The organism is Ruegeria sp. YTSC325 (assembly GCF_059609525.1).
Map to the genome: position 1 here is coordinate 1 of NZ_JBXWLY010000020.1, position 55574 is coordinate 55574.

The window sequence follows — 55574 nt, forward strand, 5'->3', positions numbered from 1 at the left end:
AGCCAGAATAGACTGTTCATGATATACCCCTGAAACTCAGGGGCTTGAATCACGCAGCCAAGTCGACGGCAACCAAACTAATAGGTCCAGAACCTAGCAGAGATGGATGAAGCGTTGCGCCTGCTGAATGTGACACTTGGAGACATCCTGAAAGGTTTGGATAAAACAACGGGGGCGCTTAAGGCAAAAAAATGTAGACTACAATCAGATGTCGCAGCAACTTGATCACTGTAAAAGATATCCATGGAAACACCTTGTGGGCGCGGTAAAGCTACGACTGCCCAGTGAAAAAAAGCTCGCAAGAACTATTTTTTGACCCAATTTTAACTTCATTGAGAGTTATTACGGCCTGTTATTGGAATATCTACAACCGTCCCAACAACTCGACCGTTGGCCACGCATCCGCGGGCAATCCTAGCCGCACCTGTTCTGCCTGCACGGCCGCCCGTGTTCCGGCCCCCAGAATCCCGTCGATCTTGCCCACGTCATGGCCGCGGGCCTGAAGTTTGCTCTGTAGTTGCTTCATTTGCGCGCCAGAAAGGCCCTGCGCCGGGTTACCTGCATCATAAATCTGCGCGCCCTCCAACCGCGTGCCGAAATATGCGGCGGTCAGGACGTAGGTAAAGCTCTGGTTCCACTCGAAATAGACGTCGAAATTCGGATAGGCCAGAAAGGCAGGCCCTTTATGCCCTTGCGGTAGGATCAGCGAGGCGGGCAGGTTGGACAGCGACCCGCTGCGGGCCCGAACGCCCATCGCCTGCCACTCGGACACAGGGCGCGGCTTGCCGGGGCCGGACAGGGACCAGTCCATTCGCTCGGTTACCGTAACTTCTTGCAGCCATGGCTGACCGGGCTGCCAGCCAAAGCTCGAAAGCATTTTTGCGCCCGACATCAGCGCATCCGGGGCCGAGGTTTTCAGTGAGACCTTACCGTCCCCATCCCCGTCCACACCGTTTTCAAGAATGTCGCGGGGCAGCATCTGGACCATGCCGATTTCTCCGGCCCAAGCCCCGGTGGTGCGGGCGGGATCGAAATTGCCCTGCTCGTACAATTCGATGGCGGCGAAGATTTGAGGGCGAAACAGTTCGGGACGGCGGCAATCATGGGCCAGCGTGACCAGCGCGTTGCGGGTGTTGAAATCGCCCTGAAACGCGCCGTAATCGGTTTCGAACGCCCAGAAGGCCAGCAGTACGCCGCGCGAGATGCCGTATTCGCGCTCGATCCGGTCAAAAACCGCGTCATATTTGCGCGACATGGCCCGCCCGCGATCAATCCGGTTTTGCGAAATCAGGCGGCGAGAGAATTCAATGAACGGTTTCTGAAACACGCCCTGCGCGCGGTCGGCTTTAAGCACTGCATTGTCCTGTTGCACACCTTTGAAGAAGGCGTTGACGGTGGCGCGGTCATAGCCTTGCTGCGCGGCCTCGGATTTCAGATCCTTGACGAAACTATTGAACCCTCCGCCACATTGGGCAAAGGCGGGCGAGGTCAGCAGGGCGGTGGCCAAAAGGCCAGAAAGCAAGCGCATGAAACGGGTCCGTTACAGAATAAAGCTGAACCCAACCCACACCGACACGAGGCCAAGCGCAAGCCCCCAAACCCGCCATAGCATGTCACATGCGCGGAAAACCTCTGACGCGCCGATATCGCGGGGGGCGTCACCATTGACCCAGGCAAGATCGCGCAATTGCCCGTCATAACTGCGAGGCCCGGCAAGTGCCACGTTCAGGGCGCGGGCCATTGCGGCTTCGGGCCAGCCTGCATTTGGCGAGATATGGCGGTGCGCATCGGCGACCATCTCAGACCAGCGCGCCCATTGGCCTGATAGGGCTACGATCATCATGCAGGTCAGGCGGGCAGGGATCAGGTTCAGCAGGTCGTCCAGACGGGCGGCGGCCCAGCCGAAGTCTCGGTATTTGTCGGTCCGGTAGCCGATCATGCTGTCGGCCGTGTTAACGGCTTTGTAGACCAGCAGTCCGGGCAAACCGCCAATAAGAAACCAGAAGGCGGGCGCAATGACCCCGTCGCTCAGGTTCTCGGCCGCGCTTTCGATGGCGGATCGGGCCACCTGCGCCTGTGTCATGTCGCGTGTATCGCGTGAAACGATCATGGCGACCTGCGCACGCCCCTCAGGTAGGGATGCCCGCAAGCCTTCCCCGACCGCGCGCACATGGTTAACCAGCGATTTTTGCGCCAACAGGATGGCGCAGGCGATGATCTGGACTACTGGTCCCAGCAGTCTGAGTCCCCAACCGATTACCAATGCACCTACTACCAGTAGGATGACCACACCAACGCCCTTCAGCCGCCGATGCGCCCCGTGGTTCAAACGCTTGTCTAGCGCGCCGATCACGTTGCCGATCATGACCGCCGGGTGTTTGACGCGCGACCATAGCCAGTCTGGCTCACCTAAGGCAGCGTCCAGACATAGGGCGCAGACCAGCAGGAAGGCGGTGCTCACAGTGCGGCCTCAAGCCTGTCCCAGCCATCTGCAGGGGGCAGGCCCAACCGCAGGTAGGTTTGGGAATAGGGGAAGATGCGGCTCCAGATATGGGCGCGGGCCAAACGGGTTTGCCATTGGGCAGCGTCATCGACTTGATAGAGGCGGAACAGTGTGGTGCCACCAGCAAGCTGCGCGCCCTTTGCGATCATAAGCGCATCCAGTCGAGCGGTGTCCGTCGTCAGGCGCTGACGGGTGGAATTGGCCCAATCGGGATCGGTCAGGGCGCGCTGACCGACGCGAAGCGCCGGCCCAGACACTGCCCAAGGGCCGGTCAGGTCGTTCAGGCGGGCGATCAGCAGTGGATCACCGATTGCAAACCCTAGACGCAGCCCGGCCAGCCCCCAGAACTTGCCGAAGCTTTTCAAAACGATCACGCCCGGTCGCGCGGCCAGGTGGATCAGTGACACCTCTGGAGTGACGTCACAAAAGCTCTCGTCAATTATGGTCAGCGGGGCATTCACGTCTGACTTGTCCCAATAGCGACCATCTGGATTGTTGGGGTGGACGATGACGCGGGACTGGGCCGGTCCACCAGATTGGACTTTCCAGCCCTGCGCGGAAAAGGCTGCGGCATGTTCATTGTAAGTGGGCATGGTGATCTGAACGCGGCCTGTCGGCGCAAGTGCGGGGATACGGGCGATCAGGGCCGATGCGCCGGGCGAGGGCAAAACGGCCGCGTCTGCCGGGACTGACCAGAAGTGTCGGGCGGCTTGCGACAGCTGTTCGAATGCGCCGTGATCTGGAAGTGCGGTCCAATCTTCATGGGACAGCGCGGCTATGGGGTACGGATGAGGATTGATTCCGGTCGAAAGGTCGATCCAGTTCCCGCGCGCGCCGCCATAGGCCGCAATCGCTGCATCCAACCCGCCGCCGTGGTCTCGCGCAGCCCGTGGGTTCAAGTTTTTGTCAGAGCTTGTCATCTAGGTCCCGCCGGAATCGCGTATTTCTGGCTGTTTCAAGCGGATTTTCGCCGTTTTTACAAGCGAATCCGCGCGGTCACGAAAAGCCGAAAACAGCGTTAACACTTTGTTAAGGAAATAACGTGATCACAAACCACAGGGATCGGCACTACTCACCACAACATGGGCCGAGGTTTTACGTATGAATGTTTTGATTGTTGAGAGTAACCCCGATCTGGGTCGGGTCTGGCAAAGGCATCTTGAACGACAAGGTGCCGAAGTGACGTTGGTCACTGGGCAAGAGGCTGCAATTCTTGCGCTCTATGGGGCTGAGTTCGATATCATTGTGCTCGATTTGGTGTTAGAGGCGGGCAGCGCGCTGGCCGTCGCAGATTTCGCCAGTTATCGCCGCCCCGAGGCACGGGTGATTTTTGTCACCAATACCACCTTCTTTTCGGACGGGTCGATCTTTGCCCACAGCCCTAACGCTTGCGCTTATGTGCAAAGCGCAACGCCGCCAGAGGATCTGGCGGCGATGGTCGGGCACTACGCAGCGGGTCGCTGACCGCGCCCATGAGGTTCCATGAAGTCCAGCACCGGGTTGGTCGGGATGATGCGATGCGGATTGATGCTTTCGTGGCTATAGTGATAGTGGCGCACGATGTGCTCCATGTTGACCGTGTGTGCGACGCCCGGCCATTGGTATAGCTCGCGCGTGTAGGCCCACAGGTTCGGATAGTCGATCAGTCGCCGCCGGTTGCATTTGAAATGCAGATGATAGACCGGGTCGAACCGGATCAGAGTAGTAAACAGGCGCCAATCGGCCTCGGTGACGCGATCACCCATCAGATAGCGGCTCTGAGACAAGCGCTGTTCGAGCCAATCCAGAGTATCAAATAGCGGTCCCACCGCACTGTCATAAGCGGTTTGGCTGGTGGCGAAGCCGGACTTGTAGACCCCGTTATTGACGTCGGAATAGATGCGAGCGTTGACCTCCTCGATGTCGTCGCGCATCGCCTCGGGCCAATAGTCATCGGTGTTTCCGGTGATGCCATCAAACGCCGAATTGAACATGCGGATGATTTCCGAGCTTTCATTGGAAACGATCGTCTCTTGCCGTTTGTCCCAAAGGATTGGCACAGTTACACGGCCGGAATAGGACGGATCCGCCTTGGTATAGACCTGATGGGCATAATCCAGCCCGTAAAGATCGTCGCCGGTCGCGCCGTTGTCATCCGTCTCGAAGGTCCAGCCTTTATCCAGCATATCCGGATGAACGACCGAAACCGAGATTAGGTCGTTTAGCCCCTTGAGTTTGCGGAAGATGAGGGTGCGATGCGCCCAGGGGCACGCGTGGCTCACATAGAGGTGATAGCGCCCCGGTTCCGCATTGAACCCACCCTTGCCCGAAGGGCCGGGCGTGCCGTCGGCGGTCAGCCAGTTGCGGAACTGCGCGGCGCTTCGTTTGAACGCGCCACCTGTGGATTTGGTGTCATACCACGTGTCATGCCACTTGCCGTCGACCAACAGGCCCATCTGTATTCCTCCGCTTAGAGATTTATCGAAAGATAGGCGTCTGAGCGCGGTGTTCCTATGCGAGCAGGCGCGCATTTTGCCTGCGTTTGCGCACAGACCATGGCGCGTGCGCCCGCAACACGGTGATGAAGACTGGATTTAAAGTAACCGGTTTCACTAGATTTTTACGATTGAGAGCGCACAATAGTACTCACTGCCGGGGGAGTTTTTTGATGAGTACCTATGTTTCCAAGGAAATAAGCGCTGAACTGGACGCGGCTCGAATCGCGGGCCTGAAGAGAACGAGCCGTCTTCGTGTGGAATTTGGCGACAATACCTTCAAAATTTTAAGATTGTGGAAGGATGGCTTCACGGTTGAGGCTGAAACCACTCCGCAACTGCGCGGTCTGGTCGATATCTATGACGGCGCGCGCCATCTGTACCAATGCCTGATCATCGCGGATGAAGCGCAGGCGGGTGAAATGCGCTATGATTTCAAACGCAGCACTGCCGCAGCCGACAAGGCGCCGCTGGATTTCTACCGCGCGCCGGATGCGCCGATCGCGCTGTTGGGGCACGAGGACTAGGGGCGGATTTCCACGGTCGTCCCATTTGGCGTCAAACTCCAGCGCCGTGCCATTTCGACATTTGACAGGGCGATACAATCGGCTGTCCAATCACCGGGCAGGGAAAGGCCTACAATCCCGTTCGGCTGGCCATGAATGAATATGTCGCCCCCCGGATCAACGCCCTGAGCCCGCGCGCGGGCGATGTCTTTGGGTTTGGGGTAATTGATCCCAAGGGAAAGGTGATAGGCGCTCTGAGGATTGCGCTTGTCAATCTTGAACGCCCTGATGGGCGTTTTTCTATCGCCCTTTTGCTGTTTGTCACCCTGCGGCGCAAAGCCCAGTGCGACATCCGATTGCATCACGACCATCCCGTTCGCAGACGCGGTCAGTCGCCGGGCGGATTTTAGATCAGGATGTGGTCGATCTGTGCGGTTTCGGGAACCATTCCGGCGCGGGCGGACGTGGCCCGTATCGGTGCTACCCAACCCATGCTGCGCTGATCAGGCACAGCACAAGAGTTATCTTTAAGGCCCGCCTCACTGCAAATCGGCAAACGCTTGTTTCAGGCGGGCACAGGCGTCCTCCACTCGGCTGCGTTGGGTGGCCAGGTTGAACCGCTCAAAGGTTTCTCCGCCCGCGCCGAAGCCTGGGCCCGATGTGGTGGCGATTTTGGCATCCTGACGCAGGCGACGAATGAATTCGGGATGGTCCATTCCGGTGCCCGAGAAATCAACCCAGGCCAGATAGGTCGCCTGCAGTGGCATGGACCAAAGACCGGGGATTTCCGCAATCGTTGCATCAAACAGACGGCGGTTGCTGTCCAGATGTACGATCTGCTCGTCGACCCATGCGGCGCCCTCTGGGGTGTAGGCGGCCGTGATCATCGCCACGCCAAGCGCATTGGGGTCGTAGTCCAGCGTCTGGATGCGGTTGCGCATGGCCGCGCGCAATTTGGGATCTGGGATGATCATGTTGCCAGTGCGCTGACCGGCGATGTTGAACGTTTTGGAAGGCGCCGTCAGCGTTACGGTCCAGGGCCGCGCATCCGGGGCGGCCACGTCCATCGGGACAAACGTTTGGCCGGGATAGACCAGGTCATGATGAATTTCATCCGACACCAAAACCAGCCCATTCCGTTCGGCAAAAGCTGCAACGGCGCGCAGCTCATCTGGTGTCCAGACCCGCCCCGACGGGTTCTGAGGCGAACACCACAACAGCATCTTTTCTGATCCGTCCAGCCGCGATTGCGCATCATCCAGATCCACCCCGTAGCTGTCGCCATCTCGCACCAACGGGCACTCTACCACCATGCGGCCCGATTTGTTCACCTTGTGCGCAAACTCATGGTAAACGGGCGAAAAAATGACCACTCCGTCGCCCGGTTCGGTCCAGACGTCCAGACATAGGGCGATCGCGTTCCCCAACCCCTGTGAAGTCAGAACCCAATCGGTGTCGATGTCCCATCCATGACGGTTTTTCATCCACCACTGGACCGAACTCAGATAGTCCGGGTGCATCCAAGAATAGCCAAAAACCCCATGGTCCGCCGCTTGCCGCACGACATCGACAACACATGGCGCCGTAGGATAATCGGAATCGGCCGTCCACATGGCCAGCCCGTCATCCGGTGAAACGCCGTACAGGCGCTCCATCTTATCCCATTTAGAACTGTTGGTGCCCCGGCGGTCGATCAAGTCGTTGAACGTCATGTTGTCTCCATCTGTCGGACGGAAAGCTAGTCACAATCGTGGCGGGTGCAAGGGGGGCGTTGCGGCGGGGGGCGCGATGGCCTAAATCAACGACATGAAACGCTCAATTCTTATTCACCCCGATCCGCGCTTGAAAAAAGTTTGCGCCCCCGTTGATGAACTGACGGATGAACTGCGCAAACTGGCTGATGACATGCTGGAGACAATGTACGACGCTCCTGGTATCGGGCTGGCTGCACCGCAGATTGGCATCCTGGATCGGTTGATCGTGTTGGATTGCGTCAAGGAAGAGGGCGAGGCACCGCGCCCCCTGATCATGTTCAACCCCGAGATCGTGGCCTCTTCGGACGAAACAAATGTTTATGAAGAGGGCTGCCTGTCGATTCCCGAACAATATGCCGAAGTCACCCGTCCCAAAGTGGTGGAGGTGGCTTGGATGGATCGTGACGGTAACGCACAACAAGAAACGTTTGATGACCTTTGGGCGACCTGCGTGCAGCATGAGATCGACCACCTGAACGGTAAGCTGTTCATCGACTATCTCAAGCCGCTGAAACGCCAGATGATCACGCGTAAGATGCAGAAGTTGAAACGCGAAAAGGCCCGCGCATGACCGTACGCACCTGCCTGCCTTGGCCCGACAAACGCCTGCGGACCAAGGCCGAGGACGTGACCGAGATTACCGATGAAATCCGGGCCATCTGGGACGACATGATCGACACGATGGAGGCGATGCCCGGTGTTGGTCTTGCGGGCCCTCAGATCGGAGTGATGTTGCGGCTGGCCGTGGTGGATGGCTCGACCGAGCGTGGGCGTGCGGTGCGGTTGGCGAACCCGGAAATCCTGCACAGCTCGATTGAACTGCGCGAGCATGATGAAGCCAGCCCGAACCTTCCCGGCGTGTCTGCCAAGGTGAAACGCCCCCGTGCGGTGACGGTGAAATTCCTGAACGAACAGGGCATGATCGATCGTCGTGATTTTGTGGGGATTGAGGCCACCAGCGTGCAGCACCAGATCGACCACTTGAACGGTCGGATGTATTTCGACCGTCTCAGCAAGGTCAAACGCGATATTCTGCTGCGCAAAGCCAGAAAGCAGGGGTAGAAATGCGCATCATTTTCATGGGAACGCCCGATTTCTCGGTGCCGGTACTGGACGCGCTGGTCGAAGCCGGGCATGAGATCGCCGCTGTTTACTGCCAACCACCACGCCCAGCAGGGCGAGGTAAGAAAGACCGGCCAACCCCTGTTCATGCACGGGCCGAGGCGCTTGGCTTTGATGTTCGTCACCCGGTGTCATTAAAGTCGATCGAAGAACAAGAAGCCTTCGCAGCGCTGAAAGCGGATGTGGCCGTTGTCGTTGCCTATGGTCTGCTGTTGCCGCAACCTGTTCTGGATGCGCCCAAACAGGGGTGTCTGAATATTCACGCCAGCCTTTTACCGCGCTGGCGCGGGGCCGCGCCGCTGCAGCGCGCAATCATGGCGGGGGACGCTCAGACCGGCGTCTGCATCATGCAAATGGAGGCCGGACTGGACACTGGGCCGGTCCTTTTGCGACGTGCCACCGATATCGGGACACAGGAAACCACGGCGCACCTGCATGACAGACTGTCAGAAATGGGTGCAGCGATAATTGTGGAAACGTTGGACACCTTATCGGACCTGACACCGGAACCTCAGTCCGAGGACGGAGTGACCTACGCGGCAAAGATCGACAAGTCCGAGGCGCGTGTCGACTGGACCCGCCCAGCCGTCGAAGTCGACCGGCAAATCCGTGGCCTGTCCCCCTTTCCCGGCGCCTGGACCGAGATGGGAGGCGAGCGTATCAAGCTGTTGGCTTCTCGGTTGGCAGTGGGGCAGGGGCAGCCGGGTGAGTTGTTGGATGATACCCTCCGCGTTGCCTGTGGCGATGGCGCGATTGACCTATTGCGCTTGCAGCGGGCTGGGAAAGCGGCGCAGGATGCAGCAACTTTCCTAAGGGGTTGGCCAGTCGCAGCTGGGACCAATTTAACGTCGGGGTAAAGTAGATGTTCATGGTCTTGATGGGTACGGTGGTTATCGCTGGCATCGTAGGATATCTGTCTGAGAAGACGGGATTTACCCACAATGGGTATCTGCCCTCAATCATCATTTGTGTGGGCGGAGCGTTCCTGTTTTACTTTGTCCGGATCATGTTCGGCATCAGCTTTGGGCCGCCTGGTTTTGATGCCGTGCTGTCCTCGATTGGTGCGCTTATCATCGTTCCGACTCATTGGAGGAAATAACGTGCCCGTCATCGCCCTGATCATCATCGGAGCTACAGCCGGGTTTCTGGCGACCCGCCTGATGCGGATCGAGGCGGATATCCCCACAACCATGCTGATCGGCATTGTCGGCGCATTGGTGGGCGGGTTTATCCTGCGTGCCCTGATTGCCATGGCGGGCTGGCTGTCGGGTTTTGTTGGCGCGGTTCTGGGCGCTTTGTTGGTGATCTGGATCTGGCAGAGATATCTGCGTCGCTGACCCCTTGACCTTTCGGGTCGAACCCGGCCAGATCGCCAGGAAATTCTATCCGAAAGGCGCCCCATGTCGCATGATTTGAACCCCGGTGACGTTGCCCTGATGGGCGTTCCGCTGGACCTGCATTCTTCGTTCCTGCAGGGGCCTGCCTTTGCGCCGGGCCGCATTCGTGAGGCACTGCATTCCGGAGCTGCCAACCTGACTGCCGAAGACGGCACCGATCTGGGCGCGACCGACCGGTTTAAGGATACCGGCGATCTGGACGTGTTCGAGATGATTGGACAGGAACCCATCGACCGGATCGAGGCCGGGGCCGCCGAGCGTATCGCAACCGGCGCGCGGCTGTTGTCGCTGGGGGGCGACCACTCGGTCGCGTATCCGCTGATCAAAGCGCACTCAGAGCGGTATGAGGGATTGAACATCCTGCATGTCGACTCGCACCCTGACCTTTACGACAGTCAGCAGGTCGGCCCGCTGGGTCACGGTTGCCCCTTCGCGCGGGTCATGGAGACGTGCCAGATCAACCGTCTGGTGCAGGTCGGTATCCGCACCATGAACAAGCATCAGCAGGAACAGGCCGACAAGTTCGGCGTCGAAGTGATCGACATGCAAAGCTGGAGCCCGGATCTTGAGATCAGCTTTGACGGCCCTGTTTACCTTTCGCTGGATCTGGACGCGCTGGACCCGGCCTTTGCGCCGGGTGTTTCGCATCACGAGCCCGGTGGGCTGAGCACGCGCGAGGTGATAAACCTGATCCACCGTTTCAAGGGCCAGTTGGTTGGCGCGGATATTGTCGAGCTGAACCCTCACCGCGATCCCTATGGCATCACCGCGATGGTGGCGGCGAAATTCGTCAAGGAAATCGGCGGGCGTCTGCTGTCGCGCTGACCCTAACGCGCGTCACATTGGGCGGCTGATCCCAGACGGGGTGCGCCACCCGTGGTCATGTCGAACCGGTCAGCCTCGGACGCGTTCATCCAATGCATCCCCTCGGACGGGGCCGCGTCCAACGTGTACCAGTAGAACGCCTCATCCACGCCGATATCTTCGAAATAGTCCAGATATCGGTCATGTTCCGGGTCGTCCTTGGGGATTTCGGTGGCGACGATGTTCCAGCCGCCCCAACTGTGGACGCCGACGCACGCTCCGGGCTCCAGCACGCGGCGCTTCCCTGCCAGAAACAGGTCGGTTCCGCCCGAAGCGATCAGCCCGTCTGAGGGCACAATCGTATCGAACCCCTGCTCGTGAACCACGCGGGAAAAAACCACATTCGCGTCGTCATCCATCGAGCCTTCAATATAGCTTAGCACCAGTGTTTTTGCGTCGGGGTTTCGCTGGATTACCTCAAGAAACGCATCCAGCGTCGTATGGTCGATAGTACCTGTGGCCACGATTTGATCTCCCTGCGCGGCAAACTGCATGGGGTCATATTGTTGACCGCAGCCAGCGAGGGCAGCGAGTCCGGCGATGACGATACAAAATGCAGGTTTCATGCGTAGAGGCCCTATTCAAACACGCGGTGGGCGGCTTTTGTAGACAGGCAGTTTCCAACCAAACAGCAATGACCCCGCCCTCAAGGCCCAGCAGACCAGCGCACAAGACGCCAGAATGGCCAGATCGTCCAGCCCAAGGCGGCTGGCGGCAACGGCGGTCAGCGCCCCGGCAAAGGCGCACGAGACGTAAAGTTCGCCCTGTTTCAGCACCAGAGGCACTTCGTTGCAGACCACATCGCGCATCAACCCGCCCAGACATCCGGTGCTGATCCCCATCAGCACGACGACCACGCCCGATTGCCCCAGCGACAAAGCGGTGGCCGATCCGGCTGCGACGGCGATTGACAGTGCAAAACTGTCCAGCCAGATCAGCCAGTTATAGCGGCTTTCCACCAGATGTGCGGTGAAGAACACCAATACGGCGGCGGCCACTGCGATCAGGATGTAATCCGGTTGTCCGACCCAGAAAACCGGGTCGCGGTTTAGCAGCAAATCACGGACAGTGCCGCCGCCCACGGCGGTCAGGCTGGCGATAAAGGCAAAGCCCACCAGATCTAGCTGCGCCCGACTGGCCACCAGCGCCCCGGTCAGTGCGAACACAAGAACCGAGGCATAGTCGAGCAGCGCCAGCCAGCTCATGCCTGTGTCTTTTTTGGCTTGAACGGTGCCATGCCGGCGCGGGCCAGTTCATCGGCCTTTTCGTTTTCAGGATGGCCCGCGTGGCCTTTGACCCATTCCCAGGTCACGTCATGACGAGTTTGTGCCTCGTCCAGCCTCTGCCACAGATCTATATTCTTGACAGGCTTCTTGTTCGAAGTTTTCCAGCCGTTCCGCTTCCACCCGAAAATCCACCCTGTGACGCCGTTTTTCACATAGGCGCTGTCTGTCACAACGGTGATCTTCGAGGCCCGGTCCAACGTTTCGAGCGCGCTGATCGCGGCCAGCAGCTCCATCCGGTTGTTTGTGGTCTCGGCCTCGCCGCCGTTGAGTTCCCGCTCTTTCAGGACATTGTCGCCATCCATCGCGCGCAAAAGCACGCCCCAGCCGCCGGGGCCCGGATTACCGGAACATGCGCCGTCGGTATAGGCAAACAGCTCAGGCATGGGCCAACACCAGAATGAAACCATCATACGAACCCGCAAGGCCCGCACCCACGCCCGTGGTGATCCAGTCGATGGTGAATCCGGTCTGGGACAGCGCTTCTTCGATTTCAGTCTGCGAGAAATAGGTGTAACGGCGGTCCAGATCGTCGCGATGTTCACCAGTCCCGAGTTTTAACCCCAGAAAAAAGACTCCTGCGGGTTTCAGCGCCTTGTGGATGGCTGACAGGTGTCGGGGGAAATCGGCGCGAGGGGCATGTAACAGCGAGAAACTTGCGTAGACTCCATCATACTCGGCCTCTTCGGTCACGTCGTCGAACGTCCCCAGATGAGCGTCCACACCGTTTTCACGCGCGTGTTCGACAAAAGCGGGTGTGGCGTCGATGGCGCGGACGCGCAGACCTTGCCGTTGCAGAAAGGCGCTGTCCGATCCCGGGCCGGCCCCGAGATCCAGTACGTGTCCGCCTTCCACGACCGCTTCTGCAAAGGCCATGCGGGCTTCGATCTGTTCAGGGGGTAGGGGAACACTGAGGTAATCAGCGACGCGAGAGGAATAGGCGTCAATCGTTCTTTTGTCGGTCACAAGTATACTCCAACGGCAAGGCAGACCAGAACGACGGCTGTCAGCAACATGCGCAGACGCATCCACCAAACCGGCGTCAGTCGCCAGTATGAGAACACAGCGTCCAGCAAAAGTAACCCGGCAAAGCCCCACATCAGGTTGGTACCTGCCGCGACGGGTCCACCGCCCGTTTTGAAAAAGGCCCAAAGCGCTGGGAGAACGGACAACAGATAGCAGGTCGCAGCCTTACTGCCCGATGTCTTCGTCGCAAACCCCCACAAAACGCCAGACATAAAGCTGAGGATGATCGAGCCGTAGAACAGTTGAACGTAAGGCCCCACGAAACGGGAACCCAGCGCCTGTGTGCCCCAGGCATGCAGATCATCGTTCAAGTAAGTCAGCGCCCCCCAGACGAAGGGGATCAATCCGGCTAGCCCCAGAACCAAAGGGGCGCGTGGAATACCGTTCATGCCGGTTCGCGCAAAACGCGCGGGACTTTGAATTCGACGTTTTCAACCGCTGTTTCGACCAATTCGACTTTTACATCAAAATGATCTCGGAATGCGTCGATCACTTCATTCACCAAGACCTCGGGAGCAGACGCACCAGCAGTGATCGCGACCGAGGAAATCCCTTCCAAAGCGCGCCAGTCGATATCTGTCGAACGTTGTACCAGTTGCGCATAGTTACACCCGGCGCGTGCGGCAACTTCGACCAGACGACGTGAATTGGACGAATTGGGCGCCCCCACAACCAACAGCGCATCGGATTTGGGGGCCACAGCTTTGACAGCTTCCTGCCTGTTCGTGGTCGCGTAGCAAATGTCTTCTTTGTGTGGGCTTACAATGGCTGGAAACCGCGCCTGTAGCGCTGCGATGATGTCCTTGGTATCATCAACGGACAGGGTCGTTTGCGTTACAAAGGCCAGCTTGTCGGGATCGCGCACGGCGACGGTGGCGACGTCCTCGACGGTTTCGACCAGTAGGACCTCGCCCTCGGGCAGTTGCCCCATGGTGCCGACAGTTTCGGGGTGTCCTTTGTGACCGATCATGATCATCTGCAACCCGGCTTCGGCATGGCGCTGCGCTTCGACATGGACTTTGGACACCAGCGGACAGGTCGCGTCGACATAGATCATCTCGCGCTGGGCAGCCGCTGCAGGTACCGATTTAGGAACGCCGTGGGCCGAAAAAATTACCGGCCGGTCATCGGGGCATTCATCCAGTTCTTCGACGAACACCGCACCTTTTTCACGCAGCCCGTCCACTACGAATTTGTTGTGCACGATCTCATGACGCACATAGACCGGAGCGCCCCATTTCTGTAGCGCCATTTCCACAATCTTAATCGCCCGGTCTACACCGGCGCAGAACCCACGCGGTGCTGCCAGATACAGCGTCAGGGATGGCTTTGTCATGTCACGTTCTCCTTAAGGCCACAGGTAGGTCTTTTCCTCGCCATGGTCCAGACAGGACAGTGTCATTCATCTGACATGAATCAGTGCTATCAAACAGATGTTTCATCACCTGTTTCTAGTTTAAGACGCGCGGTCAGGGCATCAACCCTGACCGCGTTCTTTATCTTTTGGTGTTTGGTGCGTGTTACTGACCGCTTGCAGCTACGCTGCGCGGTTCCATCGGAATGTCACGCGGCGGGCGGCCGATCACATCGCGCAGGTCTTCAAGCTCGATGAAGTTGTCGGCCTGACGGCGCAACTCGTCCGAGATCATCGGCGGCTGGCTACGGATGGTCGACACGACCGAAACGCGCACGCCCTGACGTTGCAGACTTGCTATCAGCGGGCGGAAGTCCCCATCGCCCGAAAACAGCACAATGTGATCAACGCGCGGTGCCAGTTCCATGGCATCGACGGTCAGTTCGATATCCATGTTTCCTTTGACTTTCCGACGCCCCATGCTGTCGGTGTATTCTTTTGCCGGTTTCGTCACCATGGTGAAGCCGTTGTAATGCAGCCAGTCTACCAGGGGGCGGATGGGCGAATACTCGTCATTTTCCAAAAGCGCTGTGTAGTAAAAAGCACGAAGCATCTTCCCGCGGCGCATGAATTCCTGACGCAGCAGTTTGTAGTCGATGTCAAATCCAAGTGCTTTCGCGGCCGCATAAAGATTCGAGCCGTCGATGAACAGCGCTAGCCGTTCGTCTTTATAAAACATAAATAGGTCCTTCCGGTATCTACCAGAACGCCGGGTGTTACGTGAGTGAGCTAGGAAATTGGCGGCGCGCTGATACGCCTATAATTAGGGCATTTAATGTGTATCGCAAGTATGCAATTCGCCGAATATAGGGAATAGTATGTGCAAATTTACGTCAGAATCGGTCATTGCATTGGGCGCAAATCTCAATTTGAGAGGCTGCGGACCCAAGGTGACACTAGAACAGGCAATTGACGCAATTTCACGTCAGGGCTTGGTGATTCGCGCCGTCAGCCGATTCTACGAGACCCCCTGTTTTCCAGTGGGTGCTGGACCGGATTACGTGAACGCGGCTGTTTTGGTCGAAACGGACAAGTCAGCTGCAGACTTGTTGCAAATGCTGCATGAGGTCGAACACGAATTCGGGCGCGAACGAATACAGCGCTGGGGGATGCGGACGTTGGATCTGGATCTGGTATGTTTCGGCGACCAAGTGCTTCCGGATACGTCAACCTATAACCAATGGCGGACGCTGCCGTCGCAGGAACAGATGCAGCAGGCGCCGGACCGGTTGATCCTGCCGCATCCGCGTCTTCAGGATCGCGCCTTCGTGCTGGTGCCAATGGCTGATGTCGCCCCGGATTGGTACCATCCCGTGCTGGGTCTGACGGTCCGGGAAATGGTGGCAGCCCTGCCTGTCGATGATATTGCCGCCGTTACCCCTTTGTGATCGGTGCATTTGCGGCATTTCCTGCTTGTCAAGGCAGGGATTCGCCCTTAGATAAACCTCTTCCTGACATGGACTCAGAAACGGAGAGCGCCCAATGGCCCGCGTGACGGTAGAAGATTGCGTAGACAAGGTACAAAACCGGTTCGAGCTGGTGATGCTTGCCGCCCATCGTGCGCGTGAGATTTCCGCAGGTGCTGCGATCACTGTGGACCGCGACAATGACAAAAACCCGGTTGTGTCGCTGCGCGAAATCGCCGACGAAACCCAAAGCGCTGATGAACTGCGCGAACGCCTGATCGAGGCCAACCAGACCCAGATCGAGGTTGATGAGCCCGAAGAGGACCAGATGGCGCTGCTGATGGGTGCGGAATCCGACAAGCCTGCAGATGATGACATGTCCGAAGAGAAGCTGCTGCGCGCTCTGATGGAGGCTCAAGGCCAGGGGTAATCCCCAAAAACGAAGGTGCGGACCGGATGATTTCTGCTGAAGACCTGATTGCGCTGGTCCGCAACTACAACCCCAAGACAAATGCTGACCGCATTGCCCGTGCCTATGAGTTCGGAAGTCAGATGCATGAGGGTCAGTTCCGCCACTCTGGCGAACCCTATTTCACCCATCCTGTTGCCGTTGCCGCCATCCTGACCGAACAGCGTCTGGATGATGCCACGATCATTACCGCACTACTGCATGACACGATCGAGGATACCAAGGCCAATTACGGCAAGGTGTCCGAGCTGTTCGGGGACGAAGTGGCCAAGCTGGTCGATGGCGTCACCAAGCTGACCAACTTGCAGCTGTCCAGCAGGGAAACCAAACAGGCCGAGAACTTCCGCAAGCTGTTCATGGCCATGTCCAAAGATTTGCGGGTCATTCTTGTCAAGCTGGCAGACCGTTTGCACAACATGCGCACGATCAAGGCGATGCGCCCCGAAAAACAGGTTCAAAAAGCGCGCGAGACGATGGATATCTACGCGCCACTTGCGGGCCGTATGGGGATGCAATGGATGCGCGAAGAGCTGGAGGATCTGGCCTTCCGCGTGCTGAACCCCGAAGGTCGGCAGTCGATCATCCGGCGGTTTATCACTCTGCAAAGGGAAACCGGCGATGTGATCCATCGGATCACCGGCGATATGCGCCTTGAATTGGACAAGGCTGGGATCGAAGCCGAGGTGTTCGGCCGAGCCAAAAAACCCTATTCGATCTGGCGCAAGATGCAGGAAAAGGATCAGGGCTTTTCGCGTCTGTCCGATATCTATGGCTTCCGCATTATCACTCAGACAGAAGAAGACTGCTATAGGACCCTTGGCGCGATCCACCAGCGCTGGCGCGCGGTGCCGGGACGGTTCAAGGATTATATCAGCCAGCCAAAATCGAACGGATACCGCTCGATCCACACAACGGTATCGGGGCGGGATGGCAAAAGGGTCGAGGTTCAGATCCGTACTCGCCAAATGCACGATGTGGCCGAGACGGGTGTGGCGGCGCACTGGTCGTACCGCGACGGGGTGCGGTCCGAAAACCCCTTTGCCGTGGACCCGGCAAAGTGGATTGCCAACTTGACCGAGCAGTTCGACAGCGAGGATGATCACGAGGATTTCCTCGAAGCCGTCAAGCTTGAGATGTATTCCGACCAGGTGTTCTGCTTCACGCCCAAGGGCGATGTGGTGAAACTGCCGCGTGGGGCGACACCAATCGATTTCGCCTATGCGATCCACACGCGGATTGGCCATGCTTGTGTCGGGGCCAAGGTGGACGGTATCCGGGTGCCGCTGTGGACCCGGATCAAGAACGGCCAATCGGTCGATGTTATCACGGCCGACGGACAGACCCCGCAGGTCACATGGCTTGAGATTGCGGTCACTGGCAAAGCCCGCACTGCCATCCGGCGCGCTTTGCGTGAAGTCGACCGCGAGCGTTTCATCAAATTGGGCAAGGAACTGGCGCGCTCGGGGTTCGAACATGTGGGCCGAAAGGCGACGGACAAGGCGTTGGACACGGCCGCCAAGCATTTGCGTCTGAAGGACCGACACGAATTGTTGGCTCGTTTGGGCAGTGCCGAACTGACGGCCCATGACGTGGTGAGCGCCGTTTATCCAGAGCTTACGCAGGATGAAGGGGACGCGATCCCCCTGCGCCGCGCTGTGATTGGTCTTGAGCCGGGTCAGAAATTCGACCGGGCACCATGTTGTCAGCCCCTGCCGGGAGAGCGGATTGTCGGCATCACCTATCGTGGCAAAGGGGTGGTGGTGCATGCCATCGATTGTGACCGCCTGACCGAGTTTGAAGGCGAACCCGAGCGTTGGGTGGACTTGCATTGGCACACTGGCACCCATCCGGCGGTCTATGGCGCGACGCTGGATCTGACCATTGGAAACGATGCGGGTGTACTGGGGCGTATTTGCACATTGATCGGTGAGAAAAAGGCCAATATCTCGAACCTTGAATTCGTCGACCGGAAACCGGATTTTTACCGTCTTCTGATCAATGTCGAACTGCGCGACCTTGAACAGCTTCATTCTTTGATGCTGATGCTTGAGGCCGAAAGCGATGTTGCTGCTGTCGAACGCTACAGAGACAGGACCAAGACCGCCGTGGCGGCTGGCTGAGAAGGGGTGATCAGGAGTGGTTTTCAAGCGCCGAGATCGACGCTCGCCTGTCCAGATCGCATCTGAATTCGTCTACCCCCGTGGCGGATGGACCCGCGCGTTCCACTATGTAAAACACCGCGTCCGTCGGTTGCCGGACTCCCCTGAACGCATCGCACGCGGTATCGGGGCAGGGGTGTTCGCAGCGTTTACTCCGTTCTACGGGTTGCATTTCGTCGTGGCTGCGTTGGCGGCGCGTTTGATCAACGGCAATATTTTGGCTGCGCTGAGCGGAACGTTTTTCGGAAACCCGCTAACTTACGTTCCGATTGGTGTCATCTGCCTTCAGGCCGGTCATTTCATTTTGGGAACCGAGTTTCAGGAGGGCGACACCCATGGCCTTATGGGTAAGTTTGCCGACGCGCTGGGCGACCTCAAGGATAACTTCATTGCCATTTTCACTGATCGCATGGCTGATTGGTCCGGGTTGCGTATATTCTATGACGAAGTGTTCTTTCCCTACCTAATAGGGGGCATTTTGCCCGGTTTGCTGGCCGGGGCGATCTGCCACTATCTGAGCCTGCCTTTGATCCGAACCTACCAGCAGCGGCGGCGCGCCAAAATCAAAGCGAAATTTGACGAAATCCGCCGTTTGGCAGAATCCAAGCCTGCCGTTTCAGTTTCAAAACCACTAGGCTCGGGCCAGAATTCGGCAAAGGAATCAAGCGATGTCTGACAATCCCCTGCGTCTGGGCGTGAATATCGACCACGTGGCCACCGTGCGCAATGCGCGTGGCGGGGCGTACCCTGACCCTCTGCGCGCCGCCAAACTGGCCGAAGAGGCCGGGGCTGATGGCATTACAGCCCATCTGCGCGAAGATCGCCGCCATATATCGGACGCAGATATCGACGGGTTGATGGAGGTTCTGTCGGTCCCGCTGAACTTTGAAATGGCCGCGACGCCCGAGATGCAGCAGATCGCCCTGCGGCACAAACCGCATGCGGTGTGCATCGTTCCCGAAAAGCGCGAGGAACGGACGACCGAAGGCGGTTTGGAAGTCGCGCGCGAGGAAAACAAGCTGGCCCATTTCATCGCCCCCCTGCGCGACGTGGGCTGCCGCGTGTCCATTTTCATCGCCGCCGACCAGCGCCAGATCGAAGCCGCGCATCGCATCGGTGCCGAGGTGATCGAACTGCATACCGGTGCTTATTGCGACGCCGTCTCCGAGGGTCACACAGACGTAGCCAACCAAGAGCTGGACAGCCTGCGTGAGATGTCCGCATTTGCCCATTCGCTTGGGCTGGAAGTCCACGCGGGCCATGGTCTGACCTATGACACTGTGCAACCCGTCGCGGCTTTCCCTGAGGTGCGCGAGTTGAACATCGGTCATTTCTTGATCGGCGAGGCTATCTTTCGCGGCCTGACCCCGGCGATTGCCGAGATGCGACGGCTGATGGATGAGGCGCGGGCAGTCGTCTGATCGCAAAGGTAACGCTATGGATTCGAACAATTTGTGGCGCTACAGCGTCTTGCTTGTCCAAGTCCGGCTATTAATGCCGATCGCTATTGTCGTTCTGTGGCATGTGACCGGGCTCAATTTAGCGAATGTGGGGATACCCTTCCTGTCAGCGATTGCCGCAGCGATGATAGCGGGCTGCGGCATAGCGCGGTCGATGGGCCGAATGCCGCACTTGCGCGAGGTGCTGGGCTTTGCGGTTGCGGGGACCGTGATATTCATGGTCGTGAACGCTGCGGCCTATCTGATTTTGGCGATCAGCAATATCGGACCGGTCGATATGTCGCTTCTGATGTATTGGCACAGAGGTGGCTATATGGGCAGCCTTATGCTGAATCTGGCGATTTTTGCTTTCTTCGCCAACAGCGTTCTATTTTATCTGTCGACCAAAATGGAACTCAGGGCGATTACCAGACGGCGTAGCAAAGAAAGCGCGATATGATCCTAGGCATCGGCACAGACCTCGCGAATATCGAGCGTATTCAGGGTACGCTCGACCGGTTCGGTGACCGGTTCCGCAACCGCGTTTTCACCGACACCGAACAGCGCAAGGCCGAACGTCGCCATGATACGGCTGGCACCTATGCCAAGCGCTGGGCCGCCAAAGAGGCGTGCTCTAAGGCTTTGGGCACCGGCCTGCGCATGGGCATCGCGTGGAAGGACATGGCCGTCACTAACCTGAACACCGGCCAGCCGGTCATGCATGTCACCGGCTGGGCCGCCGAGCGGCTGCGCGAGATGACCCCCGAAGGCCATGAGGCGATCATCCACGTCACCCTGACCGACGACCACCCTTGGGCGCAGGCTTTCGTGGTGATTGAGGCGCGCGCCATCACGAACGCAGCGGCCAGCCTTGACTAACCTCTCTGCGCCCCGCATGTAGCACCCCAACAAACCAAGGACCGGAGAGCAGTATGGCCGAGGACGTCAAAACCGGAAATCCCGTGTGGGAGACGATTAAAACCATCGTCTACGCATTGCTGATCGCAGGCGTTTTCCGGACACTGTTTTTTCAACCCTTCTGGATTCCGTCGGGCTCGATGAAACAGACCCTGCTGATCGGAGATTTCCTGTTCGTGAACAAGATGGCCTATGGTTATTCCTACGCCTCGTGCCCTAGTCTGATCATTCCCAGTGTTGGCCTGAATATCGATGCCGAGGATGTTTGCGGCTGGATGTCGGGGGACGATAACTCGCGCCTTTGGGCCGGCGATCCTGAACGCGGGGATGTCATCGTCTTCCGTCACCCTGTTACAGGGCGTGATTTCATCAAACGCCTGATTGGTTTGCCCGGTGATCGTATCCAGATCCGCGAAGGCCAGATCATCCTGAACGGTACGCCTGTTCCACAGCAACCGGATGGTGTTTTCACCGAAACCGCTTTGCCACAGGGGCCGCAAGGTCTTCGTCCGCGATGTGAAAACGGCCCGGTCGGGATTGGGGCGATTTGCGAAAAGTCCCGGACGATCGAAAAGTTGCCAAACGGCGTCTCTTACGACGTACTCAATATCGGCAACCAGGGATCCGACAACACCGGGATCTACACTGTTCCCGAAGGTCACTATTTCTTCATGGGCGACAACCGTGACAATTCCAGCGACAGCCGTTTGCCGCAATCTGCGGGTGGCGTGGGCTATGTGCCTTACGAAAACCTGATTGGTCGCGCAGATCGGATCATGTTCTCTTCCGCTGGCCGGTCGATGCTGTTCTTCTGGACCTGGCGGAGTGACCGGTTCTTCAAGGCGGTCAAGTGAAGCTTTCGGCCGAGATAAAGTCTTTTCAGCATCGGTTGGGCTACACGTTTTCTAACCCTGAGCTGCTTGTTCGCGCGCTGACTCATGGCTCAGTCTCGTCCTCAACTCGACCGGATAATCAGCGGTTAGAGTTTTTGGGCGACCGTGTATTGGGGTTGGTTATGGCTACGGCCCTGCTAGAGGCCGACAAAAAGGCAACTGAGGGTCAACTCGCTCCGCGATTCAATGCGTTGGTCCGAAAAGAAGCCTGCGCCGATGTCGCGCGACAGATCGACCTCGGTGCGGTTCTGAAACTGGGCCGATCTGAGATGCTGTCGGGTGGCCGTCGAAAACAGGCACTGTTGGGAGACGCGATGGAGGCGGTCATCGCCGCAATCTACCGCGATGCCGGGTTCGAAGCGGCACGAGACGTGATCATTGCTTTGTGGGGCGATCGCATCCATTCGGTCGAAGCGGATGCGCGCGATGCCAAAACGTCTCTTCAGGAATGGGCGCAGGCACGCGGCCAGAAACCTCCGTCTTACGTCGAGGTCAAACGCAGTGGACCCGATCACGCCCCGGTATTCACGATCGCCGCGCGTTTGCAGGACGGTACAGAGGCGCAAGCCACAGCCGGATCAAAGCGCCAGGCCGAACAGGCCGCAGCCAGATCGCTACTCGATCAGTTAACGAAATAGCAATCCCTTTGGCGAGGAGGCTGGCTCCCTCTGGATCGGATTGGCGCAAACAAATCGAAATTGAAACGACCTGATACCACCCGACCAAACAGCCAATTATCCAGTGATGAAACGCCTCATTCCTAAAGGCCGCGACGCCTCCTTTGGCAAGCATCGTAAGCTCTAGCCAGATCAGGTCTGCCAACGTCGAAAACCAATCCAGATGAGCCCACTTTCTTATCCACAGCTGCTCTGGCGGTGCTTTCTCTCCAAGAGAAGTGCAAACCCGCTATGAGACAAAACCCTCTGGCCCGCGAAGTCTTTCTGCTATAGGGGTGCGCACTTGCAAACAGGATCGCAGTACACATGACCACACGCGCCGGATTTATCGCCCTGATCGGAGAGCCCAACGCGGGCAAATCCACCCTTCTGAACCGCATGGTGGGGGCCAAAGTCTCGATCGTGACGCATAAGGTGCAGACCACGCGTGCGCGCATTCGCGGCGTTGCGATGGAGGGCGAGGCCCAGTTGGTCTTTGTTGACACGCCGGGCCTTTTCAAGCCACGCCGCAGGCTGGACCGCGCCATGGTCGCTGCCGCCTGGGGGGGCGCAGCTGATGCAGATGTCGTGGTCTTAATGGTCGAAGCGCATCGCGGTATCACCGAAGGGGTTGAACGCATTCTGGAAGGTTTGGACGAGATCGGGCAAGGCCGCACCGTCGCCCTGGCCATCAACAAGATCGACAAAGTACCATCCGAGAAACTGCTGGCCCTGACCAGCGACCTGAACGCACGCTATCCGTTTGCTGAAACCTTCATGATCTCAGCCGAAAAAGGCCACGGAGTTGAAGACCTGCGCAAATGGCTGGCGGGCGAGCTGCCCGAAGGGCCTTGGCTCTACCCCGAGGATCAAATTGCCGATTTGCCCTTGCGCATGATCGCCGCCGAAATGACGCGCGAGAAACTGACCCTGCGCCTGCATCAGGAACTGCCCTATCAGCTGACCGTCGAGACCGAGAACTGGGAAGAGCGCAAGGACGGATCCGCCAAAATCGATCAGGTCATCTATGTTATGCGCGACGGCCACAAGGGTATCGTTCTGGGTAAACGTGGCGAGACGATCAAGGCGGTTAGCCAGGCTGCGCGCGCCGAGCTGGAAGAGTTTCTTGACCGCAAAATTCACCTGTTCCTTCAGGTCAAAGTGCGTCCAAATTGGCTTGAGGAATCCGAGCGTTACTCGGAAATGGGTCTGGATTTCAAAGACGGCAACGCATGAGCGGGACGAAGAAATCTCGTCGGAAATTGTTGGCGCCTTTGCTAAGGAGCGCGAAATGACCCGGCTGACGGCGGAATTTTGGGTTCACGCCTACTTGGCCCGCCTGCGGTTTCAAGAAATTCCTGCCTTTGTGGTTGCCCACGGTGATGACACGGCCGGTGCGGTGCTGATCAAACTTAATACTCTGGATGGGCAGGCCGTCGCGTTCCAGCGCAGTTTTGATCTGATGAGTGGGGAGCGCAATTGGGTCGAACTATCCGCTGGTCCCGAGGCCGACGTGGATGGGGCGATTACAAAACAACGCAGTTTTGATCCAGACCTTTGGGTGGTCGAGGTCGAAGACCGCCAAGGGAGACATCTTCTGGGGGAAGAAGGGTTGGACTGATCCGCTCTTGATCCTGCAAAACGCTTGATGAAAATGAGCGTAAAAATATGGCGCGCCTCGGATAAGAGACGCGCCCAATCAATCCATACTGATTGATGGAATTGGAGTCAGTTTCCGCCTTTCTTGCCACGCGAAACCTGATCCTTAGCGACTTCGCGGCTACCCGCATTGCCCCAGCCGCTGTCACCTTTTTCGGCATTTTTGCCGCTGACCGTAGGTGCCGCTCCACCGATGCCGGGTGTTGCAGACAGCACCCCGGCCATATTTTTTGCTGCGCCCGAGTTGCTGTTAGCAGATTGCGCCATGGCAAGACCCGCAGACGCGATGAAAATTACAGTAGTTGTCGTCAAGAAACGCATTGTCCCCTCCCAAGTTTTGATAGTGTTTTGGATACGGAGTTGCCGAGCGGCCGGATCAAAAATATTTGAAGCACAGATCCGTTCTAAGTGTTTGCTGGTGCAGAATTAGTGGGAAAAGGATCTCAAAAGATCAAATATACACTTTGTTCCTTACAGCCGGAACCACTCTTATTCGCTTGCGAAAATTCCCTGCTTGAGATTGAGTTTCCCGAACCCCGGCACCTATCAAGGAGGAGACCGCTGGACTGGCGCGATCACGGTATACTTCTGACCACACGCCGACATGGTGAGACAGCGGCGATCATCGAGGTCTTCACCGAAATCCACGGACGCCACGCCGGGGTTGTGCGCGGTGGGACCAGTCGGAAAATTGCGCCGATCCTGCAGCCGGGAGCGCAGCTAGACGTGCTTTGGCGCGCGCGGCTCGAAGAGCATATAGGCACGTTTCAAGTCGAACCCCTGCGTTCTCGTGCAGCGGCGGCGTTTTCGGGGCGGCTGGCACTGGCGGGATTAAACGCGGTCGTGGCACTTTTGGCCTTCTGCCTTCCCGAACGGGAACCGCACCCAGTCATCTACAAACAAACCGAACAGTTGATGGACCTGCTGGGGCAGGATGATGTATGGCCGCTGGCCTACTTGCGATGGGAATTGGCCATGCTTGAAGAGTTGGGCTTTGGTCTTGATCTGACCGCTTGCGCAGTTACCGGGGCGGTCGAAGATCTGATCTATGTCTCTCCGAAATCGGGCCGCGCGGTTAGTGAGAAAGGGGCGGGGGAATGGGCGGATAAGCTGTTGCCACTGCCCCCATGTCTGCGCGGCGAGGGGGCCGCGCCGGATCCCGAGATTGCCGAGGCACTACGCACCACCGGGTACTTTCTGGAGCACCGGGTCGCGCCGTCCCTCGGTCATCGCCCGCTGCCCGAAGCGCGGGCGCGGTTTGTCGAGCAGTTTACTCGGCGGCTTTGAACACCATTTCGTGGCCGTCCTCGTTCCGCAGGATCAAAACGTCTCCGGCCACTTCAGACTGTGTCATGGCAATCAGAGCGGCGAAATAGTATCCTTCGGCTTCCAGCCCCGCGCAGGCTGCGCGGGTGGCGGTCAATCCGGTCACTTCAAACCAGGGATATGGGGCGCTTAGGGTGCCGTTGTAGCTGTTGCACGGGGCGTTACCCGCAATCTTCCCGTCTTCCGTAAAACGTAGCAAAGCGCTGGCTTCATAAGGCTGACCGTCGATCTCTTGCAGCGCCCATGTTCTATCCGCCGCACCATAGGCGGCGACGGTTTCATCCCTGTCGCATTGAAACAGAGCCATGAAGGGCAGGATCAGGGTTAGTCGTATCATTTGATCACGTTAGCCCAAATCACCCTAAATCCGAACAGGGTTAATAGGGGTTCTGACCGCTCACCAACTCAGCCCTTACTTCGCTGCGAGGGCGCCAATTATATCGTGTATCCTCGCGTGTAGGAGCCCAGGTCAGTGCGCCGCTGTTGCGCCATGGATCAAGAATAAGCCCATCATACATCGAATCCCCCTTGGCGCTGATCAGCGCAGAATGATGGATTATGCGAAATGCCGTGGGGGGCGAAGTCGCCCAATGCAGATCCAAAGTCTCGAAATTCTCTTGCCGAAGCCGGGCAGTCATGGCTTCGGCCCAATCGTTGCACAGTCCTTTCTCGCGCAGGCCATTGATGACCTTGGCGTTGTGAATGATGGCTGGATCGGTCACGTTCCATTCCTGCGCCAAACGGCTCGAGTATGTGTACGCGATTTCAGCGGCTTGCTGCGCTTCGACAGGGTCGACGTTGGGCCCGAGGTCGCGGATAGCCAGCGCCAGTTCGTCAATGTCGTTCTGGCCAGCGGCTGGGTATTGCTTGGCGCAGCCTCCTAGCGCCATAGCCACTATTACTGCGAGGCAGGCCAGAATAGATCGCATCATGTCGTGTAATTTCCTGTTCACTGTCCCAGCTGATGTAACCGTATTCAAGGCATCGTGGTAGTGAGAAATTCCGGGCGTTGGCGAAACTGGGCCTATGTCATTAGCAAAAAAAGACCCGGCGCGCGCGCCGGGTCAAGTTGGGGAAACAGGGCTACCTATCAGATCAACCCAGCAAACGCCGAGCGATGACCTGTGCCTGAATTTCGGCAGCCCCTTCGAAAATGTTCAGGATGCGCGCATCACACAGAACGCGGCTGATCTTGTATTCCAGCGCAAACCCGTTGCCGCCGTGGATCTGCAGGCCATTATCCGCAGCAGCCCACGCAACCCGTGCACCCAGCAGCTTGGCCATGCCGGCCTCAAGATCGCAGCGATGTCCGTTGTCCTTTTCCCACGCGCTGAAATAGGTCAGCTGGCGCGCAATCATAATCTCGACCGCCATCATCGCCAGCTTGCCCGAGACGCGGGGAAAGTTGATCAGCGACTTGCCGAACTGCTTGCGATCCTGCGCGTATTGCATGGCGATATCCAGCGCGCTTTGCGCCACGCCGATGGCGCGGGCAGCGGTCTGAATGCGGGCAGATTCGAAGGTCTCCATCAGCTGTTTAAAGCCTTTGCCTTCTTCGCCGCCCAGCAGGTTCTCACCTTTGACCTTGAAACCGTCAAAGCCCAGTTCGTATTCTTTCATGCCGCGATAGCCCAGAACCTCGATCTCGCCGCCGGTCATGCCGGGGGTGGGGAAGGGGGCCTCGTCGGTGCCGGGAGTTTTCTCGGCCAGGAACATCGACAACCCGCGGTGGTCAGAGCTGTCGGGGTTGGTGCGGGCCAGCAGGGTCATCACATGGGTGCGGGCCGCGTGTGTGATCCAGGTCTTGTTGCCGGTGATCTCATAATCGCCGTCGGCGTTCTTGACCGCGCGGGTGCGCAAGCTGCCAAGGTCCGATCCGGTGTTGGGCTCGGTGAACACGGCGGTGGGCAGAATCTCAGCGTTCGCGAGTTTTGGCAGCCAGTTGGCCTTTTGCTCGTCCGTGCCGCCGGCGATGATCAGCTCGGCCGCGATCTCGGACCGGGTGCCCAACGAACCCACGCCAATATAGCCGCGCGACAGTTCCTCGGACACCACACACATCGAGGCTTTGGACAGGCCGAACCCGCCGAATTCTTCGGGAATGGTCAGGCCAAAGACGCCCATCTCAGCCAGTTCCTCGATGATTTCCATCGGGATCAGCTCATCTTTCAGGTGCCACTCATGGGCGTGCGGTTCGACCTTTTCGACCGCATAGCGGCGGAACTGGTCGCGGATCATTTCCAGTTCTTCGTCCAGACCGGATGCACCAAACATTGTGGCACCGGATTGATCTTCCATCAATTCTACAAGGCGGCTGCGGGCGGCTTGTGTATTGCCGCCTTGGGTCAGAGTCATCACCTCAGGGATCATCAACGCGCGCATATCATCTTGGCTGAGGCCAAGATCCTGCAGGCGAACGATTTCACCCTGATTCATTTGGATGCCGCCATAGACCTGCCACAGATATTCGCCGAACGCGATTTGATGCAGCAGCTGTTCGATTTCACCAAACTTGCCATCACGATCCAACGTCTCGGCCCAACGCTGCATCTGTTGCAGCGACTGACTGTAGGTGGCCAGCCACGCGAGGCCATGAGCGGCCGTTTGGTTGGCTTCGATCAACGCACCGGACACGCGACCCTCGACAGTCACCATCTGGCGTACAGATTCACGCGCGCGGTCGAACACAGCTTCGACTGCCGGGACTGCGGCGCGGGTCAGTGTCAGAAGGTCGGGCAAAATCGCGGATGCTGTCATCTGGGTCATATCCTGTCCGTCATGGGCCATGAATCAAGTCCTTTTCTGGGTCGATTGGTCATACCATGCTGCACGTGCAGCGCAACAAAAATACGAATTACGTTGCGAAATAGTTCAAAAATTTCTTGCGCAGTTTTGCGATGCAGAATTTTTCAGGAGTGATATCACAGGCGCATGACCCTGTTCTCCGTTGTGTCACCGTCGGAAATTCTGTTTGCCCTTGCCGTCGCTTTTGCGGCGGGTTGGGTCAAAGGGATGGTCGGTTTTGCCATGCCCATGGTGCTTGTCTCTGGACTTAGTGTTTTCCTGTCGCCGCAACTGGCGCTGGCGGGATTGATCCTGCCTACGTTGGCCACAAATGGCGTGCAGGCATTTCGCGAAGGGGTTCCGGCCGCGATCGATGCCATACGGCAGTTTCGCGTTTTTCTGTTGGTTGGCCTCGTGTTTTTGTTAGCTGGGGCACAACTGGTCCGCTTCGTGCCCGAGACGGTGTTTCTGTTGATGATCGGCATTCCGGTCTCGGTCTTTGCTGTGATTCAGATCGCCGGGTGGAAACTGACCCTCGAAAAGACCTCGACCCGAGTTGAGGCTGCGATTGGAGCCGTAGCCGGTTTCGTGGGGGGGATGTCGGGGATATGGGGGCCTCCGACGGTCGCTTATCTGACAGCGTTGAATACGCCCAAGGATGTTCAAATGCGCGTACAGGGCGTAATCTACGGGCTTGGGGCAGGCGCATTGGTTATTGCGCATCTGGGCTCGGGTATTTTGCGGGCCGAGACAGCACCATTCTCGGCAATTCTGATCCTGCCCGCACTGCTTGGGATGTGGGTCGGCCTGCGCCTGCAGGCGCGCATCGACCAGGCGCGGTTTCGGAAACTGACTTTGATGGTGCTATTGATCGCAGGATTGAACCTTCTGCGTAAAGCGGTGATGGGTTAACTGCGGCTATCTGCGAAGCGGAAGGCGAAATACAAACCCAGCATCAGGAAGAACAGACCTGAAATATCGCCGATCAAATAGGCAATGTATTCGACGCGTGCGCTGCCAAAAGCCATATTTGTCAGACCTGCCACAAGGAATGAGGTGATCACACCGACACCCATGACACAGACCCAGCACGGTTTGCGATCAGCCCTTGGAAACAGATCCCATCCGGCCCATTTGAGCAAATAGAAGACTGCCGGTACTGTCAGAACGGCGATTGCAATAGCGGCAAGACGGCTGGGCAGGAAAACGTCGCTGCCCCCCAGCGCCGCAAAGACGATGAAAACGCCGGGAAGAAGGGCAAAAATGGCTCGCCAGCCCAATAGCCATGCAGACAATACCCTAACCCCATGGGGCAAGAACAGAAGGCTGGCCCGGCTTGGATATTCTGGAAAAAACATGTTCTGAAGGGGCATCAGAACCTCGAATGTAAGGTACGATGCCACGACATATGCCAACGAGGCAAAAAACGTTTCAGAAGCCCATTTGCGCACGACAATCAGCCATTGTCGTAGCTGTTTGGCGCGTCACCTGGGAGCATGAACGACGTACCGCCCCCGGTTTGCGCTGCCGCTTTGCGAAAGGTATCCCTTTTGCACCAGGGACTTGAGTGCACGGAAAAATGTCGGGCGCGATACGCTTTGAACCAGTGTATGTTCAATCAATCCAAAGGTGCGAACTTCCTGATCGTTTTTCGACAATTCCTCAGCTGCGTAATAGATATCGCGCTCAACCGGAGAGAGTTGTTCCAGACCTAGCGTCCGCTCCATGCTTTGCATCAATTTACGCAGTTCGGTGAGTTTCGAGATTTCTGTCATATCGTTACCTGCCTTATTCTGTGTCTTCCGCCCCTTTACGGTGACGAACTGAGGTATGCCGTTTTACGAGTTACCCGGCAAATCTCATATTGACACTCATCCCCTTTAGAATACACTAGCTATCTGATTAGGCTTCTTAAATCGCGTTTGTGAGTGTGCGCTTGAGCATCCCATAGGTCTTTTCACTTCTCACCCGACGCGAGAGCGTCGGGTTTTGTCATATTTCTGACATGCCGAGATACCTCAGATCGACACTTCGAGCAACGCAATTGCATTCACATTTTGCAATATACAACTTATGCGCGATCACGATGTAGTGAGACTCTTTAAAGAAAAGGGGGCGATTTCGCCAAGGCCTTGTGGTAAAATGTTGATGGGAGGTCAAAGTGACCTCCCATTTCTGTTTCAAGGTTAAATCCGAAATTTTAACGCCATCCAGCTCACCCAAAATCAATGTTAATTCCGCTCTTTAGCTGGTTTTAGATCCGGTCCTTTGCCTGAACGGCTGCGTGTCCGAAATTCGCTTAGAGGGGGATTATGCACGAAGCCACACATGACCCGTCTAACACCAATCTAGCGACGCCGTTCCTGACATCCGACAAAAAGCGGTGGAACTGCTAAGTGTATTCGAGTGTTCGAAGATCGGATGAATAACAAAAGGTGCTGCGGGAGAACGATTAGTCTTTGTTCGATACTTTGTTGCTCTTGATTTCGTAAACATCCGCAGATACTTCCAATCCGGCGTTCAGCAGCGCTTCATGGATGTTTGTGTACAACTCCTCCCGGCCTTGGAACATGCTGGGATAGTTAGGGAAAAATACCCATGCATAGTAGATGTAGGGCTGGCTTGATCCGTTCTTCAAGCGAATTGACGGCTGTGGTGATTTCATGACCGTGCTACACTTTCCAACCGCATCCGAAAGCAGATTAACTATGGTGGTAGGGTCTGCTTTGCTGGAAATTTGTACTTCGAACACTTCCGCATATGGGCTGTTTTGACCGTGAAGGTTCAAAAAACGCTGTCGTGACAGCTGTCCATTTGGAATGACATAAGTTCCTCCGCTCCATCCTCTCAACTGGGTAGAGCGCCAATTGATGTCGATGACTTTGCCTTCCGTTCCATCATCGAACCGCAGCCAATCGCCGATTTTGAAAGACCGTTCCATTCCCACGGCTATCCCGGCAAAAAAGTCACTAAGAGTTTGTTGCATTGCAAAAGCGCAAACTGCGGCAACAGCCCCTGTCGACAAATACAGCTCGGTTGGCGCTATATCCTTGACTGCAAGAAAGACCAAAACGCCGATGAGCCAAAAGAGTGCATAGAGAATTGTCAGTGTAAGATGCGAGTGTTGGCCAGAGTGGCCACTGTACGTGTGATATCGAACCCAGGTTTCAACCAGCCTTGCGAGACTGGATGCGACAGCGAGGTACACTAGGAGTTCGGATAGTGTCAGGACATGTCGCGTCCAGTAGAATGACTCACCGATTTCTGACAGGGCGGCAGTTAACTCATAAAGTCCAAGTGCCCCAGCTGGCAGGAGGAACATGTCGAGTATGGCTGCTGGCCAAAGATGAACGCGCGCGAAATTTCGAATGTGTGGGCTTAGCAACGCAAGCCGCCAAACAAGAAGAAAAACGACGGCCGCAAAGGCGAGGAGGAGTTGTGGTGACTCTGCCGTCAAAACATCGGATGGATTAGACATCGGAATCTTCTAAGCTTACCTTGGCTTTTGCGATGACACGGGCGGGAACCAATTTTTGGAGCAAGAGCCAAGACAGTTAAAGCCGTTTACTTGAAACAATTTCTCATTTGCCCCAGATTTCATTTTCGTCTCAGAAACGCTGGCCGATATATAGATAGAGTAAGCCATCACCATCGTCATTGAAGGCGTAGTCGATAGAGTAGTCGAGCCTGTTCTGCTTCGACAACCGATATCGCAAGCCTGCACCATACCCGGCACCACCTCGGTCAAATGACAAGGAATCCAAACCTGATCCACCGCCACCTGCTCCTGCGAACAAGACATATCCGAAACGCTGAGAGAGGCGGCCACGGTATTCGATCTGTGCGGATGTCGACCAGTCAGCGAGAGCATCAAATGCAGAAAACCCCCTCAACCCGTCGACAAACCCGACACCACACCCATCAAAGAATGGAGCTTCTTTAGCTGCACCGCACATTACCGCCCGCCAAGCGATAACGCCTTTCCGTCCCACCGGATTGTAGGACGCCAAAGACAAGACACCTTTGCCGTAGTTTCTGTCACTTATTGTCAGTCTATCATTGAGAATTTTGTCTGTAACATCGCCATACGAGAAGTTGCCGGTCACCAACAGTCCTGAACTTGGATAAAATGTATCGTCCCTTGTGTCGTGCACAACATCGAATGTCAGCCTTTTCAATAGGATATGCAAATCGGGTTGGAGAAAATCTGGGAGTTGGCGGATGAAATCGGAGTTGAGTGACAACTGAGAATCCGCAAAAGCATATCCAAACCCGATTTTGGTCGTGTCTGTGAAACCATACTCCATACGAATGGCATAACCATCAACTGACTGCGTTAAAGGTAGTTCAAAGCTGCCGGATATCGGTAGATCGTAATTCAAATCGGCATCTACATAAATTGCACCTACAGTCCATCTCCCTTGATTGAAGTTAACCGTTCCTCCGATTCCATATCCCGAGGATCCCTCATTCGTTCCGAAGTATCCGGCACCAATACCGGAAGTCTTTGATCCTGGGAGGGCAAATAGGTATCCAGCGCCAAGTGTTGCGCCACTTCCTATCGTTTCGTTCGAAAACGGAATAGGTGCGGCTATAAAATCTCCACTTCGAACGCCCACGTCGGAGTCAGTTGCTACATCATCAGTAATCCTCACGGCTCGGTTAGCCGGATCCAAGGCCCACAGGGTTGAAGGTAAAATCACCAAAATTGAAGCCACGAAAAAGGATTTTAGCCGACTGCTTAGCTCAAGGTTACATGTTGCTTTCGACAGGTCCCTGGTCTGCGAACTCTCAAGTTTGACAGTACCAAATCGTTTCATGGTGTCTGTGACTGAAAAAAAACTGCTAGTTCGCTTCATTTTGATACCAAGAGCAAATATGTGTGGAACGCTTTTTCTCCAAATTGGGTAAATCCACAGGTGAGCTGTCAGAACATGTTGAATTCTTCTAGCTCGACGTACCGCTCGCCAGATCAAGATTAATAGAAGCGGGGCGAGTAAACCTGCTGTCGTCAATTTACAAAAACTCTCGCTAATAAGAGCTTGAAGCCAACTCTGCTTGAGGCAAAGTCGCAGCGGGTGAATGCTTGTAGTTGATCCAGAATAGGGTCACGCCGATTGCAAGAACACACATGGCACCTACCAAGCGCGCACTCATTTCGAACGTTTGTCGCCGCCTATCCGTCATGTCAAAGCGGCCATAGGCCCAGCTGCGGCCCCAAAGGGCAGCAATGCCAATGGCTGACATTGCCATAGCCATGCCGAGTGATATCGCGCAAACCATCAGAATTGCTGGTAGGATTAAATCGTTTGCAAGCCCAAAAAGCATGACAATTAAAGCGCCGGTGCACGGCACAATACCGACAGCAACCGCGATCCAACCACTGCCCGCTGGATCGGCGCTCGCGGCGCAGGCGGCGCATCCGTGAACATGGTGATCGTGGTGACCGTGATCATGTGTCGGGGCTCCGTGATCCCCAGCTTTCAACGCAAGCCGCATCGCTGAAAGCGTTTTCCATAGCATGAACATACCAATCGCAATAATTAGCCCGTAACTGATTAGGCGAATGGCTCGATAGTCTGAAGGTGCTGCGCCAGTGGTTTGACGTACGGCGAAATCCAACAAGAATACAACTACCACGGCCGAAAAAACGTGAATTATTGCTATACGGAAGCCCATCACGAGTCCGCGTCGCAGGCTACCGCCAGAGCCGACAAAATAGGAAATAACGACAGCTTTCCCGTGCCCCGGGCCCAAGGTGTGTAAAGCACCGTATCCGAAGGCGAGAAATAAGGCTGCAAACAATGCCCCGGTTGTGTCTCTGTTCCGGATAGACGTCATGGCCGTTGTGAAAAGGCTGTTTACCCATACCTGCGCGCGGTCCAGAACAGGCAGATCCGACATTGATGATGCAACGATATTCTGCGGCGTACCAGATATTGTGACGTTTGCCATACTGTATGACACAGGGATGTCAGTAGATCCGTCGACGAGGAACAGTTGATGTACCCCAGGCTCGTGCCGCAGAACGCCGGACAAACGAATACTTTGAAAACGGTTTTCTAGAATCAAACCTTTTGGGACCGACACATGGACGATCTGGTTTGGCAGTGGAGGCGGAGTGTGGATACAAGCGCCTATCCAAGGCACCAGAAGGAATTCATAAACTTTTCCCGCCGTGACAGACAGCGGCAGCGCATAGCCGTCCAAAGTCAGTTCAGCACCTAGGAGTCTGGTGGTCACACCCGTTGATTCTTCTTCGCGCCGCTCCATGACAACTAGACGCTGTTCCAAAAGCTGGTCGGCATTGAGCCCAGCTGCATCTAACCTTTTGCGGGCCTGCTCGGCTGCTTTGCTAGCTTTTGGGTTATTTTGGCCTTGTTCCTTGGCAATTTGGTCAAGCAGAATTTTCCGCAGGTCGGACTTATGCTCGTACTTCATTTCCAGAAACGGGTCGTCATAAGGCTCTACCGAGGGCACAAGGTCATCCCACGAAGCAAGGTTATCTTCTGCGGCCAGCAACGGCACTGCTGCAAATAAGAAAGCGAATGTAAGAAAAGCCATTGCGGCTCCGCGCATCGAGAATCTTGGCATGCGGCTATTCCCTTCAGTTCAGAAACTTAAGTCGAAGCATTCGAGTTTTGCGGGGCTCAACTTTTACGTACCGCAACTTTAGAAAGGTACTTTTACTCCCAAAAATGCGCCGGAAAGAGTAACTTCACTGAAAGGTCCAAATTCGCCTAAGTCCCAGTCCAAGTATCGGTAGCCGACGGTTAGGTCGACGGAATTTAACCTGTAGTTAATGGCTGCCGCTGCTTGCCACGTTAGATCACTGTCGCCGGTGCCGATGTCTGCGTAGTAGCTGAAATACCAATCCTCATTGATATTTGTCTCACCTCTGAAGCCAATCACCGCATCCCAGTTTGTGCCAGATTCCGACTCGGCGATTGGAGCGCCAAGTCCACTAACACTCACGTCGCCATCTAAATACAAGGCCCTTGCACCACCGGTGATATCAAGAGACCCACCACTAGTCTCAAGCACGCGGTAGCCGGCTCCTAGCGTGGTTATGAAGCCTTTGAGACCAATATCCGCAGTAACTGGAACACTTACTCCACCCAAGTTGACGGAAGTGCTATCAGACTCATCTACATCAAGATAGATGACGTCAGCTATCAAAGAAAATCGGTCGTTTCGCGCGACGAGAGTGCCCATGACACCAAAATTCAGGTCCTCGATAATCTTGTCTATGCTGATATCGACATTGCCACCAGTTGTGGTTTCTCCTCCAACGGACGCTCCCCAGAAGTAGAGTTGGGCACCCCATTGCCAATCTTCCTCAGCTGCTGCCGTGGATGCTGTAAGTGTCGCTGCGGCGAGGATAGATAGTGTAAGTTGTGATAGACTTTTGGGTTCGAGAAAATTCACTTTTCATCCCTTCCGATTGCGTACAACATCTTCACTCAAGAGTGTTTTTGTAGATCACCCCGTCTTTCATGATGATTTTGATGTTTTCGCGATCCGTCACTGCGCTTAGGTCTTCGAGAGGGTTGCCGTCGACTAGCAACAAGTCTGCCAACGCGCCTTCTTCAACGCGCCCGATCACTCCTGGGTATGGGTTTCTTGGCCCGGAAAGCTGGAGCAACTCTGTAAAGTTACCGGTCGACATTTTCAGTATTTCGTAGGGTGTAAACCAGTCCAGAAGCCGTTCCATCTGTTCGACCTGCTCGCTGACACCAATTCCCGGCCCAGGGCTGATAAAGATGTCGGTTCCGTGAACAACCTTTAGTTCAGGAAGCCCCTTGATCCACTCATAGACTGATCCCGTACCTTGGCACACAATAGCTTGTTTTGCGTTCTGTGCATCATTCAGTCCAGGCTCGCTGCATAGCGTAAACGGTTGAATACTTAGCCAGATCCCATCTTTAGCCATCCTCTCCAACGTTGGCTTGTCGAGAAGTTGACCATGCTCGACCACCTTGATTCCGGCATCAATTGCTTGATTAACGGCTCGAGGAGTGTAGCCGTGTACGGTAACGTAAGTTCCCCAGTTTTCCGCGGCTGCTGTAGCTGCTTGGATTTCTTCAAACGTAAACTGCGTTGTGTCTAATGGGTCGTTGGGTCCGCTAACTGAGCCGCCAATAGCAAGTTTGACCTGTGATGCTCCAAGCCGCAGTTGTTCGCGTGTCGCGGCGAGCACCTTTGGGACACCATCTACCAGTGTACTGTTTCCCGTTAAGTCAGTGATTGGCGGTTCTCCACCCAGCAATGGGTTGCGCTCGTTCCTAACTCTGAAATCCGAGTGGCCGCTTGTTTGAGATATCATTGAACCTGACGGGTAAATACGAGGTCCGACAATAGAACCTTCGTCAATCGCACGCTTGAGGCTAAAAACCTCACCGGCCATATCGCGTGCTGTGGTCACACCATTCATCAGCATGTCTCGAGCCGTATCGACCGAACGTATGGATTGGTAACCTGGCAACTCGAAAAGCACGTCAGCGAACGTAACCCCAGACAAAGCTAAGTGAGAGTGTCCCTCAATGATGCCGGGCATCAGAGTGTGCCCATTGCCCTCAACAACCAGGCCGTCGTTTGCCGAAAGTTCTTCTTGCGAAATCTTTGAGATAATATTGCCGTCGATGAGGACGTTCACATCTTCTATGAGCGTTTCATTTACGCCATCAAAAACATCAACATTCGTAATGAGTACAGAGCTATCTTGCGCGTTCGCTGTGGCTCCAAAGATCGAGGCCGTGTAAAAAATTGCTCCGAATAATCTGTTGCAAGTCATGATGTTCTCCTTGATTTGGAGGGCTCTCTACCGGTCAAAGATTTTTCGGTTAAGCGGCGCCATGGAGCTTGATGAGGTGTGACATTTGTTGTTTTGAGTCGGGTATACCGGCTATGGCTACTGGCTCACCTTGCCTCTAATCGGTACGCCGGCCGAGACATTCTGAACCACTGAGTCGTCCACAACGATGGTGCCATTGACTATCACATAGGGAATACCTGACGATGGGAGAGAGTTTTTTCCGTTTTCCGGCCCGGAATTATCGGTCACGTTTTCCGGATCGAAAATTGTAATATCCGCGACTGAGCCCTCCTGAATGCGCCCGCGAAGTTTCATCTGCGGGACGTGGTCTTCCAGAAAAGCCGCTGGCTCGTAGGTCATCTTAGAAAGCGCGTCCATCAGCGAGATGGCGCCAGTTTCCTGCGCCATGCGGAGTACTTTTGCATGAGTACCAGCACCCCGAGCGTGCCCGGCGCCCGCACCGTAAGGCGTCTCGAAATCACCATTCAGCCCGCCGTCGACTATGTAGGGCATCGCGTCTGAACCAACGATTACACCAGGCCTGGTCATCGCCTCCATGATGTACTCGTCTTTCATTGTGTACATTAGCAATTGTGTTTCAGGCGCTTCCGTCCGCAGTCGATCAAACTCTTCGTCGGTCAGCGGCTCTCCAGTTTCTGTTACAATGTAGTCTGACGCTTCAACGCCCAATCGCTCCTTATATCCGGGCTTGTTGTAGTCTGCATCCACGTAGGTTCCTGCGTAATTATACGGATAGAATTCACCGATGACCTCCTGCCCTTGCGCACGTGCGTTGTCGATTAAATCCAAACACTTCTCTGTCAAGCCAAGGCAATTGCTTGGAACGTGGTGAACCAGCAGCGGAACGTTGTTTTCCCTGGCAATTGTCAGCATTTCGGTAATACCCATGAAGCCGCTGGGTGGAATTTGAGAGAGATACCGAACGTGTGTTGTTATCGGGAGATCGTACTTTGCCGCTAGAGAAGTAACGGCCATGACCTCCGGACTTCCAACAACGGTGTAGTACCCAATCGGGTATGCAATCCCGATACCACCCTGCTGCAATCCTTCTTCGACCGCCTCCAAAATTGCGGCCTCGTCCAGGGGATCATACAGCTTCGTTTTCCACTGCTGACCATCATCCATCGCGCGCGTGGCCGAACCTTCGTAAAAAACCCTTCCCCCGGGGTCCAATCCATCCAGAACAGCCAATCTGGCGAAAGCGTGGGATACGTTGGCGCCGTAGTTTACAATCGATTTTCCGTCCCAATAGTCGTAGTAGCTGTTTATCGGATACTGACCGATTTCCAAATCCATGGGAGTTGTTACGCCATCACGAGCATATAGGCGTTGGGCAAATAGGTCCTGACCGTGTGAATGATAATCTATGAACCCAGGCGCAACCACATGTCCGGACGCATCAATCTCTCTAATGCCTTCCAAGTTGTCAGTGCTTATTTCAGTAACAAAGCCGTTGTTGATTCCAACATTGGCCGTAGCGTCGAAACCCGTTTCGGGGTCCATTACGCGGCCATTTTTGATTACGATGTCAAAGGATTGGGCGTAAGCAAATGGCGCTAACAGAAGAGAAAGCCCAATTGCTGAAATTAATGGTTTCTTGTTCATTCTTGCCTCCCATCAGGGGAACTCCCCCGCCTTTTCTTTACCTATTTGCTCCAATGGTCGTGAGAACCGAGCTCTCGTAAGCCCTCGGAGAAAGTTGCTTAAGTTCCTGCATTTAAATGGTTTTAACCCGCTTAATTAGCGATGCTTCCACGAAAGATGCTCTCATCAAAGAGGATTCAGTGTTCGATTCTTCCGTTGCTTAAAATTTTTGCGACTTCGAGTTTGCATTAATGTTGGGACAACTAAAGTTCGTGAATTACACTCTTCAGAATAACCGCAGAGAGTCTGAAAGATTTTTGATTGCAATGTGGTCACCTAAAACGACTTTTCACACCTATATGAATGACTTCCCGGTCAGAGAGACCGAGTTGGTTCAACTGGGTGGTGGGCCGCTTGGGTTGCGTGCAGAGATGGTATTTGGCGCCGACGCTGTCCTCTCAAAGGTCAAATGTGATGCCAATACAGTTTGGAGAATGCTCGCTGCAAAAGACTGGGTCGGGCTTGTCCTGCCAATCACTTGGCAAGGAACCTACAAACTGGATGGTTGGGAAGCAGCACCAGGAGATGTGTTCCTGCTTGATGGCAGAGTTGAGTTCACTACCAGCGCTAGCAACCGTACATCCATTATGCTTGCAATACGCAGAACGCGGTTGATCGAAGCGATTCACCGCATTGCTGGATCCAATTTCATCGAGATCGACCCGAACCACGTGCTACTGCAACTCCACGACATTCAACTACACCAACTTAAATCCCGCATAACACGCATGTTTTCCGTCACTAAATTCCATAGAGACTTCACTGGCGGTTTGTTCATGCCACCAACACATGAAAAAGATATGTTTTCCTTTCTAGGCGAATTTCTTCTCGAATGCGTGCCTAAGAAGGCCTACAAGAATTTGCTTCCAAGCCGCGATTTTAAGACTGTGGGTCGAGCTCTCCAATTCGCGCGAAAGACCAGATATGAAGATGTTAATTTGGCTACTCTGTGTGAAGGCGCCGGAGTAGGAAGAACCACCTTATATCAAGCGTTTGAAGGAGTTTATGGAATTACACCTATGCAGTTCATTTATAAGTTGCGACTGACTGGCGCTAAAGAGTGGCTGTCAGATCCTTCTGACCCACCTCAATCTGTCAAGCAGGCCGCACTGAAATACGGATTTGTAAGCTTTGGACGTTTCGCAAAGACTTATCGTGAATTGTTTGGTGAAAGCCCTTCTCAAACTCTTCTCAGGGCAAGATAACCGTTTGAACAATCGTCAGTATCAGCGCGACATCGAAATAGGAGAACACAACAGAGTTCTCAGCAGAATGGGCACTTGTTCAAGCATCTACATTTTAGAAAACTGGTCAAAAATTTAGTTCTGCTTTCGCAGTAGTTGAACCAAGCTTTTCGACACTCTCGAAATTCATGTGACTTACTTCAATCTTGTTCCGACCAGGCCTCGAACAATTGCAAGGGGAGTGAATAGGCCGAATGAACATGGTACAGCGAAAGTAAGCTCTGGTGCCATTTAAGAGTTCTGCACACGGTTGAAAGCCACTAGCGCAGTCAGTTTGTAGATACCAGTCGCGGTAACCCAATCGAAGTCTATGGCATTTCGCTACTTATAAAACTGGGCAGCTTGACGTACTAAAACGCAAATAGGTCTCGCTCATAAACAAATCCCTTGGCGATCCCAATCTTCATCGCTGGTGTATCCTTTGTTTTGTTCATGAGGTTGGTATAGTTGTGGGCAAACCTCAGGATATCGACCATTTTAGAGACCATGACGGGGTTGTAATATTGCTTATAATACCAAAGCCGACTGCGCCCTGAAGACACCAAACCACGTTCAAATCCCATGATCTTCGTTCTGGCCCGCGCATGATACATATCAACGGGATGAGTTCCGGACCTCACAGCGAACTGGGCGATTTGAGTATAATTCAAGTCGTTTGGGTTCGTTTTGAAGATTATTCGCTTCTCAGGTTCATTGATGAAATGGAACGGATATAACAGCCCCTCATCCCTGCTTTCTCGCTCGCCGAAATAATTCATCAATTCGTGCAGATAGTCCTCTGGCGGGCGTTGCTGCAATAAGGAGCGCACTAAAACTTCCATGACACCATCTTGCTTCCTGGGTGACACCGGATCGCCTGTACCCAGAACGACGTTTGAGCGATCAAGAGCTCTCTGAAGTCTGCTGTATTCCTTGTTTCCTTCTGCGACCAACGCCTTTCGCTGGTCCGTCACCAGATATTTCGTAATTGCGATATCCGCAATTCTGACACGCTTGGCCTTTACTTCCTTTGCAAATACAGCTGCATATGCAGCAGAAAGGCCAGCATCACGGTCAGTTGAAAAATTCAACTTTGCATACTTGCTCCCCAGCTTTTTCTTGACCAGCATGATATGGGCGAATTCAGCTGCGTCCTGTCTCACCCTTGCTGCTTTCTCCAGAAGCTTCACATCTTCCTCGGATGCTGTGAAGGTTCCCTTCTCCATCCCGCCTCGGGACTTGTTCAAAGCATCATGCTTATCACGCAGATTTTTTAAGTATTCAGTCGCAAACCAGACCCTCGCATTTTTTCTCATTGAGCGGGGCTTTTCTAAGTCACCTACAATTTCCATGACCTTCTCAATTGCCGCTGGCTGAACGTCGGGATCTACATCTGTTGTAGAGGCGACCACGTAATTACTGTCACGCGCGACGGTACAGATATGGCGAACGTCAACAGCCTTTCGAACTCCCCTGTCCGGCCAATTTACCTGAAGAATTTGCGTATCAGTGGCGAAGTAGGGTGATTGGCCCGCAATGGCACTTGGTAAAAGCCTTTCTCGTTCGGCAGCAAAGGCCTGGCACTGCTTATGAATAAAGTCGATCTTGCGGTAAACTTCTGCCGGCTGGACATCAAGTGTCCGGCAAATCGCAGAGATCGTCATTCCATTAACAATACTCCTGAGAACTTTCCCGTTCAGATCGCTGCGGAAATGACGTCTGCTCGACTTACCCAAGGAGAAGGTTTTCTTGCAAGCTTTACATTGAAACCTCGGGTCGCCTTTTGCGGTCTTGCCAAACTTTCTGTAGCGGCTAGGCATTAGTGAAATCGTCGCCCCATGATTGATACATGCAGCAGTTGGACAACTTTCACGTTTTGTTCTCCTATGCAGTCGAGATAGTCTCGCATACTCTTCGAACACGGCCTTGTTGGATTTTACGATGCTGGATCGGTTGCAAGCGGGACAAACAAAGGTTCGTTCATCCCCAGAGCCGATTACGCGGCCTCGTCCGATGTTCGAACCTGGTTGGGAACGTCGACCTCGGCCATCCTTGCGGTCGGGTAGAACACCGAACAATTCGCAAACTGGGTTACGACAAAAGTTGATTGAATAACCGCCAACAAGTCGAGGCAAGCGATACCGCTCTAGCCTCGCAACTTTTTGCGAGAGATCTGACAGGTCAGGCAAGCGGCATCCCCTTAATATTAAACGAAAACACCCAGCAGGCTAACCGCTGGGTGGGATATCGTCAACATTTAGCTGCAAGGGCTTGCGATTTCGCCCCCTTTTTTCGATTAACCGATTGCTACGGCTTTGATGTCTTCGTCGATGAACGGAAGGTACTGTTCAAAGTTCTCGGCGAACATCTGCACCAGTTTTTCAGCCTGCTTGTCGAAGGCCGCCTGATCATCCCAGGTGCGGCGCGGGTCCAAAAGGACTTCGGCCACGCCGGGCACCGAAACCGGTACGTCAAAGCCGAAATTGGCATCTTTGCGGAACTCGGCATCCCGCAGCGATCCGTCCAGCGCAGCTGTCAGCAGTGCACGGGTCGCGCGGATCGGCATCCGGCTGCCCACACCATAGGCGCCACCGGTCCAACCGGTGTTGACCAGCCAGCAGGTCGCGCCGTGCTGGGCGATCTTGTCGCGCAACAGGTTGCCGTACTCTTCCGGGCGACGCGGCATGAACGGCGCGCCAAAGCAGGTCGAGAAAGTGGGCTGAGGTTCGGTAATGCCGCGCTCGGTCCCGGCAACCTTGGAGGTGAAGCCCGACAGGAAGTGATACATCGCCTGCGCCGGGGTAAGCCGCGCGATCGGAGGCAGCACGCCGAACGCATCACAGGTCAGCATGATGATGTTCTTAGGGTGGCCACCCAGTGCGCTGCTGGACGCGTTCGAGATATACTCCAACGGATAGGCGCAGCGCATGTTCGCGGTCAGGGAGTCGTCCTCGAAATCCAGTTCCTTGGTTTCGGGATCGAACACCATGTTTTCGATCACAGTGCCAAATTTGGTGGTGGTCGCGTAGATTTCCGGCTCGGCCTCGGCGTTCAGGTTGATCGTCTTGGCATAACAGCCACCTTCGAAGTTAAAGGTGCCGCGATCGGACCAGCCATGCTCATCATCGCCGATCAAAGTGCGGGCCGGGTCAGCGGACAGGGTTGTCTTGCCAGTGCCGGACAGGCCAAAGAAGACGGCGGTGTCGACCGGGTTACCAACCGCATGGTTGGCCGAGCAGTGCATCGGCATCACGCCTTTTTCCGGCAGCATGTAGTTCAGCAGAGTAAAGACAGATTTCTTGTTCTCGCCTGCATACTCGGTGCCGCCGATCAGGATCATCTTGCGGTCGAAGTTCATCGCGATCACCGTCTCAGACCGGCAGCCGTGCTTAGCCGGGTCGGCCTTGAAGCTGGGGCAGTTGATGACGGTGAAATCGGCGATGAACTCGTTCAGATCTTCACGATCCGGGCGTCGCAGCAGGTGACGGATGAACAGATTGTGCCAAGCTAGTTCGGTAACCATGCGCACGTTGATCGAATAGGCCGGGTCGGCTCCGCCAACCAGATCCTGCACGAAGTAGTCGCGGCCTTTCATGTGGGCCAGCATGTCCTGATACAGCGCGTCAAAGCCCTCGGGGCTCATCTCGGCGTTGTTTTCCCACCAAATATGGTCTGCAACGCTGTCAGTGCGCACGACGTGTTTGTCCTTGGGCGAGCGGCCGGTGAACTTGCCGGTGGTAACCAAAAAGGCTCCGCCATTGCCCAGAGTGCCTTCGCCGCGCTTCAGCGCCTCTTCGATCAGCGCCGGTTCCATGAAGTTGTAATAGACATTTCCCAGACCCTCGATGCCCTGATCCTCGAGGCGGAATTGCGGGTTAACCCGTCCAGATGTCATGTGTGTCTTCTCCGTGTGGCGGCGCGTTGGCGGTTGGGCCGGATGCGCCATTGGGCAATTAGCCGGGAAAAACCGGCGGATGGCCGCGTCTTACCACGGTCATTCGGGACATGAACAGGAGGGTTTGACGCAGTTAGCGCAACCAAGCCCAAGTTTAGCGCCATCACAAATTTCCTGTCGGAAATCAAAGCGCCTTTCCGGCAACATTAACGGCTTTTTTGCTGCATCTATGTGACAACAATCGCACGATTCGCAGTTACGGATTGATTCGCGGCCTTAAAAACGCCAGAAATGCCATACTAATAAGCGATAAATTGCATGAGTGAGCAGGAATAGGGGTTAACCCGATGTCAAAGATTGCATTGGTGGATGACGACAGAAACATTCTGACGTCCGTATCCATGACTCTCGAAGCCGAAGGTTTTGAGGTTGAAACATATAATGACGGGCAGGCCGCGCTAGACGCCTTCAACAAGAAACTGCCTGACATGGCTGTGCTGGATATCAAGATGCCGCGTATGGACGGCATGGATCTGTTGCAGCGCCTGCGGCAGAAGACCCAGATGCCGGTGATTTTCCTGACCTCGAAAGATGACGAGATTGACGAGGTTCTTGGCCTTCGCATGGGCGCGGATGATTATGTGAAAAAGCCTTTCTCGCAGCGTTTGCTGGTCGAGCGTATCCGGGCATTGCTGCGCCGACAGGAAGCCACTTCAGGTGACGCGACTGTCGCCAATACTGGCGACGCTAAGGTTATGGAACGCGGAGAACTGCGGATGGATCCTCTGCGCCATGCGGTCAGCTGGAAGGGAGAAGACGTGTCCCTGACAGTGACCGAGTTCCTGTTGCTGCAGGCGTTGGCACAGCGACCAGGCTTTGTCAAAAGCCGCGATCAACTGATGGACGTGGCCTATGACGATCAGGTCTATGTGGACGATCGGACCATTGACAGCCACATCAAGCGTCTGCGCAAGAAAATGCGCGCCGCTGATTCAGAGTTTTCGGCCATCGAAACGCTCTATGGCATTGGTTACCGGTACAACGAAGAATAAGAACGCCAATCTGAAAGGGTAGTTGGGTCTCGTGCGCGATACGGAACAAGCCAGCGAATTCAAGGATGGCGATGTCGTTCTGGGGGATGATTGGGTCATTCCACAGGACGGAGAATCAGGCGAGCTGCGCGCATCGCGGCGTCGCCGAAATCTGTTCGCCTTGCGTGAGTCCCCGCTGGCGCGCAAAATCGTTACTATCAACTTGGTGGCCTTGGTTATTCTGGTAACCGGACTGTTGTACTTGGACGATTCTCGTGAGGAACAAGTTCAGCAGACTGCGCGAAATATCGTCGGAAACGCGCAACTGGTCAGCAACGTCTTTGAAACACGGTTGCGTCAAACCGGCGATCAACCGTCGCAAGATGCCAGTCAATTGGACGTTGAAGACACTTTGGCCGGTCTGAGCCTGCCGCCGGGTGGCGAAGTTTTTGTGTATGACATGTCCGGCACTCTTATCGGTTGGACGCGCGGTGAGGCTTCATCATCCACAATGGCCGTGCTGCTGCGAACTGATGCCGAGGTTCAGACAGGCAGCACGCTGATCAGCGACGCATTGAATGCGGTGTGGAACGGTCTGACCCGCGTTTTCACGAATTACGATCCCAGCACGGCACCCACTTTGGCGCAGCGGGTTCAGGCTATTGTCCCCTCAGCGCTTGATGGCGCAACACAGGTTCAGGCGGTAAAGGACGAACAACGCGAGACGGTTGTTGTTGCGGCTACGCCGATCCTGCAGGACGGAGTACCAGTCGGGGCTGTTGCGATAACGGGCCCCGCAGGCGAAATTGACGCTCTGGCGCGACGTGAGCAAGAGCGTATTCTACAGATGTTCGTGGTCGCCTTGCTTGTCTCCATCGGGTTAAGCCTTGTTTTGGCCTCGACCATTGCAAACCCATTGGCGGATTTGGCCTCTGCTGCAGAGACGGGCAGAGACCGTGGCACAGGTATGAACCCTGGCCGTATCCGTATCCCTGACCTCAGTGCGCGGCCGGATGAAATAGGGCGTCTTAGCCGGGCATTGCGAGGCATGGTCACGGCGCTTTACAACCGCATTGACGCAAATGAACAGTTCGCCGCCGATGTGTCACACGAGATCAAGAATCCTTTGGCCAGCCTGCAATCCGCAGTTGGCACCCTGCGTATGGTCAAACGCGAAGACCAGAGGGACAAACTGCTGGGTGTGATCGAGCACGATGTGCGGCGGTTGGATCGTCTGGTCAGCGATATCTCAAATGCATCGCGTCTTGATGCCGAACTGGTCAAGGAAGAAGAGCAGCCGTTCGATTTGCTCAAGCTACTGGGCAACATCGGCCAGTATTTGGGCGAGGACGCGCGCGAAAAAGGCATCGATTACATCACGGATATGCCGAGTCAACCGATCGTGATCCACGGTCTCGAAGCACGCCTTGCACAGGTCTTTGTCAACTTAATCACCAATGCGATTTCTTTCTGCGAGGACAGCGATGCGATACGTGTCTGGGTCCGCCAGCGCGAAAACCGGGTCTTGATTGTGGTTGAAGACACCGGTCCCGGCATCCCGGAACAGGCACTGACGAAGGTGTTCAAGCGCTTCTATTCCCAACGCCCGGCCGAGCATTTCGGGAACAACTCGGGCCTTGGTTTGGCGATTTCCAAGCAGATTGTCGAAGCACATGGCGGCGTTATCTGGGCCGAAAACATTCGACCGACCGAAGCGGACATCACCTCGGATCCGCTGGGCGCCCGGTTCGTCGTCGGGTTGCCCGTATAGGTCATGCCGGACACCACGCTGTCGGCCGTTGAAAATCTGGATTCTGCAGTTGTTCACGCCACCTGCGTTGCGGTCGACGGGCGCGGTATCTTGATCATTGGCGCGTCCGGTTCAGGGAAATCCGCGCTTGGGTTGCAGATGATGGCGGCGGGCGCCGGGTTGGTTGCAGACGACCGCGTCAGTCTACGCATGAAGAGCGGAGCTGTATTAGCGGATACCGCCCCCAATATTAGCGGCATAATCGAGGCCCGTGGTATTGGCCTTCTGCAAGCTGTTCCGGTCGGGCCCGTCCCACTTCGTTATGTTGTTGATCTAGATACGCCCGAGCACGCGCGCCTGCCCGAACACGCAACTGTTCTCGCCCTGAGGCAAACTGTTCCCTTGCTACGGGCAGCGGCTGCCCCCAATTTGTCAGCAGCTCTTATGCAGCTTTTGAAAATGGGGCGAGTGGGTCCAGAATGGCCGAACGCATGACACAACAACGGATAGTTCTGGTGACCGGACCTTCTGGTGCGGGGAGATCCACCGCTATTCGGGTGCTCGAAGATTTGGGTTTTGAAGCCATAGACAATTTACCGATGGGCCTATTGCTTCGCTTGCTGGAAGGACCGGCGCGCGAGCGGCCCATGGCTTTGGGGCTGGATGCAAGAAATCGGGATTTCTCGACAATTGGTTTTATCGAACTAGCCGCGAAACTGCGCCGTATGGCTGATGTCGACCTGGCCACCTTGTATCTCGATTGTAGCGATGAGGTCTTGCTACGTCGGTTCTCTGAAACGCGACGGCGCCATCCAGTCGCGGCGAATGCCAGCCCTGAAACCGGGGTGATGCAGGAAAAAGAGTTGCTGGCGCCGATCCGAGAGATTGCTGACACGCTAATTGATACCAGCCCGCTCAACGTGCACCAGCTGCGGCAAGAGGTCGAACGTTGGTTCGCGCCACAGGGAGGCCGACATCTAGCTGTATCGGTCGAGTCGTTTTCGTATAAACGCGGGTTACCCCGTGGTCTGGACATGGTATTTGATTGCCGTTTCCTCGCTAACCCATACTGGCAGCCAGACCTGCGGGGCGAAGACGGTCGAAACCCGGACGTGGCGCGCTACGTTCAATCAGACGGAAATTATGCGCCGTTTTTTGAACGCGTGGTCGATCTGCTTTTAATCCTGCTTCCGGCCTATCGTGCCGAAGGAAAAGCGCATCTGTCCGTTGCATTCGGGTGTACGGGCGGTCAGCACAGATCGGTCGCCACAGCGGAAGCGGTTGCAAAGGCTCTTGCGGAAGGGGGGCAGCAGGTGGCAATTAGGCATCGCGAAATGGAACGTCGATCGTTGAATGTGAGGCCGGATTGATCGGGATCGTACTCGTAGCACATGGTGGGTTGGCGCAGGAATATCTTGCGGCCATGCAGCATGTCGTGGGAAAGCAACCTGGCCTTGCGGCGATTTCGATCGAAGCGGACCATGACCGCGAGGCCAAGCAGGCAGAAATCTGTGCTGCCGCCGACAGCGTTGATGTTGGCGATGGCGTCGTTGTCGTGACAGATCTTTTCGGCGGCAGCCCGTCGAATCTCAGCTTGCGCGCCTGTGCACCTCATGACCGACGTATCCTTTACGGTGCAAATCTGCCTATGTTGATCAAACTGGCTAAATCCCGCCACTTGCCAATTGGCGACGCGGTGCGGCAGGCGATGGAAGCTGGGCGCAAGTATATCAATGCGCAAAACGTGACCTTTGACCAAGAGCGGACCGACTAAGAATGACCACCCGAAGCTTGAAAATAGTTAATGAAAAGGGCCTGCACGCGCGCGCCTCGGCTAAGTTGGTTGAAGTGGTCGAGGGGTTCGATGCACAGGCCGAAGTGTCAAAAGACGGGCTTTCAGCGTCAGGCGACAGTATTATGGGTCTTTTGATGTTGGCAGCGTCGCGCGGAACGACTATTGACGTCGAGACGTCCGGACCGGATGCTGAGGCGTTGGCCGACGCGTTGGAAACCCTCGTGAACGACAAGTTCGGGGAGGGGTTCTGAGCGCATCAGCCGCGATATCAAGAACGGGAAGACCAGGAATTGGCGGAAACTACGCACGAGACCAAGACAGGCCCGGTTGTCGATGGGACCGAGGACCAGGGCGAAATCTACGACCGTAGAACCCTGACCTATGCGAACTCGTTTGACGACGCCTGGACCGCGACAGCCATTCGCGCCATCGAATGGTGCACCGGTAAGCTGACCATTTTGCGTATGGTCAACAAGTTTGAGAAGAAGAACGAATACTACCGGGGCCAGCGTTTCTGGGGCGGCGCGCTTGAGGTGATGGGAATCAATCTGACCACACCGCAGGAACAGATTGCCCGTATCCCCAAAACCGGACCTGTGGTCGTCGTGGCAAATCACCCTCACGGTATGGTCGATGGCATGATTCTGGCCGAGCTTATCGGTCAGGTGCGCAACGACTATCGCATTCTGACACGCTCGGTCCTGACTGGCCTAGATGAGGCCGCGACGTCGTTTATGATTCCAGTGCCTTTCCCGCATGACCCGGAAGCGCAGGCCAAAATGCTGGAAATGCGTGGTAAGGCGATGGATCACCTTAAAAACGGAGGCGTTGTAGCTCTGTTCCCGTCAGGTGTCGTTATGTCCTCGGATGATTGGTTCGGCCCTGCGATTGAACGCGAGTGGAACGTTTTCACTGCCAAGATGATCCGGAGATCCGGCGCGCAGGTGGTGCCGATTTTCTTCCCGGGCCGCAACTCTCGCGCCTATCAGATCGCGAACAAACTATCAGCCATTATGCGCCAGGGCCTTTTGCTGCACGAGATCGTCCGGTCTTGTAACAAGCCTCAATCCCCAGTCATTGGTGAACCTATATCGGAAGATGACATGCAACTTCTGGAACGCGATCCACGCGGTTTCATGGCGTGGCTCCGAAAGCACACTTTGTCCTTGGGCGAGACACGCGGAACCTGATCCGCTGCTTCATCGGGCTAAAAATATCTCGGGGGTGAGCCCGGACAACGTCCGGGCGAGGGGGCTGGCCCCCTTCACCGGGTCGGAACGGGGAACTCACCTCGATAGTCATAAAACCCGCGCTGGGATTTGCGACCAAGCCACCCTGCCTCAACATATTTCGTGAGCAATGGGCAAGGGCGATACTTGGTGTCCGCCAAACCATCATGCAGCACGTTCATGATGGCCAAACACGTGTCCAGCCCAATAAAGTCGGCCAGTTCCAAGGGCCCCATAGGATGGTTTGCCCCTAGTTTCATCGACTGGTCGATCGACTGCACATTCCCGACCCCTTCGTACAGCGTGTAAACCGCCTCGTTGATCATTGGCATGAGAATACGGTTCACGATAAAGGCCGGAAAGTCCTCGGCGCTGGCTGCAGTTTTCCCCAGCTTGTCGACGACGGCCTTACACGCGCTGAACGTTTCTTCATCTGTGGCGATGCCGCGAATCAGTTCGACCAGTTGCATAACGGGAACCGGGTTCATGAAATGAAAACCCATGAACCTTTCGGGGCGGTCCGTACGGCTGGCCAGACGCGTGATCGATATAGACGACGTATTCGATGTCAGAATCGTATGCGGCAGAAGATGAGGTTGCAGATCCTCAAAAATCGCCTGCTTAATCGCTTCGCGTTCGGTGGCCGCCTCGATCACCAGATCGGTCTTGCCCAGTCGCGGCAATTCCAGCGTGGTTGTGATGCGTTTCAAGGCGTTCTGTACCGCCTCATCCGTTATCTTTCCGCGTGATGCCTGGCGGGCCAAATTGCCTTCAATAATGGCCATCGCAGCGTTTAACGCATCCTGGCTGACATCGTTCAGAACAACATCATAATCCGCCAAGGCCAACACATGGGCGATACCGTTGCCCATCTGACCTGCGCCAATCACTCCGACTGATTTTACATCCATATTCAGGTGCCTCTGTCCCACGGGTTACGGCGACAGTATCGGCAGATGGGGGCGGGCGGCAAGAGGATGAGACCCATCGAATTTGCTTCAAATGCGCACATTAGTAATTTCTCAAGATATGCGGCTGCAAAGTGTCTCCCGGGTGAAAAATGGGTGAGTGTAATGAGCTATTACCAAACAGGCTCGGGGGTTCCCGAGGATGCCGTCTGCCGGTATTCGGGTTCGCGGCTTTGGTTTCGTGGTCCCGAGCGATCACTGGATACACCATATATGGCTTGCATCGGTGGGACAGAGACGTTTGGCCGTTTCGTCGAAACTCCGTTCGCGTCCGTTTTGGAAGACAAGCTTGACAGGCGGTGTTTAAACCTTGGCAGCCTGTTCTGCGGTGTCGACGCGTTGTGTCGCGATTCCGGTCTTCAGTCGTTGATGGACAAGGCTGAACTGTGCGTGTTGCAAGCGCCGGACCTACTTGGACAATCGAATCGCTTCTATCGTGTCCATCCAAGGCGGAACGATCGATTTCTGGCCGCCACGGATGATCTGATCTCACTATACCCCGATGTCGATTTTGCCGACGTGAATTTCGTGCATCACCTGATGGCGCTGTTACGCGACCATCAGGACGCACGTTTCGAAGCCGTCGCAGATGAGCTACGGCGCAATTGGTTAAAGCAGATGCGGGCCCTGCTGGAAAAACTGGACGTGCCAGTGATTCTTCTCTGTTTGCAGGTTGTTGGTCAATCGGATGGCGGGGACCCTGCCGATGAAGCAGACGTGCCATTGTCTCTTGGATTGCTGGACGCGGTTAGACCTTTTTGCGCGGCAATCGTGCGTGAGACTGTCAGCGTTTCTGGGCAATCGGACGAGCTTGAAGACATGCTATTCGGAACTTTGCAGCAGCCGATGGCTGAGTACATGATTGGGCCTGCTGCGCACAGGACCATAGCCGAGGCGCTGGCGGGTCCAATTCGGGATCTGCGCTAAGAAAAAGGCCCGCCATTTTGGCGGGCCTGTCAGATTTTTCGTCGAAAAGCCTCGGCTTAAGATCAGCCGAGTTTTTCGGTCAGTTCCGGTACGGCTTGGAACAGGTCGGCAACCAGACCGAAGTCAGCAACCTGGAAAATCGGTGCTTCTTCGTCTTTGTTGATCGCAACGATGACCTTCGAGTCCTTCATACCAGCAAGGTGCTGGATCGCGCCCGAGATGCCGACGGCAACATACAGATCAGGGGCAACAACCTTACCGGTCTGACCCACCTGCCAGTCGTTCGGAGCGTAGCCCGAGTCAACGGCGGCGCGCGACGCGCCAACGGCGGCGCCCAGCTTGTCTGCCAGGGTTTCGATCAGTTTGAAGTCCTCTTCCGAGCCGACGCCTCGGCCGCCCGAGACAACAACGCCAGCCGAGGTCAGTTCCGGACGATCGCTTTCGGCAACCTTGTCCTCGACCCACGAAGACAGACCTGGGTTGTCACCAACCGAGATCGTCTCGACCGCGGCCGAGCCGCCTTCGCCTGCAGCATCGAAGGACGCGGTACGGAAGGTGACGACTTTCTTGGCGTCGTTCGATTTCACGGTCTGGATCGCGTTGCCTGCATAAATCGGACGCTCGAAGGTCGAACCGTCAACCACGCCGGATGCATCCGAGATCACCATCGCGTCCAGCAGGGCTGCGACGCGGGGCATCACGTTCTTGGCGTCGGTGGTGGCCGGTGCGACGATGTGCTCATAGCCATCGGCCAGGCCCACGATCAGGGCTGCGGTCGATTCCGCCAAGCGGTGACCCAGTGATGCGTCTTCGGCAACCAGAACCTTGGAGACACCGTCGATCTTTGCTGCAGCCTCACCGGCAGCAGCGGCAGAACCACCTGCGGCCAGAACGGTCACGTCACCCAGCGCCTTCGCGGCGTTGACGGCTTTGGCGGTGGCGTCCAGCGCCAGTTCACCATTATTGACTTCGGCGAGAAGAAGAACAGCCATTACACAGCCCCCGCTTCTTTGAGTTTCGCAACCAGCTCGTCAACCGAGCCCACGACGATACCAGCGGCACGTGCCGGCGGCTCTTCGGTTTTGACGATTTCCAGACGAGGAGTGACGTCGACGCCGTAATCGGCAGCAGTTTTCTCGTCCAGCGGCTTTTTCTTCGCCTTCATGATGTTGGGCAGCGAAGCATAGCGCGGCTCGTTCAGGCGCAGGTCAACGGTCACGATGGTCGGCATCTTGACGCTGATGGTCTGCAGACCGCCGTCAACCTCGCGGGTGATCTTGGCGCTGTCGCCTTCGATATCCACCTCAGAGGCGAAGGTGCCTTGGCTCCAGCCCAACAGGGCCGACAACATCTGACCGGTGGCGTTCATGTCGTTGTCGATCGCCTGCTTGCCCGCCAGAACCAGACCCGGCTGCTCTTCCTCGACCACTTTGGCCAGGATCTTGGCAACGGCCAGCGGTTCGATATCGGTGTGCACGTCATCAGCCGCAACAACCAGAATTGCGCGGTCGGCACCCATGGCCAGAGCGGTGCGCAGGGTTTCCTGCGCCTGCTTGACGCCGATGGAAACAGCGACGACTTCATCCGCCTTGCCTGCTTCTTTCAGACGGATCGCCTCTTCGACGGCGATCTCGTCGAACGGGTTCATCGACATTTTGACATTGGCGAGATCAACACCGCTGCCGTCCGCTTTGACGCGAACTTTCACGTTATAGTCAATCACGCGTTTGACAGGCACGAGTACCTTCATTTTGCGCTTGCTCCTCACAAATAACGGTGAGCCGCGACGCGACTCCACCAATGCTCTCGGACGTCTGAATAACGTCTCAAGCCACACGACAACAGGGCAAAATCGTCATCTCGTGGGCTTGGGACGTCGCGTTTCATATTTTTTGACGCTACGGCGCGCTCAAGCCAACGCTTCAGCGGTTCGCGCCCGGAACCCACAGCACATCCGCCGAGCCGTTTTCGTTCGCGCAGCGGGCGGCCACGAAAAACCAGTCGCTTAGGCGATTGAGGTATTTTACCGCCACTTCGTTGACAGGTTCCATATTGGTCAGCTCAACCGCCAGACGCTCGGCCCTGCGCGAGACGGTGCGGCACACATGTAGATGGGCCGCCAGGCGTGACCCACCGGGTAGGATGAAGCTGCGCAGCGGCGCTAGCGCTTCGTTCATGGCGTCGATCTCAGCCTCAAGCCTGTCGATCTGAGAGGGTACGATGCGCAGCGGCGTGTATTCAGCCTCGGCATCCTTATCCATGTCGGGGCGGCAGAAATCGGCACCCAGATCGAACAGGTCATTCTGGATGCGCGACAGCGCGGCTTCGACCTCACCATCAGCTTCGGTTCGGGCGACGCCGACAAATGAATTCAGTTCATCCACCGTGCCATACGCTGCAACTCGACCCGAATACTTGGCAACGCGTTCCCCATTGCCCAAGGCTGTTTTGCCGTCATCGCCGGTGCGTGTGTAGATTTTGTTAAGTACAACCATTTACTGACCTCCCTGTCCGCGAAGCCAGACGTAGAGCACGATCAGCACCACGGCAATGAATTGAAACAGGATGCGCAGCTGCATCATCTTGTTGCTCTTCAGCGCGGCACTTTTCCCTGCCTTGCCGAAGTTTGAAATGCCGATCACCAGCACGACGACCACCGCCGCCATCGCCAGCAATAATACGACCATCAATAGGTCCATGGGTACACCGTCCGCGTTTTTTGCATTAGCTTACCATCTAGACCCATGGCGGAGAAAAGCGAACGGGTAATTTCGCCTCAGACGTCCGAGAGGATACGGTCAATCGTACGTGTTGGCAGAATGCGGCGCAGGTAGCCTGCGATGTAAGTTGGAGTCGTAACGTAGTAGCGGGGGCGCGGTCGTTTTGCCTCGACCGCATGGGCCAGCTTGTCGGTCACGGCGGATGCGGGCAGTTCAAACCGATCTGTGCCTGAGGTTTCGTATAGCCTTTTCAACAGTGTCGCCTGATACCGCTCGCGCAGGGCTGAGTTCTGCCAGTCGATGAAACGTTCGAAGAAAGGGATCGAGTTCTCGCGGATTTTCGAGGTGATCGGGCCGGGTTCGATCAGGCTGACCTTGATGTCGGTATCCGCCAGTTCCAACCGCAATGTGTCGGTCAGGCCCTCGATCGCATATTTTGTGGCCACATAAGCTCCGCGCCAGGGGAAGGCGACCAGTCCCAGAACCGAGGAGTTCTGCACGATTCGCCCGTGGCCTTGCGCTCGCATCACTGGGATGACCTGACGGGTCAGTTCGTGCCAGCCAAAGAAATTAGCCTCGAAGATCGCGCGCAACCCGTCGGTGGGCAGATCTTCGACTGCGCCGGGTAGACCGTGTGCGCCGTTATTGAACAGTGCGTCCAACGTGCCTCCGGTGGCCTCAAGCACCTCGGCCAGACCAGCGGCGATGCTGTCGGTGTCGGTATAGTCGATGCGGGGGCTTTCAAAGCCTTGCGCGCGTAGCCTGTCACAGTCCCGCTGCTGTCGGCACGATGCAAAGACGCGCCAACCGCGAGCGCGCATGCCATGCGCTGCGTCCAGCCCGATTCCGGACGAACAGCCGGTTATTAGAATCGATTTCTGCATAGTGTCCCCGATACCAAGCCTTACCCCTAGCTAGGGCGTGATACCGGGTGGGACAATCGTTGCACTGCGTCAGTTTACGGGTTTTTCGACCAGAGATGCCGATATCCATCCGACCTGTTGCTGCGGCAACACGCGCAGGCGAAGCCAACCTGTGCCCGAGTCGCTCAGGATTTCGACTTTCTGGCCAATGCCGACCTTTGCGATGATTGGATAGATCGTGCCGGGACCGTCGCGGAGATTGACCCGTGTTCCAGAAATCTCGCGAATGTCCTTCTCGGGCTCAGTGGGGGCAATCGGTTCCGCGATCTGTTCAGGCGCTTCTGGTTCGATCTGCTGCAGGCCGCTCACTCCATCTTCAAGCGATACGAGCGTAAAATTGGAAGTTTGATCATCAAAAACCGAAATTTCCCTGAGCGCTTCAACGCTTGCGGTTTCAGTCACAAATTCAACAACGGCCGGTTGAGGCTCAATCGGTTTGGCCCGGACGGCCGGGGTGCGGCTGGCGACATTGGTCACAAGATTTTGGGCAGGCGCAGGTGCGATCTGCACTGGCTTGGATTGGGTGGCGACACGCACAGGCTGTTCGGCACGCAGGCCGCGCGGTTCAAAGTCTGGCCCAC

64 protein-coding genes (1 of these 64 running past the window's edge) are annotated in these 55574 nt (G+C 55.8%); 30 read left to right on the plus strand and 34 right to left on the minus strand.

Annotated features, from left to right (window positions below; all coding sequences use genetic code 11):
- Nucleotides 1-364: 364 nt before the first annotated feature.
- The 3 genes from AC2FF7_RS20445 to AC2FF7_RS20455 are packed head-to-tail and all read right to left on the minus strand — an operon-like array spanning nt 365 to nt 3423.
- Entirely contained in the window at nt 365-1528 is a 1164-nt protein-coding gene (locus AC2FF7_RS20445) for a lytic murein transglycosylase (protein ID WP_480870408.1), read from the minus strand.
- A gap of 12 nt (nt 1529-1540) precedes the next feature.
- On the minus strand, nt 1541-2461 hold the full coding sequence (cbiB, locus tag AC2FF7_RS20450) for an adenosylcobinamide-phosphate synthase CbiB (RefSeq protein WP_496906241.1): 921 nt from the start codon (nt 2459-2461) through the stop codon (nt 1541-1543).
- Entirely contained in the window at nt 2458-3423 is a 966-nt protein-coding gene (locus tag AC2FF7_RS20455; RefSeq protein ID WP_496906242.1) for a threonine-phosphate decarboxylase, read from the minus strand. Before AC2FF7_RS20455 ends, cbiB begins: the two co-directional genes overlap by 4 nt.
- 181 nt (nt 3424-3604) lie before the next feature.
- Here AC2FF7_RS20455 and AC2FF7_RS20460 point away from each other — a divergent pair, with 181 nt between their 5' ends.
- Nucleotides 3605-3967, plus strand: coding sequence for a response regulator transcription factor (locus tag AC2FF7_RS20460; protein WP_496906243.1), 363 nt, complete (start codon nt 3605-3607; stop codon nt 3965-3967).
- Here AC2FF7_RS20460 and AC2FF7_RS20465 read toward each other — a convergent pair.
- On the minus strand, nt 3949-4938 hold the full coding sequence (locus AC2FF7_RS20465) for a glutathione S-transferase family protein (protein WP_496906244.1): 990 nt from the start codon (nt 4936-4938) through the stop codon (nt 3949-3951). The two genes, AC2FF7_RS20460 and AC2FF7_RS20465, sit on opposite strands and share 19 nt — an antisense overlap.
- Nucleotides 4939-5150: 212 nt before the next feature.
- On the opposite strand from AC2FF7_RS20465, the gene AC2FF7_RS20470 reads away from it, so the two are divergent.
- Entirely contained in the window at nt 5151-5504 is a 354-nt protein-coding gene (locus tag AC2FF7_RS20470) for a hypothetical protein (protein ID WP_209198160.1), read from the plus strand.
- Here the strand turns inward: AC2FF7_RS20470 and AC2FF7_RS20475 are convergent.
- Both AC2FF7_RS20475 and AC2FF7_RS20480 read right to left on the minus strand, forming a co-directional pair.
- Nucleotides 5501-5845 (minus strand): L,D-transpeptidase family protein, encoded by a 345-nt coding sequence (locus AC2FF7_RS20475; protein ID WP_480870394.1) that lies wholly within the window; start codon nt 5843-5845, stop codon nt 5501-5503. The genes AC2FF7_RS20470 and AC2FF7_RS20475 overlap by 4 nt on opposite strands.
- 177 nt (nt 5846-6022) lie before the next feature.
- Nucleotides 6023-7195: a MalY/PatB family protein gene (locus AC2FF7_RS20480; RefSeq protein ID WP_496906245.1), complete on the minus strand. Its 1173-nt coding sequence runs from the start codon at nt 7193-7195 to the stop codon at nt 6023-6025.
- Between the two features lie 94 nt (nt 7196-7289).
- Here AC2FF7_RS20480 and def (AC2FF7_RS20485) point away from each other — a divergent pair, with 94 nt between their 5' ends.
- The 6 genes from def (AC2FF7_RS20485) (at nt 7290) to speB (ending at nt 10581) form a co-directional block, all read left to right on the plus strand.
- A complete protein-coding gene (gene def, locus AC2FF7_RS20485) occupies nt 7290-7808 on the plus strand; it encodes a peptide deformylase (protein WP_480870388.1) in 519 nt (172 codons plus the stop codon).
- Nucleotides 7805-8299 (plus strand): peptide deformylase, encoded by a 495-nt coding sequence (gene def, locus AC2FF7_RS20490; RefSeq protein ID WP_480870386.1) that lies wholly within the window; start codon nt 7805-7807, stop codon nt 8297-8299. Before def (AC2FF7_RS20485) ends, def (AC2FF7_RS20490) begins: the two co-directional genes overlap by 4 nt.
- A 2-nt stretch (nt 8300-8301) precedes the next feature.
- Nucleotides 8302-9216, plus strand: coding sequence for a methionyl-tRNA formyltransferase (gene fmt / locus AC2FF7_RS20495; RefSeq protein ID WP_496906246.1), 915 nt, complete (start codon nt 8302-8304; stop codon nt 9214-9216).
- Between the two features lie 5 nt (nt 9217-9221).
- A complete protein-coding gene (locus tag AC2FF7_RS20500; RefSeq protein ID WP_170756075.1) occupies nt 9222-9458 on the plus strand; it encodes a hypothetical protein in 237 nt (78 codons plus the stop codon).
- A 1-nt stretch (nt 9459) separates the two neighbouring features.
- Complete coding sequence (locus tag AC2FF7_RS20505) at nt 9460-9696, plus strand: GlsB/YeaQ/YmgE family stress response membrane protein (RefSeq protein ID WP_480870380.1); 237 nt, start codon at nt 9460-9462, stop codon at nt 9694-9696.
- A gap of 63 nt (nt 9697-9759) precedes the next feature.
- Nucleotides 9760-10581, plus strand: a complete 822-nt coding sequence (gene speB, locus AC2FF7_RS20510) for an agmatinase (RefSeq protein WP_480870378.1) — start codon at nt 9760-9762, stop codon at nt 10579-10581.
- A 2-nt stretch (nt 10582-10583) separates the two neighbouring features.
- On the opposite strand, the gene AC2FF7_RS20515 is transcribed toward speB, so the two are convergent.
- The 7 genes from AC2FF7_RS20515 to AC2FF7_RS20545 all read right to left on the minus strand — a co-directional run bounded on the left by AC2FF7_RS20515 (nt 10584) and on the right by AC2FF7_RS20545 (nt 15022).
- Complete coding sequence (locus AC2FF7_RS20515; protein WP_480870375.1) at nt 10584-11186, minus strand: COG3904 family protein; 603 nt, start codon at nt 11184-11186, stop codon at nt 10584-10586.
- Nucleotides 11187-11201: 15 nt separating this feature from the next.
- Nucleotides 11202-11825, minus strand: coding sequence for a trimeric intracellular cation channel family protein (locus AC2FF7_RS20520; RefSeq protein ID WP_480870372.1), 624 nt, complete (start codon nt 11823-11825; stop codon nt 11202-11204).
- Entirely contained in the window at nt 11822-12289 is a 468-nt protein-coding gene (gene rnhA, locus AC2FF7_RS20525; RefSeq protein ID WP_480870369.1) for a ribonuclease HI, read from the minus strand. Before rnhA ends, AC2FF7_RS20520 begins: the two co-directional genes overlap by 4 nt.
- On the minus strand, nt 12282-12869 hold the full coding sequence (locus AC2FF7_RS20530; RefSeq protein ID WP_480870366.1) for a class I SAM-dependent methyltransferase: 588 nt from the start codon (nt 12867-12869) through the stop codon (nt 12282-12284). The genes rnhA and AC2FF7_RS20530 overlap by 8 nt, the downstream gene beginning before the upstream one ends.
- Entirely contained in the window at nt 12866-13318 is a 453-nt protein-coding gene (locus AC2FF7_RS20535; RefSeq protein ID WP_480870363.1) for a DUF3429 domain-containing protein, read from the minus strand. Before AC2FF7_RS20535 ends, AC2FF7_RS20530 begins: the two co-directional genes overlap by 4 nt.
- Nucleotides 13315-14265 (minus strand): 4-hydroxy-3-methylbut-2-enyl diphosphate reductase, encoded by a 951-nt coding sequence (gene ispH, locus AC2FF7_RS20540; protein WP_170356739.1) that lies wholly within the window; start codon nt 14263-14265, stop codon nt 13315-13317. The genes AC2FF7_RS20535 and ispH overlap by 4 nt, the downstream gene beginning before the upstream one ends.
- 184 nt (nt 14266-14449) lie before the next feature.
- Complete coding sequence (locus tag AC2FF7_RS20545) at nt 14450-15022, minus strand: LabA-like NYN domain-containing protein (protein WP_170356738.1); 573 nt, start codon at nt 15020-15022, stop codon at nt 14450-14452.
- 139 nt (nt 15023-15161) lie between these two features.
- On the opposite strand from AC2FF7_RS20545, the gene folK reads away from it, so the two are divergent.
- The 11 genes from folK (at nt 15162) to AC2FF7_RS20600 (ending at nt 23904) form a co-directional block, all read left to right on the plus strand.
- Nucleotides 15162-15731, plus strand: coding sequence for a 2-amino-4-hydroxy-6-hydroxymethyldihydropteridine diphosphokinase (gene folK / locus AC2FF7_RS20550; protein WP_480870359.1), 570 nt, complete (start codon nt 15162-15164; stop codon nt 15729-15731).
- A gap of 94 nt (nt 15732-15825) precedes the next feature.
- Nucleotides 15826-16179, plus strand: a complete 354-nt coding sequence (gene rpoZ, locus AC2FF7_RS20555) for a DNA-directed RNA polymerase subunit omega (protein ID WP_170356736.1) — start codon at nt 15826-15828, stop codon at nt 16177-16179.
- Nucleotides 16180-16205: 26 nt separating this feature from the next.
- A complete protein-coding gene (locus AC2FF7_RS20560) occupies nt 16206-18338 on the plus strand; it encodes a RelA/SpoT family protein (protein WP_170356735.1) in 2133 nt (710 codons plus the stop codon).
- Nucleotides 18339-18354: 16 nt separating this feature from the next.
- Nucleotides 18355-19053 carry a DUF2062 domain-containing protein gene (locus AC2FF7_RS20565; RefSeq protein WP_480870356.1) on the plus strand — a complete coding sequence of 233 codons (699 nt, stop codon included), beginning with the start codon at nt 18355-18357 and terminating at the stop codon, nt 19051-19053.
- Nucleotides 19046-19798, plus strand: a complete 753-nt coding sequence (locus AC2FF7_RS20570) for a pyridoxine 5'-phosphate synthase (protein ID WP_170356733.1) — start codon at nt 19046-19048, stop codon at nt 19796-19798. Before AC2FF7_RS20565 ends, AC2FF7_RS20570 begins: the two co-directional genes overlap by 8 nt.
- Nucleotides 19799-19814: 16 nt before the next feature.
- Nucleotides 19815-20276 carry an ABZJ_00895 family protein gene (locus AC2FF7_RS20575; protein WP_496906247.1) on the plus strand — a complete coding sequence of 154 codons (462 nt, stop codon included), beginning with the start codon at nt 19815-19817 and terminating at the stop codon, nt 20274-20276.
- Nucleotides 20273-20695 carry a holo-ACP synthase gene (gene acpS, locus AC2FF7_RS20580; protein ID WP_170356731.1) on the plus strand — a complete coding sequence of 141 codons (423 nt, stop codon included), beginning with the start codon at nt 20273-20275 and terminating at the stop codon, nt 20693-20695. Before AC2FF7_RS20575 ends, acpS begins: the two co-directional genes overlap by 4 nt.
- A 53-nt stretch (nt 20696-20748) precedes the next feature.
- Entirely contained in the window at nt 20749-21588 is an 840-nt protein-coding gene (gene lepB, locus AC2FF7_RS20585; RefSeq protein ID WP_480870349.1) for a signal peptidase I, read from the plus strand.
- On the plus strand, nt 21585-22265 hold the full coding sequence (rnc, locus tag AC2FF7_RS20590) for a ribonuclease III (RefSeq protein WP_480870346.1): 681 nt from the start codon (nt 21585-21587) through the stop codon (nt 22263-22265). Before lepB ends, rnc begins: the two co-directional genes overlap by 4 nt.
- Nucleotides 22266-22610: 345 nt before the next feature.
- Nucleotides 22611-23519, plus strand: a complete 909-nt coding sequence (gene era / locus AC2FF7_RS20595) for a GTPase Era (protein WP_480498600.1) — start codon at nt 22611-22613, stop codon at nt 23517-23519.
- 55 nt (nt 23520-23574) lie between these two features.
- Nucleotides 23575-23904: a DUF1491 family protein gene (locus AC2FF7_RS20600; protein ID WP_496906248.1), complete on the plus strand. Its 330-nt coding sequence runs from the start codon at nt 23575-23577 to the stop codon at nt 23902-23904.
- Between the two features lie 107 nt (nt 23905-24011).
- Here the strand turns inward: AC2FF7_RS20600 and AC2FF7_RS20605 are convergent, their stop codons facing one another.
- Nucleotides 24012-24263 (minus strand): hypothetical protein, encoded by a 252-nt coding sequence (locus tag AC2FF7_RS20605; RefSeq protein ID WP_480870339.1) that lies wholly within the window; start codon nt 24261-24263, stop codon nt 24012-24014.
- Between the two features lie 240 nt (nt 24264-24503).
- On the opposite strand from AC2FF7_RS20605, the gene recO reads away from it, so the two are divergent.
- Complete coding sequence (gene recO / locus AC2FF7_RS20610) at nt 24504-25229, plus strand: DNA repair protein RecO (RefSeq protein WP_170356782.1); 726 nt, start codon at nt 24504-24506, stop codon at nt 25227-25229.
- Here the strand turns inward: recO and AC2FF7_RS20615 are convergent.
- The 3 genes from AC2FF7_RS20615 to AC2FF7_RS20625 form a co-directional block, all read right to left on the minus strand.
- Nucleotides 25213-25605, minus strand: coding sequence for an META domain-containing protein (locus AC2FF7_RS20615; RefSeq protein ID WP_170756061.1), 393 nt, complete (start codon nt 25603-25605; stop codon nt 25213-25215). The two genes, recO and AC2FF7_RS20615, sit on opposite strands and share 17 nt — an antisense overlap.
- Nucleotides 25606-25645: 40 nt before the next feature.
- Nucleotides 25646-26200 (minus strand): hypothetical protein, encoded by a 555-nt coding sequence (locus AC2FF7_RS20620; protein ID WP_480870336.1) that lies wholly within the window; start codon nt 26198-26200, stop codon nt 25646-25648.
- 163 nt (nt 26201-26363) lie between these two features.
- A complete protein-coding gene (locus tag AC2FF7_RS20625; protein ID WP_496906249.1) occupies nt 26364-28055 on the minus strand; it encodes an acyl-CoA dehydrogenase family protein in 1692 nt (563 codons plus the stop codon).
- 144 nt (nt 28056-28199) lie between these two features.
- Between AC2FF7_RS20625 and AC2FF7_RS20630 the strand changes: the two genes are divergently transcribed.
- Nucleotides 28200-28964: a sulfite exporter TauE/SafE family protein gene (locus AC2FF7_RS20630; RefSeq protein WP_480870329.1), complete on the plus strand. Its 765-nt coding sequence runs from the start codon at nt 28200-28202 to the stop codon at nt 28962-28964.
- Here AC2FF7_RS20630 and AC2FF7_RS20635 read toward each other — a convergent pair.
- The 8 genes from AC2FF7_RS20635 to AC2FF7_RS20670 form a co-directional block, all read right to left on the minus strand.
- Nucleotides 28961-29425: a hypothetical protein gene (locus AC2FF7_RS20635; protein WP_247742659.1), complete on the minus strand. Its 465-nt coding sequence runs from the start codon at nt 29423-29425 to the stop codon at nt 28961-28963. The genes AC2FF7_RS20630 and AC2FF7_RS20635 overlap by 4 nt on opposite strands.
- A 111-nt stretch (nt 29426-29536) precedes the next feature.
- Nucleotides 29537-29827 carry a hypothetical protein gene (locus AC2FF7_RS20640; RefSeq protein WP_170356721.1) on the minus strand — a complete coding sequence of 97 codons (291 nt, stop codon included), beginning with the start codon at nt 29825-29827 and terminating at the stop codon, nt 29537-29539.
- Nucleotides 29828-30504: 677 nt separating this feature from the next.
- Nucleotides 30505-31530, minus strand: a complete 1026-nt coding sequence (locus tag AC2FF7_RS20645) for a mechanosensitive ion channel family protein (RefSeq protein ID WP_496906250.1) — start codon at nt 31528-31530, stop codon at nt 30505-30507.
- 130 nt (nt 31531-31660) lie between these two features.
- The gene (locus AC2FF7_RS20650) at nt 31661-32872 is read right to left on the minus strand and encodes a BamA/TamA family outer membrane protein (protein ID WP_496906251.1); all 1212 of its coding nucleotides are present in this window, start codon (nt 32870-32872) and stop codon (nt 31661-31663) included.
- Between the two features lie 211 nt (nt 32873-33083).
- Complete coding sequence (locus AC2FF7_RS20655) at nt 33084-34616, minus strand: HoxN/HupN/NixA family nickel/cobalt transporter (protein ID WP_496906252.1); 1533 nt, start codon at nt 34614-34616, stop codon at nt 33084-33086.
- Nucleotides 34617-34724: 108 nt separating this feature from the next.
- Nucleotides 34725-35480, minus strand: a complete 756-nt coding sequence (locus tag AC2FF7_RS20660) for a DUF481 domain-containing protein (RefSeq protein WP_496906253.1) — start codon at nt 35478-35480, stop codon at nt 34725-34727.
- A gap of 31 nt (nt 35481-35511) precedes the next feature.
- Entirely contained in the window at nt 35512-36846 is a 1335-nt protein-coding gene (locus AC2FF7_RS20665) for a metal-dependent hydrolase family protein (RefSeq protein ID WP_496906254.1), read from the minus strand.
- Nucleotides 36847-36963: 117 nt separating this feature from the next.
- Nucleotides 36964-38493 (minus strand): amidohydrolase family protein, encoded by a 1530-nt coding sequence (locus AC2FF7_RS20670; RefSeq protein ID WP_496906255.1) that lies wholly within the window; start codon nt 38491-38493, stop codon nt 36964-36966.
- 251 nt (nt 38494-38744) lie between these two features.
- Between AC2FF7_RS20670 and AC2FF7_RS20675 the strand changes: the two genes are divergently transcribed.
- Nucleotides 38745-39737, plus strand: coding sequence for an AraC family transcriptional regulator (locus tag AC2FF7_RS20675; RefSeq protein WP_496906256.1), 993 nt, complete (start codon nt 38745-38747; stop codon nt 39735-39737).
- Nucleotides 39738-40126: 389 nt separating this feature from the next.
- Here the strand turns inward: AC2FF7_RS20675 and AC2FF7_RS20680 are convergent, their stop codons facing one another.
- Together AC2FF7_RS20680 and AC2FF7_RS20685 are read right to left on the minus strand one after the other, a co-directional pair.
- Entirely contained in the window at nt 40127-41419 is a 1293-nt protein-coding gene (locus tag AC2FF7_RS20680) for a hypothetical protein (RefSeq protein ID WP_496906257.1), read from the minus strand.
- Between the two features lie 632 nt (nt 41420-42051).
- Entirely contained in the window at nt 42052-43650 is a 1599-nt protein-coding gene (locus tag AC2FF7_RS20685; RefSeq protein ID WP_480870325.1) for a phosphoenolpyruvate carboxykinase, read from the minus strand.
- Between the two features lie 347 nt (nt 43651-43997).
- Between AC2FF7_RS20685 and AC2FF7_RS20690 the strand changes: the two genes are divergently transcribed.
- Genes AC2FF7_RS20690 through AC2FF7_RS20720 form a run of 7 tightly spaced genes read left to right on the plus strand, consistent with a single transcriptional unit; the run spans nt 43998 to nt 49416 of the window.
- Nucleotides 43998-44702, plus strand: a complete 705-nt coding sequence (locus AC2FF7_RS20690) for a response regulator transcription factor (RefSeq protein WP_170356719.1) — start codon at nt 43998-44000, stop codon at nt 44700-44702.
- Nucleotides 44703-44733: 31 nt separating this feature from the next.
- Entirely contained in the window at nt 44734-46452 is a 1719-nt protein-coding gene (locus AC2FF7_RS20695) for an ATP-binding protein (protein ID WP_170356718.1), read from the plus strand.
- Between the two features lie 3 nt (nt 46453-46455).
- Nucleotides 46456-46926: an HPr kinase/phosphorylase gene (locus AC2FF7_RS20700; RefSeq protein WP_480870321.1), complete on the plus strand. Its 471-nt coding sequence runs from the start codon at nt 46456-46458 to the stop codon at nt 46924-46926.
- Nucleotides 46923-47801, plus strand: coding sequence for an RNase adapter RapZ (rapZ, locus tag AC2FF7_RS20705; RefSeq protein WP_234899570.1), 879 nt, complete (start codon nt 46923-46925; stop codon nt 47799-47801). Before AC2FF7_RS20700 ends, rapZ begins: the two co-directional genes overlap by 4 nt.
- Nucleotides 47798-48205 (plus strand): PTS sugar transporter subunit IIA, encoded by a 408-nt coding sequence (locus AC2FF7_RS20710; protein ID WP_170356716.1) that lies wholly within the window; start codon nt 47798-47800, stop codon nt 48203-48205. Before rapZ ends, AC2FF7_RS20710 begins: the two co-directional genes overlap by 4 nt.
- A 2-nt stretch (nt 48206-48207) precedes the next feature.
- Complete coding sequence (locus AC2FF7_RS20715) at nt 48208-48477, plus strand: HPr family phosphocarrier protein (RefSeq protein WP_170356715.1); 270 nt, start codon at nt 48208-48210, stop codon at nt 48475-48477.
- Between the two features lie 39 nt (nt 48478-48516).
- Nucleotides 48517-49416, plus strand: a complete 900-nt coding sequence (locus AC2FF7_RS20720) for a lysophospholipid acyltransferase family protein (protein ID WP_170756054.1) — start codon at nt 48517-48519, stop codon at nt 49414-49416.
- Between the two features lie 74 nt (nt 49417-49490).
- Here the strand turns inward: AC2FF7_RS20720 and AC2FF7_RS20725 are convergent, their stop codons facing one another.
- Nucleotides 49491-50366 carry a 3-hydroxybutyryl-CoA dehydrogenase gene (locus AC2FF7_RS20725; protein ID WP_496906258.1) on the minus strand — a complete coding sequence of 292 codons (876 nt, stop codon included), beginning with the start codon at nt 50364-50366 and terminating at the stop codon, nt 49491-49493.
- Between the two features lie 162 nt (nt 50367-50528).
- Here AC2FF7_RS20725 and AC2FF7_RS20730 point away from each other — a divergent pair, with 162 nt between their 5' ends.
- Complete coding sequence (locus tag AC2FF7_RS20730) at nt 50529-51350, plus strand: DUF6473 family protein (protein WP_234899569.1); 822 nt, start codon at nt 50529-50531, stop codon at nt 51348-51350.
- 62 nt (nt 51351-51412) lie between these two features.
- On the opposite strand, the gene AC2FF7_RS20735 is transcribed toward AC2FF7_RS20730, so the two are convergent.
- The 6 genes from AC2FF7_RS20735 to AC2FF7_RS20760 all read right to left on the minus strand — a co-directional run.
- Nucleotides 51413-52342, minus strand: a complete 930-nt coding sequence (locus AC2FF7_RS20735) for an electron transfer flavoprotein subunit alpha/FixB family protein (RefSeq protein ID WP_170756053.1) — start codon at nt 52340-52342, stop codon at nt 51413-51415.
- Nucleotides 52342-53100 (minus strand): electron transfer flavoprotein subunit beta/FixA family protein, encoded by a 759-nt coding sequence (locus tag AC2FF7_RS20740; protein WP_170356711.1) that lies wholly within the window; start codon nt 53098-53100, stop codon nt 52342-52344. Before AC2FF7_RS20740 ends, AC2FF7_RS20735 begins: the two co-directional genes overlap by 1 nt.
- A 172-nt stretch (nt 53101-53272) precedes the next feature.
- Nucleotides 53273-53845 carry a cob(I)yrinic acid a,c-diamide adenosyltransferase gene (locus AC2FF7_RS20745; RefSeq protein WP_170356710.1) on the minus strand — a complete coding sequence of 191 codons (573 nt, stop codon included), beginning with the start codon at nt 53843-53845 and terminating at the stop codon, nt 53273-53275.
- Nucleotides 53846-54049, minus strand: a complete 204-nt coding sequence (locus AC2FF7_RS20750; RefSeq protein ID WP_170356709.1) for a twin transmembrane helix small protein — start codon at nt 54047-54049, stop codon at nt 53846-53848.
- Nucleotides 54050-54126: 77 nt separating this feature from the next.
- On the minus strand, nt 54127-54954 hold the full coding sequence (locus AC2FF7_RS20755; RefSeq protein ID WP_480870312.1) for an SDR family oxidoreductase: 828 nt from the start codon (nt 54952-54954) through the stop codon (nt 54127-54129).
- A 69-nt stretch (nt 54955-55023) separates the two neighbouring features.
- Nucleotides 55024-55574 carry the 3' portion of an SH3 domain-containing protein gene (locus AC2FF7_RS20760; RefSeq protein ID WP_496906259.1) on the minus strand. The gene runs 61 nt beyond the window's last position, so only the last 551 of its 612 coding nucleotides appear in the window; its start codon lies beyond the right edge, outside the window; its stop codon occupies nt 55024-55026.

Coding starts and splice junctions, on each gene's coding strand:
- ispH (WP_170356739.1), bottom strand. CDS start 14,265: ATGACAAAGCCATCCCTGACGCTGTATCTGGCAGCACCGCGTGGGTTC.
- AC2FF7_RS20455 (WP_496906242.1), bottom strand. CDS start 3,423: ATGACAAGCTCTGACAAAAACTTGAACCCACGGGCTGCGCGAGACCAC.
- AC2FF7_RS20480 (WP_496906245.1), bottom strand. CDS start 7,195: ATGACGTTCAACGACTTGATCGACCGCCGGGGCACCAACAGTTCTAAA.
- AC2FF7_RS20630 (WP_480870329.1), top strand. CDS start 28,200: ATGACCCTGTTCTCCGTTGTGTCACCGTCGGAAATTCTGTTTGCCCTT.
- AC2FF7_RS20690 (WP_170356719.1), top strand. CDS start 43,998: ATGTCAAAGATTGCATTGGTGGATGACGACAGAAACATTCTGACGTCC.
- AC2FF7_RS20735 (WP_170756053.1), bottom strand. CDS start 52,342: ATGGCTGTTCTTCTTCTCGCCGAAGTCAATAATGGTGAACTGGCGCTG.
- AC2FF7_RS20700 (WP_480870321.1), top strand. CDS start 46,456: ATGCCGGACACCACGCTGTCGGCCGTTGAAAATCTGGATTCTGCAGTT.
- AC2FF7_RS20625 (WP_496906249.1), bottom strand. CDS start 28,055: ATGGCCCATGACGGACAGGATATGACCCAGATGACAGCATCCGCGATT.
- acpS (WP_170356731.1), top strand. CDS start 20,273: ATGATCCTAGGCATCGGCACAGACCTCGCGAATATCGAGCGTATTCAG.
- era (WP_480498600.1), top strand. CDS start 22,611: ATGACCACACGCGCCGGATTTATCGCCCTGATCGGAGAGCCCAACGCG.
- AC2FF7_RS20725 (WP_496906258.1), bottom strand. CDS start 50,366: ATGGATGTAAAATCAGTCGGAGTGATTGGCGCAGGTCAGATGGGCAAC.
- AC2FF7_RS20745 (WP_170356710.1), bottom strand. CDS start 53,845: ATGGTTGTACTTAACAAAATCTACACACGCACCGGCGATGACGGCAAA.
- AC2FF7_RS20465 (WP_496906244.1), bottom strand. CDS start 4,938: ATGGGCCTGTTGGTCGACGGCAAGTGGCATGACACGTGGTATGACACC.
- AC2FF7_RS20605 (WP_480870339.1), bottom strand. CDS start 24,263: ATGCGTTTCTTGACGACAACTACTGTAATTTTCATCGCGTCTGCGGGT.
- AC2FF7_RS20680 (WP_496906257.1), bottom strand. CDS start 41,419: ATGACGATCTCTGCGATTTGCCGGACACTTGATGTCCAGCCGGCAGAA.
- def (WP_480870388.1), top strand. CDS start 7,290: ATGAAACGCTCAATTCTTATTCACCCCGATCCGCGCTTGAAAAAAGTT.
- AC2FF7_RS20445 (WP_480870408.1), bottom strand. CDS start 1,528: ATGCGCTTGCTTTCTGGCCTTTTGGCCACCGCCCTGCTGACCTCGCCC.
- AC2FF7_RS20755 (WP_480870312.1), bottom strand. CDS start 54,954: ATGCAGAAATCGATTCTAATAACCGGCTGTTCGTCCGGAATCGGGCTG.
- fmt (WP_496906246.1), top strand. CDS start 8,302: ATGCGCATCATTTTCATGGGAACGCCCGATTTCTCGGTGCCGGTACTG.
- AC2FF7_RS20475 (WP_480870394.1), bottom strand. CDS start 5,845: ATGCAATCGGATGTCGCACTGGGCTTTGCGCCGCAGGGTGACAAACAG.
- AC2FF7_RS20615 (WP_170756061.1), bottom strand. CDS start 25,605: ATGATACGACTAACCCTGATCCTGCCCTTCATGGCTCTGTTTCAATGC.
- speB (WP_480870378.1), top strand. CDS start 9,760: ATGTCGCATGATTTGAACCCCGGTGACGTTGCCCTGATGGGCGTTCCG.
- folK (WP_480870359.1), top strand. CDS start 15,162: ATGTGCAAATTTACGTCAGAATCGGTCATTGCATTGGGCGCAAATCTC.
- AC2FF7_RS20750 (WP_170356709.1), bottom strand. CDS start 54,049: ATGGACCTATTGATGGTCGTATTATTGCTGGCGATGGCGGCGGTGGTC.
- AC2FF7_RS20655 (WP_496906252.1), bottom strand. CDS start 34,616: ATGGCTTTTCTTACATTCGCTTTCTTATTTGCAGCAGTGCCGTTGCTG.
- AC2FF7_RS20560 (WP_170356735.1), top strand. CDS start 16,206: ATGATTTCTGCTGAAGACCTGATTGCGCTGGTCCGCAACTACAACCCC.
- def (WP_480870386.1), top strand. CDS start 7,805: ATGACCGTACGCACCTGCCTGCCTTGGCCCGACAAACGCCTGCGGACC.
- AC2FF7_RS20640 (WP_170356721.1), bottom strand. CDS start 29,827: ATGACAGAAATCTCGAAACTCACCGAACTGCGTAAATTGATGCAAAGC.
- AC2FF7_RS20685 (WP_480870325.1), bottom strand. CDS start 43,650: ATGACATCTGGACGGGTTAACCCGCAATTCCGCCTCGAGGATCAGGGC.
- AC2FF7_RS20715 (WP_170356715.1), top strand. CDS start 48,208: ATGACCACCCGAAGCTTGAAAATAGTTAATGAAAAGGGCCTGCACGCG.
- rpoZ (WP_170356736.1), top strand. CDS start 15,826: ATGGCCCGCGTGACGGTAGAAGATTGCGTAGACAAGGTACAAAACCGG.
- AC2FF7_RS20645 (WP_496906250.1), bottom strand. CDS start 31,530: ATGTCTAATCCATCCGATGTTTTGACGGCAGAGTCACCACAACTCCTC.
- AC2FF7_RS20535 (WP_480870363.1), bottom strand. CDS start 13,318: ATGAACGGTATTCCACGCGCCCCTTTGGTTCTGGGGCTAGCCGGATTG.
- AC2FF7_RS20670 (WP_496906255.1), bottom strand. CDS start 38,493: ATGAACAAGAAACCATTAATTTCAGCAATTGGGCTTTCTCTTCTGTTA.
- rapZ (WP_234899570.1), top strand. CDS start 46,923: ATGACACAACAACGGATAGTTCTGGTGACCGGACCTTCTGGTGCGGGG.
- AC2FF7_RS20600 (WP_496906248.1), top strand. CDS start 23,575: ATGACCCGGCTGACGGCGGAATTTTGGGTTCACGCCTACTTGGCCCGC.
- rnhA (WP_480870369.1), bottom strand. CDS start 12,289: ATGCCTGAGCTGTTTGCCTATACCGACGGCGCATGTTCCGGTAATCCG.
- AC2FF7_RS20515 (WP_480870375.1), bottom strand. CDS start 11,186: ATGAAACCTGCATTTTGTATCGTCATCGCCGGACTCGCTGCCCTCGCT.
- AC2FF7_RS20545 (WP_170356738.1), bottom strand. CDS start 15,022: ATGTTTTATAAAGACGAACGGCTAGCGCTGTTCATCGACGGCTCGAAT.
- AC2FF7_RS20635 (WP_247742659.1), bottom strand. CDS start 29,425: ATGCCCCTTCAGAACATGTTTTTTCCAGAATATCCAAGCCGGGCCAGC.
- AC2FF7_RS20650 (WP_496906251.1), bottom strand. CDS start 32,872: ATGAAACGATTTGGTACTGTCAAACTTGAGAGTTCGCAGACCAGGGAC.
- AC2FF7_RS20620 (WP_480870336.1), bottom strand. CDS start 26,200: ATGATGCGATCTATTCTGGCCTGCCTCGCAGTAATAGTGGCTATGGCG.
- lepB (WP_480870349.1), top strand. CDS start 20,749: ATGGCCGAGGACGTCAAAACCGGAAATCCCGTGTGGGAGACGATTAAA.
- AC2FF7_RS20570 (WP_170356733.1), top strand. CDS start 19,046: ATGTCTGACAATCCCCTGCGTCTGGGCGTGAATATCGACCACGTGGCC.
- AC2FF7_RS20575 (WP_496906247.1), top strand. CDS start 19,815: ATGGATTCGAACAATTTGTGGCGCTACAGCGTCTTGCTTGTCCAAGTC.
- AC2FF7_RS20470 (WP_209198160.1), top strand. CDS start 5,151: ATGAGTACCTATGTTTCCAAGGAAATAAGCGCTGAACTGGACGCGGCT.
- AC2FF7_RS20665 (WP_496906254.1), bottom strand. CDS start 36,846: ATGACTTGCAACAGATTATTCGGAGCAATTTTTTACACGGCCTCGATC.
- AC2FF7_RS20500 (WP_170756075.1), top strand. CDS start 9,222: ATGTTCATGGTCTTGATGGGTACGGTGGTTATCGCTGGCATCGTAGGA.
- AC2FF7_RS20740 (WP_170356711.1), bottom strand. CDS start 53,100: ATGAAGGTACTCGTGCCTGTCAAACGCGTGATTGACTATAACGTGAAA.
- AC2FF7_RS20520 (WP_480870372.1), bottom strand. CDS start 11,825: ATGAGCTGGCTGGCGCTGCTCGACTATGCCTCGGTTCTTGTGTTCGCA.
- AC2FF7_RS20730 (WP_234899569.1), top strand. CDS start 50,529: ATGAGCTATTACCAAACAGGCTCGGGGGTTCCCGAGGATGCCGTCTGC.
- AC2FF7_RS20460 (WP_496906243.1), top strand. CDS start 3,605: ATGAATGTTTTGATTGTTGAGAGTAACCCCGATCTGGGTCGGGTCTGG.